Raw genomic sequence first — 45,373 nt, 5'->3', positions numbered from 1 at the left:
GGGGGAATCCGTGTCGGTGTCGGTGTCGGTGTCCGTGTCCGTGTCCGTGTCGGTGTCGCTGTCGCTGTCGGTGTCCGTGTCCGTGTCGGTGTCGGTGTCGGTGTCCGTGTCCGTGTCGGTGTCGGCAGCTCCCGAGTCGAGGTCCGCGTCGTACTCGCCGGTGATCAGGCTGCAGCCCGCGGCGAGGGCGAAGGCCGCGAGGCAGGCGACCCGCTTCTTCTCGTTGCGTGACATCTAGAACCTCCCCCTCAAGGTCGCGCCGCCGAACCCCGGCCCGAAGGCCGGGGCCACGCCGACCGCGTCGTCGCCGGACGACTCCCTGTCCTTTACCGCGTCCACGATGAGCAGCACCGCGCCGGTCGCCGCGACGGCGCCGCCCGCGAAGAGCATCACGTCGGTCACGGCCGAGAGCGCGCCGAGCCGGTCGATGTCGTCCGCCCTTTCGGCCGGGCAGTGGCCGTCGGTGCAATCGTTGTAGAGCTCGTCGTCCAGGTTGAGGGCGAGGGCGCCGGTCACCGCGCCGGCTATCAGCATGGCGCCGCCCACGCCGACCATCACCCAGCCGCCCGTGCGCAGGCCGGACGGCCCGTCGTCGGCCGCCGGCGCAGGTTCCTGCGGACGCGCGCCCTCGCCCGCGGCGACGTCCGGTACCGCGACGACGCCGACCGCCGGCGCGGCCGGCCCCTCCGCCGCGGCCCCGAGAGTGATGGAGATGGAGTCCGAGCCCATGACCTTGAACGCCCGCTCCGGGGACCGCTCCCCGTCGACCACCACCCAGGCGCGGTGCTCCACGCTCGCGGAGACGGGCAGCTTGCCCAGGAGGGGCGCGGCGCCTCTCGCCACGCCGTCGACGAAGACCTGCGCACCGTCGGGGGCGGTGATCTCCACGGTCCCCACCATCTTGCGCAGCCGCTCCAGCTCCGCGAGCAGCTCCTCCCGCCGCAGGTCCGGGACGTCGTCGCCCCCCTGCGCCAGGTAGGCCTCGAACGCCTCGAGCGCCAGCCCGTAGCGCTTGGCGGCGGCCTCCGCCTGGCCGACGTTGTAGAGCACCTTCCAGGTCGGCTTGAGGGTGTGCGCCTCCCGGAAGGCGTCCGCGGCCTCCCGGTACTCCCCCTTCTCGAAGTGCGCCACGCCCTTCGCGTAGGCCTCCTTCGCGACGTCCTCTCCGGCCCGCAGGCCGCCGGGCGCCGGCGAGAGGAGGAGCGCGCAGAGGAGCGCGAGCGATGCTGCCGTGTGTTTCGTCATGACGGCCCTTTCGTCTTGCGTTGGCGGCATTCTACCCAATTTGCCCGCCCTCGTCTCCTGCCGCGCGCACCTCGCGGAGCCGGCGGCCCGGATCAGCGCGGCTCGATCGCGAAGACCGCGGGGTCCACCTTGTCGAGGCTCTCGCACGCGACGAGGCGGATCGCCATCTCGTTCCCGCTCGTGCCCCACCGCATCGTGACGCGGCGGGCGCGCTCGCCGCACGCGAACGGCGCGAAGTCCTCGTAGGCCACGTCGAGGCCGATCCCGTGCGCCTCGGGAAAGCGCCTCGAGATCAGCCGGCCGGCGGCGTCGAGATTCTCGATCATCGGCTCGCCGTAGAAGTCGCAGGTCGCCTCGAAGACACCGGCCGCGGGCTTCGCGCACCCGCCGAGGTAGACGCGGGCGATGTCCCCGCCGACCTTCTCCATGTCGATCCTGTCCGCGAGCCCCGCGATGTGGAGCCGCTCGTCGTGCGCGGCGCCGTCCCGGACGACCGTGAACAGGTCGACCCCGGGCCCGGCGAACGCCCGGACGAGGAGGCGCTCCCCGGCGAGCAGCATGTACCCGTCGAAGACCTGGACGTCCTCGCCCCGCGTGAACGAGATCTGGTGCCGCATCTTGATCGCGGGAAGCGCCCCCGGGACGTCGCCCGACCCGGTCACGCGCGGCGCGCGGGGTCCGCACGCGACGGCGCACAGGACCGCGACGAGGAGCACGGCCGTTCGGGGGAGCGAGGAGGCGAGCCGGGGATCGACGTGCGTGGGCGGCGCGATCACTACTGCTTCTTCTGGAGGACTATCAGGCGGTACTTCTTGTACTGGGCCTCGCCGGCCGTGTACATCACCTCGGTGAGGAGCCTGTAGGGCGTGGCCTTGTCGGCGATGATCGTCGCCGCGCCCTCGAACATCTCGCCCTTCATCTCCGCGATCTTCTTGTCGAGCTCCGCGCGCGCGACGAGCGCGTCGAGGAGCGGCGTGATGACGAGGCCGTTCACGTCCCCGCTCTGCTTGTCGGACGCGTCGATCGCCCCGTCGTGGACGTCGGCGACGGCGTTCCCCTCGACCAGGATCGCGCTCTTCGTCAGCGTCACGGAGACCGACTCGACGACCTCCTTGGCCGTGCCGGACGAGGCGAGCCGGAGCTGGTCGGACTGGGTGATGTTGGCGGACTCGGACGAGAAGCTGATCAGCATGAACACCAGGAGGATGGTCATCATGTCCATCATCGCCGTGATGTTCAGGAAGTTGACGTCCTCGGCGTCGATCCGCGCGCGCAGCCTCATGAGCGCCTTCTTGTCCGCGCGCCGCTGCCTGTCCATCTCCTCGACGGTCGGCGTCCCGGATCTGCTCTTCTTCGTGTCCATCGGGGATCCGCCTCACTGGATACCGGTGCTGAACAGCACCTGGGGGAACAGCGGCTTGAGGTCCGGCCCGACGCGCAGCACGTCCATCACGCCGATGACCGTCTCGTATTCGATGTCCGGGTTCGCGGCGAGGATCGCCTGCTCTTCCTTCTCGTTCAAGCGCTTGACGGTGGCGAGGAGCTTCTGGAGCCCGTCGAAGTCGTACTGCCCCGACGCGGCCCGCGGCACGGTCGGGAGCTTGTCCGGGATGTTGTTCTCGTACATGACGCCGGTGGACGTCGCCACCGTGAACCCCTTGCCGGTGATCGTCACGGTCAGGTTGAGCGGCGGCTTCTCCTGGTCGGACTTCTTCTGCGAGACCGACGCCGACTGCGAGTACTCGGGGACGAGCACCTCGAGGTTGCCGACCGTCACCATCGTGGTGATGGTCACGATCAGGAACATGAGGATGTTGGTGACGATGTCGAGGTACGGGACGAGGTTGAGCTCTCCGGACTCTTCGCCCTCCTCCTCCAGGCGCTCGCGCTCGGCGCGGAGCCTCCTGCGACCTCGAGACGTCAGTCCGCTCATCGAGGGGCCTCGGCCTGCGGGGCGCCCACGCCGCCCTGCTGGCTCTCCCACTTGCGCGACTCCTCGATGAGGCAGTTCTCGAGCTTCAGGCCGAAGGTGTCGAGGTTGCCCTGCAGCCCCTTCGCGATGCCGGACAGGAACAGGTGGCCTATCATGCAGGTCACGGCGATGGAGAGCCCGAGCGCCGTGTTGTTCATGGCCTCCGAGATGCCGTCGGACAGGAGGCGCGACCTGTCGGCCGGGCTCGCCGTGCCCAAGCTCGAGAACGTCTTGATGAGGCCGAAGATCGTCCCGATGAGGCCTATCAGGGTCGCGATGTTGGCGACCGACCAGAGCGCGGAGACGCGCTTCTTGAGGTCCGGGGCGATGTCGGCCATCGACTCCTCGATCGCGATGGTGATCGCGGTCTCTCCCTTGTGGAAGCGCGTGAGGCCGGCCTTGCCGACCCGGGCCACCGGCGCCGAGGAGGCGCTGCACAGCTTGACGGCCCGCGTGATGTTGTTCGCGGCGACGAGTTTCTGGATCTGCTCCAGGAGCGACTTCGCGTTCACCCGGTTGGCCATGAAGTAGTACACCGCGCGCTCGACGATGAGCCCCAACGTCACGGCGGCCGCACACAGGTTGACGTACATGAAGGGTCCGCCCTTCTGTATGAACTCCGCAATTGCCTGCATATCCTCGCTCCTTGGTGGAAAAGGCCCCCGGCGATACGGTCCGCGAATATAGGCGATTGCCGATGAGGTGTCAACGCGGCGAAGGCCGCCCGCGCGGCGTCGAACATTCAAGAATAACGTGGGGATGCGGGCGGTGCGGAACCGTCGCGACAAGGGGGGTCAACGCGCGCCGGATCCTATGGTAGACTGCGCTCTCCAGACTACCGCCGCCCGCGCAGCGATCGGCGTCCCGGATCGCAGCGGCAGAAGGAGGACACGACATGACCCGCTCGAACACGCTCGGAATCATCGCCTTGGTCGGCTCGATCGCCGCTCTCGCAGCCGCCTGCGGCGGCAAGGTTCCCCCGCCCCAGGACGACGTGGATCCGGTCGCCGCGGCGCTCGGCGACACCGTCCTCGAGCCGGTGACGGAGGACGAGATATCCGACGAGGACGCCCCGGCCGCGTACACCGGCCCGACGAAGGTCACGGTCAACCTCCGGGTCGTCAACGAGAAGAACCCCAAGGGCACGTACCGGATGCTCGGCTCGGACGGCACGGCCGTCGTGGAGAACGGGACGTTCGGCCAGGAGCTCGAGCTCAACCAGGGCCAGTACACGATCGAGTACAAGTCGCCGCTCGTGTTCGGCGAGCCGCTCTACCTCACGGACGTCATCGACGTCGCCGGGCAAACCCAGCAGATCGACAGCATCTTCCCGGCCGGCCAGATCACGCTGCACACGTTCCAGGGCAAGGCCGAGGGCAAGTGCGTGCCCGTGCCGTTCACCGTGCACGACCTCGAGAACGCGAAGGACCTTCCGGGCAAGGGCAAGACCTGCGCCCCGCTCGTCCTGCAGACCGGGCACTACGAGGTGCGGCTCGCCGTCGGCAAGAACAAGGTCCAGCCCGTCGAGATGCGGATCAACCGCGAGCAGGTCCAGACCTCGAAGGTCCAGCTCGAGAAGTGATCCGCGGCGCGGATCGCGCCGGCTAGAAGTGGTACCGGAGGGCGAGGTTGTAGTAGAAGCCGAAGTCCACGCCCCAGCCGCGGTACTTGACGTCCTCGTACTCCCAGTCGACCTCGGCGAGCGAGCCGTCGGAGTCGTAGCCGTACGGCCCCTTCTCGGTCCACGGCGTGTTCCAGAAGAGGCTCAGGCCCACCTCGCCGGCGATGCCGAACCCGCCGACGAACACATACTCGCCGCCGATGCCGAGGTTGACCCACAGCCCCTGCGCCTTCTGCTCGGCGTCGTGCGCGTAGTCCTCGGCGGCGCGGTTCCAGTTCTTGTTCCTGTCGAACTCCAGGTCCTCGGCGTCCTCGCCGTTGATGGAGCCGTCCGCGTTCACGTCGCCGATCGCCTCGAGGTCGCCCTTGAAGTTCCAGTCGATCTCGTTCTTCACGGCCGCGCCGCGCCAGCCGAGGTCGAGCTCGAGGTAGAGGTTCGGCGACTGCGCCTTGAGCGCCTCGAGCAGGTAGAACCGGAGCGCGAGGCCGATGTCGTAGGTGAAGACCGTCGACTCGATCGACACCGCCTCGTCGTAGTTGCCCTCGCCGGCGTGGTGCGCGGCGCCGGCGCCGGGGGCGTCCCAGGCGGCGAGCTCGGCGTCCGAGGTCGTGGCGTCCTCGTGCGTCTTGTGGAGGTTCATCCCGGTGAGCAGGTAGATGCCCCACTTTCCGGCCATGTAGCCGGGCTGGATGGCGACCTTCGCGCCGCCGGCCCAGTTGATGCCCAGCTCGAACCCCGCGAGGTCTCCGTCCGCCGCCGCGTCGTTCGTCGTGGCAGACATCGACACCCCCGTGGCCTCCGGCTGCGGTTGCGGCTGCGGCTGCGGCTGCGGTTGCGGCTGCGGCTGGGCGCCGTACGCGGGGTCGACGTAGGAGCCCGTGCCGGGATCGTAGTAGCCTCCGCCCGCCGCAGGATCCGTGGGGGCGGGAGCGGGGGCGGGCTGCTCGCCGCCGTAGTACCCGTCGCCTCCCTGATACTGAGCCTGCGCGTCGACCGCGAACGACAATAGGCAACCAAACACCAATGCGATACCAATGTGTCTCATGTATCTCCTCCAGACTTTTTTGCCGTAGCCCTTTTTCACACGCCGACGTGCGGATTTCAACGGCGTTCTTCGTGGCCGTTTTTTGGACCCCCGGGCTCCGAATTTCTACAATAGACGGGCGAACGGGCAAATGTTTGCCTCAGGGAGGGAAAAATGGCCTACATCGGCGCGAACCGGCGCGTGCACACCTGTTTCATCACGCGGAACAGGGAGTACCACATTCGGTCCGGAACCTGCGTGGCGGTCCGGGATCGGGAGACGTCGGCGTGGATCTCCGGGCACAGCGCCCTCGGGATGCGCCTCATCGCGGCGATCCCCGGCGTCGGGTTCCTCGGGCACCCGCTCGAGTTCGTGGCCGGATCCGCGCACGTCCGGACGAGCGCGGTGACCGACATCCTGCGGCCGAACCGCAACGAGGTCGACATCTACGGATTGGTGCACGGGCTCGCGCCGTCCTGAGCGCCCGTCGGATCGTCGTACTCCAAGGGGTACCCGGCCGCGCGCGCGAGCTCGCGGATCCTCTCGAAATAGCGGTTCGTGACCTCCTCCACGATCTCCCGAGGCAGGCCGCAGTGGAAGGTGCGGCACGCGAGAGCGCGCCCCTCGCGGGCGAGACAGCGCGCGCCGTCGAGGTACGCGCACGCGCCGGGAAAGGCCGCCTCGCGGCGCCCGTGGCGCTCCCGGAGGAGCTCCATCTCGAGGTTCGTCGCCCAGAGCACGTGGCCGTAGTCGGCGAACCTGCAGCACTTCCCGCACGCCTCGCAGGACGCGCCCAAGCGGCGCAGCTCGTCGTCGACCTCGCGGTAGAGTGCGGTCAGCGCGTCGCGCACGCGAGCGCTACTTCTTGGCGACCAGGTTCTCGAGCTCCTTCACGTTGCCCTCGGACAGGGTCGTCAGCTTGCCGGCCGTGAAGGCGGCCTGGATCTGGTCCAACGTGAAGTACTTCGGCTGGATGCGGCTCAGCTCGGGCAGCGACGCGAAGATGTTGCCGTGCCCGTCGATGGAGTGCACCCCGGGCGGGAGCTTGATCTCGCTGCCGCCGCCACGGGTCTCCTTGGAGCTCACGCCGCGGTTCATTTTTTCTGCTTTTGCCATCGCTCTCCTCCGGCGCCCCCGGGAATCCCGGGTCAAATACCCGGTGCTTATACAGGGAGCCGCGCGGCCGCGCAAGCTCCCACGGCCGCTCCCACGGCCGCTCCCACGACTGCGGAAACGAGCTTGCGCGGGCGGCGTTTCGAGGGCAGATTCTCGCCCCGGAGGCGGCGCCGGGCGCGCCGGGAGCGAATGGCCACCGCAGAGGAATGGGGCGACTGGCGCTGGCAGATCGAGCGGGCGCGCCGCGGCTCCGAGCTCGTCGGACCCGTCGGCGCCTCGGTCGCGACCGACTTCCCGATCGCGGTGACCCCCTACTACTGGTCCCTGGTCGACGCGGACGACCCGCGCGATCCGATCCGCGCGATGATCGTTCCGACCGGCACCGAGTCCCGGAGGGGCCCCGGAGGGCGTGCGGATCCCATCGACGAGGAGCGCCACGCCCCTTTGCCCGGGCTCATCCGGCGGTACCCGGATCGCGCCCTCCTCCTGGTGCACGGCGGGTGCCCGGTGCACTGCCGCCACTGCACGCGCCGCGCCCTCGGCCGCGGGAAGATCGTCCCGATCCGCGGCGCCGATCTCGACCGCGCGCTCGCGTACATCGCGGCGCACCCCGAGATCCGCGACGTCATCCTGTCGGGCGGCGACCCGCTGCTGCTCGAGGACGACGCGATCGCCGGCATCGCCGCCCGCGTGCGGCGGATCCCGAGCGTCGACATCATCCGGATCGGGACCAAGGTGCCGGCCGCGCTGCCGGCGCGCGTCACCGGAGCCCTGGCCCGGAAGCTCGCGGCTTGCGGCCCGCTGTACGTCAACACGCAGTTCAACCACCCGCGCGAGCTCGCGCCGGAAGCGGTCGCGGCGGTGGGCCGCCTCGTCGACGCCGGGATCCCGGTGGCCAACCAGGCGGTCCTGCTCGCGGGCGTGAACGACGATCCCGCGGTGATAGAGGAGCTGTGCCGCCGCCTCCTCGTCGCGCGGGTGCGGCCGTACTACCTGTTCGCCTGCGATCTCGTCGCGGGCGCGGAGCGGTTCCGCGTCCCGCTCGCCCGGGCGATCGCGATCATGGCGCACCTGCGCGGCCGCGTCGGCGGGCTCGGGATCCCGACGCTGGTCGTCGATCTCCCGGGCGGCCTCGGCAAGGTGCCGATCGGCCCGGACTACGTCGTCGAGGCGCGGGACGGGAGCTATCTCCTGCGCGCGCCGAACGGCGAGCTCGTCGAGTACCCTGACGCCGAGGGGTAGCCGCCCGCCCCGAATTTTGGATTTCCTCCGGGCCGTCCGCTAACCTGACCGCGTGAGCACGCCCTCGCAGAGGTCCCGATCCGCCGCCCGCCCGCCTTCGTCGCACGGGCTCGCCGCCATCGTCGCGCTCACCGCCGCCGCCTGCGCCCCTCCGCCGACCGTGGACATGGCCGCGATCTCGAAGATCGCGCCGACGGTGCTCGAGCAGGGGGACGTCCTCCGCATCGAAGGGAGCGGCTTCGTCGAGGGCCCGACACGGGTCACGCTGAGCGGCGCGTTCGATCCGTCCGGGCTCGTGCCGCCAGAGCACCGCGTCGTGCTCGTCGACGGGGTCTCGGTGTCCGAGACGTCGATCGAGGTGCCGATCACCGGGGTGACGATGCGCGCGCTCGCGGCCGAGCCGCTGCGGTTCGAGGGCCGCGTGGGCGTCGACTTCCCGACGGCGCTCGCCGGCGGATCGACGCGCATCTCCGCGACGAGCGACACCGTGCGGCTCGATCTGCGGCCCGCGGGCAGCGGGATCGCCTTCGCCGCGCAGAGGAACCGCGAGGCGGAGCGGATCCTCGGCCGGCTCGGCATCTCGCTCGCGCCCTCGCCGGAGGGGAACGAGCTGCTCGTCGTGTCGGTGCGGAGCGGCGGCCTCGCGGACAAGCAGGGGATCGCGCCGGGCGATCGCCTCCTCGCGGTCGACGGGGTCGCGCTGTCGTCGCCGGCCGATCTCGCCGGGCTCGCGGAGAACGAGTCCTGCCGCTTCGAGCTCGTCACCGGCACGGGGAGGACGCAGGTCGTCAACCTCCGGCTGGCGCCGCTCGATCCCGGCGCCGCGGACGAGGTGACCGCGATCCTGCTCACCGCGATCGCGCTCGGCCTGCTGCTCTCGTTCGCCGCGCCGAAGGTGCGCGATCGCGCCGCCGATCCGGCCGCCCGCGCCAACCCGCTCGCCGACGCGCTCGGGCTCGCCGCGGCCTCGGTCCCGATCCTCGTGCTCCCGGCGGTGTCGATCCTGGTGGGCGCGCGGACCGCCGCGACCGCGGCGCTGCTCGCCGGCGCGGTAGCCGGCCTCGTGGTCGCGACCCTCTACTCCTCGGCCGGGGCGCGCCAGCGGATCGCCTGGTTCGGCGCGCGGCTCGCGGCGATCGTGGCGATGCCCGCTCTCGCGGCGGCGCTCGGCTCGTCGCTCGAGGTGTCGGAGGCGGTCGCGAGCCAGGCGGACGCGCGGTGGGGCTGGCACGCGTGGACCGATCCGTTCGCGCTCGTCGCGTACCTCGCCGCCGCCGTCCTCATCTGGCCCGAGCGGGCGCAGGGCGCGGCGGTCGGCCCGACGGCCCGGTTCGGATCGTGGATCGCGGCGGTGTTCACGGCGATGGCGATCGCCGCGTACGGGCTCGGCGGGTGGGCCGTGCCCGGCGTTCCCGCGGACGCGCTGCGGGGCGACGTGGCGCTGCTGCTCGCGGGGATCGCGCTCTACGCAGCCAAGACGTGGATCGTGCTGCTCGCCGCGCGGTCGTTCGCCCGGTACGGCGCGGCGGAGCGGCGCGCGCGGCCCCGCGGCGCGAGGCGTCCGCTGGCCGCGGCCGCGGTGCTCGTCGCGGCGTCCGGCGGGGCGCTCGCGTGGGAGTGGGCGAAGCTGCCGGCCGAGCTCGCCGCTGCCGGCAGGATCCTGAGCGCGGGCGTCTTCTTCGCGCTCGCGACGGCGTTCCTCGCGCGGCTCGCGCTGGATCGGCTCGCCGCGCGGGCTCAGCGCAGCGAGAGCGAGAAGGCCGCGGTCTTGGACAGCGGCCCGTAGGACTGCTTCGACCGGGCGAGGCCGGGCAGGCCCATGTCGCCCTCCTTGGTCACGCGCTCGTATCGCCCCTGGAAGAGCCGCCGCGCGCACTCCCGATCCAGATACTGGTAGAGCCCCTTCACCGACGCGGACGCCTTCTCGAAGTGGAGCGCCGCGAGGTCGTCCATGACGCGGCAGCCGATCCCGAACCCGACGACGCGGCCGTCGACGCGGATCGCGACCCCCTCGACGCCGAGCGCGTGCATCTCGCCGAGCGCGGTCTCCGCCGCCCGCCGCTCGCACGAAAGCGGATCCTTTCCGGCGCCGTCGCACCCGCGCTCCTCGCACCACGCCTCGAGGAACGCGACGCACTCGGTGACGTCTTCGGGACGGATCGGGCCGGTCACGGCGCGTCCGGTCTCCACGTGCGACCTCTCGAACTGGTGGATCAGGTTCCGCTTCGCGGCGAGCTTGCGCCCGCCGAGCTCGGCGAGATCCTCGGTGAGGAAGACGTACTCACCCCACTCCGGCCGCTCGCGGACGTCGAACGCGGCGCGCAGCTCGTCCGCGGGGAGCGCCTCGAGGAGGTCGCCCGGCACGTACCAGTACTCGCGGACACCGAGCCGCTCCGAGAGGACGCGCAGCTCGGCGACTGTCGGCGCGCGCCCGCCGATCGGCAGCCCGAGGTGGCGGCCCTCCGCGCTCTCGGCCGCTATCACGAGGCGACCGTCGTCGACGGTGAACGACACCTCGAAGCCGTCCGCTCGACGCCACGCCATGACCGAGAGCGGGGAGTAGGCCGCGAGCGGGTACCGCTGCGCGTCGAAGAACGGCCTGAGCGCCGCGGCGTTGGCGAGCTCGAGCGGGCGCCCGATCACGGCCGCCTCTTTCGGAGCATCGCCACGGTGCCCGCCATCGGCGCGAACCCCTCGCGCAGGTAGAGACGGGTCACGGCGGGCTCCGCCACGAGGCCGATCCAGCCGATGCCGTCGTCCTCGAGCCGAGCGACGAGGCGGCGCACGATCTCGCCGCCGATCCCCTGCCGCCTGCGATCCTGCCGGACCGCGACGTCCTGGACGTACGCGTCGCTCTCCCGATCGCTCAGCGCGCGGCCCATGCCGATCACCGCGCCGCCGTCGATCGCCGCGACGAACGCGTGGCTGCCGCCCACGAGCCGCGCGACCGAGCCGAGGTCGTCGGGCGCGTCACCCCACCACCCCATGGCGCGGTACAGGGCGACGATCTCCGGGAAGAGGCGGTCGCTCGTGGGCTGGACGAACTGGTACTCGACCATAAACGCTCCGCAGGCGGCATCCCCGAGCCGCGGCGGTTCATGGTGTATCAAGAAAACCGAAATCCTGTATACTCCCCCGTACTCGAAAACGAGAGGAGGTTCCCCATGAAGTGGTTGTCCATCATCGTGCTCGTCGCGGCCGCCGCCATCCTCGCCGCGGGTTGTGACCTGCTGCCGTTCGGGAAGAAGGAAGAGCCCATCGTGCTGCCGACCGTGGCCACGCCGCCGGTGCCCGCGCCGGTGCTTCCGACCGCGCCCGTCGCCCTGCCGGTCGCCCCGGTCGCCCCGGTCGTGGCGGTGAACGTCCCGCCGTACACCTGGACCGAGACGCCGACGCTCGAGACGATCCCGGCCGTGCCGGCCGCCGGCATCGCGAACGGCAAGCCGATGGGCGTCGCGTCCGTCGTGTTCGAGCCCGGGATGAGCGCGTGGAAGCTCGTGCTCTCCGACAAGGCGCTCGACGGCCCGACCGGCCTCATCACGAGCGGGCAGTCGGTGAACATCGATCTTCCCGAGCCGCCGGCCGCCGGCAAGACCTTCACGCGGAAGATGGAGTACGGCGCCGGCTACTTCCAGATCAACAACGACCCGGCCAACCCCGAGGCGACGACGAGCTGGAACGCGGACAACGCGTGGGTGATCGAGATCACGTCGTGGAACGTCAAGGACTGGGACGCGGCCGGGCCGCTGTTCCAGGAGGCGGGCAAGGCGTCGGGCCGGATCGCCGTCTGCTACAAGGGCGATCCCGCGAGCATCCAGAGCTCCTGGATCGCGGGCACGTTCACGGACGCGGTCGTCCGCTACATGGGCAAGCCGTACTTCCTCGAGAGCGGCGCCGCGGCGAGCGGCTCTTCCTCGTCGAGCTCGAGCGGCGGCTCGTCCGCGGTGAGCAAGGCGAAGAAGGCGGCCGAGGAGGCGGCGAAGAAGGGGACCGCGACCGAGCCCGAGCCCACGCCCGAGCCCGAGCCCAAGGCCGAGGAGCCGAAGACCGATCCCGGCAAGCCGAAGATCGATCCCGAGGCCGTCAAGAAGACGCTCGGCGACGCGTACAAGAAGTTCAAGCAGAAGCAGCCGGCCCCGACCGAGTAGCTCTCCTCCGGCACGTGCCGTGCCGCCCGCCGCCCCGTCCCTTCCCTTTCCATTTTCCCGCGGTTCGGTCTCGCCTCACCACGCCCGCGGCTCGAACCCATCCGAGTTGAGGAACGCCGCGTCGTCGCCGCGCTGGCCGATGACGAAGAGGCCGCAGCGCTCGGCGTACCTCACGGCGCCGTCCGGCACGACCATCGCCGCGATGGCGCCGAGGAGCCTCTTGGAGGCGAACTCAGGGAACAGGATCTTGAACTTGCCGATCCGCTCGAGGTGATCGTCGACGTCGCGGTCGGTGAGCTTCGACTTCACCTCGACCGCGACCGCGTCGGTATCGTTCACTACGAGCAGGTCGATCTGCAGCGCGAGCCCGTTCTTGTCACCCGCCACGTCTCGGAGAGTGCGCCGCACGTCGATGCCGCGCTCCCGGAACAGCCGCACGAGCCCCGGGCGGACAACACCCTCCACGAACTCGCCGAGCCGATTGCCCAAGCCGCCGAGTTGGTGGCTCACCTCGGCCAGCTTGCGGTCGGTCTCCCGCATCCGGCGATCCGTCTCTGCGCCGGATTCGGCCAGGCGTCGCTCGTTCTCCTTCGACTGCTCCGCGATCTCTCTGATGACGCGCCGCAGATCGTTCATCGAGACGTCAGCTTCCATCGTCGTCCTCCTGGTTCAGTATATCGCTCGGCACCGCGCCTCGCATCCTCTCTATCGGACGCTTTGCCAAGAAGTTGCCGAAAATCGCCCGCGGGCCGGACACGAGAGGAGGGTCAGCGCCCTTCCTTGGCCGGCACGACGAACCACGTATCGGGGGATCCCTACTTCGTCGCGGGAGGGAACGGCTGCGGGTGCTGCGCCGGCGGCGGCGAGCTCTTTCGCTCCGGGCGCGCGGGCTTCTCGGGCGACATCGTGCCGAGGTACTCGGGCAGATCCACGCCCGCCATCTTCGCGACCTCGTGCAGCGGCGGCAGGCTCTTGATGAGGCTCGAGGCGAAGCTGGCCGTCGACGACGTGCCGTCCTTGCCCCCGCCCGAGTCCCACACGGTGATCTTGTCGATCTTGAGGTTGCGGATCGCCTCGACCTGCAGCCCCACCATGTGCTCGATCTTCTCGACGAGGAGGAAGGTCGCCGCGGACTTGGCGTCGCCCTGGCAGCTCTCGACGAGCGCCCGGTAGCCGGCGGCCTTGGAGTCGAGCACCTGGCGCACGCCCTTGGCCTCGGCCTCGTACTTCGCGAGGATGGCGTCCGCCTGGCCGCGCGCCTCGCGCCTGAGCTTCTCGGCCTCGGCCTCGGCGGAGATCTCGATCTTCCTCTTCTCGATCTCCTTGCGCACGACCTCCTCGGCGTTGAGCCGCTGCTCCTCGGCGAGGTACTGCGCCTTCTGGATCTCGACCTCGGCCTGGCGCTTCGCGACCTCGCCGCGCTGCAGCGCGACGGCGGTCTTCACCGCGAGCTCGGCGTTGTAGTTCGCGATGTTGGCGCGCGACTCGTTCTCGCCCTTGACGGCCTGCGCCTCCTGGCCCTGGACGTACACGCGCTGATCCGCCTCGGCCGCCTTCTTGCCCTTCACGGCCTGGGCGACGTTCTCGGCGACCTTGATCTCCTTCTCGCGCACCGCCTCGGCCTGGCCGACCGCGCCGTGCTTCTCCTGGTTGGCGACGTCGACCCTGGCCTGGTTGATCGCCTCGGCCGCGGCCTTCTTGCCGATCGACTCGATATACGTGGACTCGTCGGTGATGTCCGTGATGTTCACGTTGATGAGGTAGAGGCCGATCTTGTTGAGCTCCGGCTCGACGTTCTTGCGGATCGCCGTGAGGAACGACTCGCGGTCCTGGTTGATCTGCTCGATCGTGAGCGACGCGACCGTGAGGCGCAGCTGGCCGAAGATGATCTCGCGCGCCATCGCCTCGATGTCCCGGTTCTGGAGCTCGAGGAGGCGCTCGGCGGCGTTCGTCATGATCGACGGATCGGTGCTCACGCCGACCGTGAACGTCGACGGCACGTTGATGCGGATGTTCTGCAGCGACAGCGCGTTCTGCAGCGGGATGCTGATCGTCATCGGGGTGAGGCTGAGGTACCGGTAGTCCTGGATGAGCGGGAGGATCAGCGCGCCGCCGCCGTGGATGCAGCGCGCCGACTGGCCGGTGCCGACCTTGCCGAACACGACGAGGATCTTGTCGGACGGGCAGCGCTTGTACCGCTTGACGAGGTAGAGCAGCAGGAACAGCGCGAACAGCGCGACGACGACGTAGAGGACGGTCCACCAGATGCTGCCGTCCTTCACCGCGTCGACCGCCGCGAGCGGGTTCTCCTGAAGAGGGATCATTCGGGTCTCCTTTCGCTACGCGCGCTTGACGACCATCACGTTCTGGCTCTCGACGCGCACGACAACGGCGCGCGTGTCCGTGGGCAGCGCCTCGCCGGTCTCGCTCGTCGCGTCGAAGATCTGCAACCTGCCCTGCACCGCGACCTCGATCTTGCCCGGCGCGTCGGGCTTCACCGAGAGGTAGATGCGGCCGGTCCGGCCCACGGCGTTGTTGAGATCGAGCGTGCCGCTCGACTGCATCTTGCGGAACAAGGCGAACGTCTTGGCGACGAGCCACATCGCCCCGACCCCCGCGACCAGGGCGACGCCGAGCGACGGGAACGCGCCGAAGCCCGACCCGCGGCTCATCGCGAACCCCGCGAAGCCGAACACCATGACGAACGCCGTGACGCCCTGGACCGAAAGGACCTGGAACGCGACGTCCGAGTCCGCGTGCGCCACGTCGTGGCTCACCTCCATGCCCGGCCCGTCCGCGTCCGCGCCGCCGACCCCGACGAGCATGAGGACGAGCTGCACGACGAACACGACGCCGCCGACCAGCGCCGCGACGGCGAACGCCTGATCGAGGCCGCTCAACGAGTTGAACCAAGAGATCATGCGGGTACCCCCTGCCGTTCGAATTGCAGAGCGAAATGCTACGCGGGAACGCGGCAGGGGGGCAAGGGCAATTCGGAAATGGACGGAACGGACGGAATGGACAAAATGGACGGTCATGGGTCGGCGCGACAGGAAGCGGAAGGTCGAGCGGGCGGGGCGGCCGGTCGAGCGGGTGGCCGGACCCGCGCGCGTCGCCGCGATCTTCGCGCGTGACGGGAGGCACGACGCCGCGATCTTCGCGGTCGGGGCGCTCCTCGTCGGCGCGTTCTACCTCGTCCTCAAGTCGTTCTCGCTGAACGCCTGCGCGGGCGACGAGCACATCTACCTCTACCAGGCGAAGCTCATCGCGGACGGCTTCGTCCCGTACCGCGACTTCTCCATGGCGCACCCGCCCTTCCAGGCGCTGCTCACCGCGGCGATCTTCGAGATCGCGGGGTACCACTTCACGCTCGGGCGGCTGCTGCCGGTGATCGTCACCCTGGCGGGCGGCGCGGGCGTGGCGTGGATGGCGCGCAGGGAGCTCGGCGCGATCGCCGGGATCGCGGCCATGGCGCTCGCCCTGCTCGCCTACGAGCCGCTGCGCGCGTCGTCCCACTTCACGGGCGTCGAGACCGCCGTGACGCTGCTCACCTTCGCGTGGCTCGTGGCGCGGAAGGATCGGATGGTCGTCTGCGCCGCGCTCTGCGTCTGCGCGGTGGCGACGCGGCTCTACGCGATCCCGGGCGTCGCAGCGCTCGTCGTCGTCGCGCTCCTGCGCGATCCCCGGCGCGGCGCGAGGCTCGCGCTCTTCGGCGCCGCCTTCGGAGCCGCGGCGTTCGTCGCGCTCGGCCTGTGGGCCGGGTTCGGCGATCTCGTCCACAACGTCTTCGCATACCACGCGGAGAAGACGGCGATGGCCGACTCCGAGCTCGCCAACATGCGCTGGTCCGTGCTGTTCCACAACGCGGTGCCGGCGGCGCTCTTCGCCCTGAGCCTGCCGGCGATGATCGGCGCCGTGGCCGCGGCGTGGCCCGCGACGCGGGGTGAGCGCTCGATCCTGAAGCGGTTCCGCGCCGCTGCAGCGCTCTCGCGCGTCGGGCTGCCGCTCGCGGGCGCGTTCGCGGCGATCCTCATGCTCGCCATCCTCCTGAGCATGGACCGCGTGTGGATGTACTACTTCGTCCCGTCGTTCCCGTTCGCGGCGCTCGCCGGCGCCTGGCTCGTCGCCGACGGCGTGCGCGGAGCCGTGCGGCTGCTGCGCGCCCGGGGCCGGCTGCGAGCGGCCGGGATCTCCCGCGGCGCGGCGGTGTTCGCCGGAATCGCGCTCGCGGCGCTCGGTGCGACGCTCGCCTTCGGCCACCTTCTGGAGCGCACGCTCGCCTACTGGGAGGAGGAGAGCGCGAAGCCCGCCCCGGATCGGGATCGCACCTACCACTGGCGGGACGGCGCGCTCCCCGGCTTCGCGAACCGGGCGGTCAGGGCGCTCCTGTGGGACGACGAGCGGGTGATTGGCGAGCGGACCTCGAGCTTCACGTACTACCTCTGGCACGAGAGCCGGACGCTCGACATCGCGGACGAGGCCGTCGCCGAGATCCTCGCGCGCACGGCAGACGGCGACGAGATCTTCGGCGACTCCGGCACGGTCCCGCTGCTCGCGCTCCTCTCGGGGCGCGACATCGCGAGTCGCGAGGTCGACACGAACATCCAGCGCTACCGGTCGGGCAACGCCGACCCGCGCGAGCTCGTCGCCCGCATCGACGCGCCCGCAACGCGCATCGTGTTCCTCAGGCCCCGCTTCGGCGTGGCCGGGCTCGCGGCGCTGCAGGCGCTCCTCAAGGAGAAGTACGCCCCCGTGCGCACCTTCAGGACGAGGGAGGGGCAGCTGTTCCAGATGTTCGAAAGGAGAGCGGGCCGATGAGCGCGCCCGACGCGCGGGAGCGGGCGGCCTTCGGCGCGATGCTCGTCGCCGCGCTTCTCTCCGGAGCGGCGGCGCTCTCGAACGAGGTCGTGTGGTCGCGGCTTCTGGTCGTGCCTATCGGCTGCTCTGCCGACGCGATGATGATCGTCCTCGCGGCGTTCATGCTCGGCATGGCCGTCGGCGCCCGCGCGTTCGGTGGGATCGCGGACCGCGCGGCCGAGCCGCTCAAGCTGTACATCCTCGCCGAGGAGGCGCTCGCCGTGATCGCGCTCGCGATGCCGCACGCGACGCGGGCGCTCGCGTCGTCCGGGTGGCCGTTCCCCACCCTGCTCGCGGCCGCGGCCGGGCTCGTCCTCGTGCCGGCGATCTTCATGGGCGCGACGCTGCCCGCCCTCGCCCGCGCCCTGGCGCCGCGAGGCGAGGAGCTCCGTCGCGGCCTGGGCCTCCTGTACGGGGCCGGCACCATCGGCGGCGCGTCGGGCGCCGCGATCGCGGGCTACTGGGCGATCCCGACGATCGGCCTCTCGGCCTCGTCGTACCTCGCCGCGGGCTCGAGCCTCGCCGCCGCGCTGATCGCCGTCGCGACTGTGCGCGCACGACGGGCGCCGCGATCCCGGCCGGCGGATCGAGCCGTCGCGGGCACCGGCGTCGTCCCGCGAGGCGCGGCGGTCGCCGCGCTGATCGCGGCCGCGGTCGGAGGATCGGCGATGCTCGCGGCCGAGGCGATAGACGCGCGCCTCCTGACCTTCGTCTTCGGCCACGACACCACCGCGTTCGCGGCGCTGCTCGTCACCGTGCTCGTCGGCCTCGGCCTGGGCGGCCTCGCGCACCGCCGCCTCGCCCGGCGCGATCCGGCGATCGTCGTGGCGGCGCTCCTCGCCGCGCTCTCGCTGGCTTTGGTGCTCTCGTTCGCCGCCGCCGCCACCCTGTACCTCGCCGCCGGGCGGGATCCGTTCGGCCTGGGCGCCACTGGCGGGCTCGCGGCGTCGCTCCACATCGAGACGCTGCGCGAGCTCCTGTACGCGCCGATCCTCGCGCTCCTGCCTGCGATCGTCTCGGGCGCGCTGCTGCCGGCCGCGTGCGCCCTGTACGCCGGCGACGGGGCGCGGACCGGGGCGAGGCTCGGCACGGCGCTGCTCGTGAACGGCGGCGCCTCGGCCGCGGGCGCGGTCGCGACGACCGCCCTCCTCATCCCGACGTTCGGGATCCAGCCGACCCGGTGCGGGTTCGCGGCGCTCTCGGCGCTCGCGGCGCTCGCCGTGGCCGCGCTCTCCGTCCCGCGATCCCGGCGGCGCCCGCTCGCGGCCGTGGCGCTCGTCGCCTGCACCGCGATGGCCTCGGTCGCCGTCCTGCCGCGGGGGCTCCCGCGGCGCATGCTGTCGTCGTCGATCGGCGCGCGGCACGAGACGCTGATCCACTACGAGGAGGGGCGCACCGGCACGGTCGCCGTGGCGCGCAACAACCTGAACGGCGAGCGGCAGCTGTTCATGAACGCCGTGAACGAGGTGACGACGCGGCTCGTCCACGATCAGAGCTTCAAGCTGCTCGGCCACCTCGCGCCGCTCCTGCACGGGGAGCCGCGGCGCGGGCTCATGATCTGCTTCGGCGCCGGGATCTCGGCGGGCGCCGCGCTCGCGCACCCATTCGAGTCGCTCGACATCGTCGAGCTGTCGTCCGCCATCCCGCGCGCCGCGGATCACTTCGCCGATCTGAACCACGGCGCGCTCGCCGATCCGCGGGTCCGCCTGCACATCGACGACGGCCGCCACTTCCTCGCCGCGAGCCGCGCGCGCTGGGATGCAGTGATGGTCGACTCGACCCACCCCAAGGCGGTCGACTCGTGGGCGCTCTACACGGTCGAGTTCTACCGCGAGATCCGAGCGCACCTCTCGCCCCGGGGGATCGCCGTGCAGTGGGTGCCGCTGCACGGCCTCTCGGAGCGCGAGTTCAAGACGATCGTCCGCACGTTCTTGGAGGCGTTCCCGATGACGACGCTCTGGGTGAACGCCGGCTTCGAGACGTACGGCCAGGCGGCGTACGTCAAGCTCGTCGGCACGAACACTCCGCTCGAGATCGACGTCGCCGCGCTCGAGCGCCGGCTCGCGGAGCCGGAGGTCCGCGCGGACCTCCGGCCGTTCGGGATGGACGCGGCGGTCGAGATCCTCGAGTGCTTCCTCGCGGGCCCGGCGATGGTGCGCGCGTGGACGGAAGGGCTCGCGGTCCAGGCCGACGATCGGCCGTTCCTCTCATACGTCACCGACGCGTCGCGCGGGCGGCGCATGGACGCGTCGCTGCTCAACGCGGTGCGCTCCCCGGCCGTGCCCCTGCTCGCCGACACGGGCGGGAGCGGGGAGCGGATCCGGGCCGAGCTCGCGCGGGCGCGGGAGGCGCAGGGGTTCGTCCTCGCCGGGCTGCTCGAGCAGGCGCGCGCCACCTGGCCCGAGGGGAGGAAGCTCGCGCTCTTCTCGGCCGAGGCGGAGAAGGGGCCAGGCTACTACGCGGCGCTCGCCGACCTGTACCGCGACGACGCCGAGAAGCTGTTCGAGATCGGCAACGACCTCGGCAACCTCGGGCGGCCCGACGCCGCGCTCGAGGCGTACGACCGGGCGGCTCGCGCGTCCGGCGATCGCGAAAGGTACAGGCTCAACCGCGCCCTCGCGCTCCTCGATCTCGGGCGGATCGACGAGGCGGTCGAGGCGCTGTCGAAGGCCGCGGCCGCCGAGCCGGAGAGCCCGCTCGCGAGCTACGACCTCGGAGTGGCGCTGCTCGCCGCCGGAAGTCCCGACGCGGCGCTCGCCCCGCTCGAGCGGGCGGCGGTGGCGGACCCCGGGCTCATCGGCGCGCGGATGTCGCTCGCCGAGGCGTTGCGCCTCACGGGCGACCTCGATCGCGCAGAGAGGATCCTGAAGGCCGCGCTCGCCGAAAACCCCTGGCTCGCCGAGGCGCGCGACATGCTCGGCCTCCTCGCCCGGGCGCGGGGAGAGACCGCCCTCGCGATCGAGCAGCACGCCGAGGCGCTGCGCCTCGATCCGTTCCGCGCCGAGGCCCACTTCAACATCGGTCTCGCGCTGCGCGCGGCGGGTCGGTCCGCCGCCGCGGCCCAAGCGTTCGAGGCCGCGATCCGCCTCGACCCGGCGGACGCCGAGGCGATGAACGAGCTTTGCAGGACGCACGGCGCGGCCCGGGCGTGGGGCCGGGCGATCGGCTGGTGCCTGCGGGCGCTCGAGGCGCGGCCCGAGTTCCCGGAGGCGGCGTTCAACCTCGGGCTCGCGTACCTCGGCGGGGGCGATCGGACGAGCGCGGCCGAGGCGTTCTCCCTCGCGCTCGAGCTCGAGCCCGACCTCGCGCCCGCGAAGGCGCAGCTCGACCGGCTCGCGGAGCTCCCGGCCGCCGGGGGCGGACCGCACGACGCCGGCGCGCCCGACGACGAGGCCGCGACCGCGGCTCCCTCGGATCGGGTTCCCCTGTAGCGACCGCCGGTCGTTTGCGTCATAATGGGCGATCGAAACCGTCCCTTGCGTGTCCATAGGAGGAGAACATGATCCGCGCTCTCACGATACTGGCGCTCGCCGCGGCGGTGCTCGGCTGCTCGCGCGAGGGCGAGGTCCCGCAGGCGGTCGCGGTCGCCATGACCGCACCCCAGGAGGCCGCCGACAAGGAGGTGCTGATCGCCACGGTGCCGACGGACGCGAAGATCCTCCTCAAGGGCGCCGAGGTGGGGAGCACGCCGATGAAGCTGCTCATCCGCGACGATACGAACGTCGTGATCGAGAAGGAGGGATTCGTCCGCCAGGCGCTCATGCTCACGCCGAAGAGCGATCCCAACGTCGTCGTGACGCTCGTCCCCGCCGAGGGCGCCGCCGCCGAGCCGGCGACGGCCGAGCCGGATTCGCAGAAGCCGACGACGACCAAGACGACGAAGAAGGCGGACAAGACCGGCGACAAGCCCAAGGAGGACGCGATCGGCGAGGGCGGCGCCGCCGCGACCGAGACCACCCCGCCGCCGGACCCGCCGCCCACCGCGACCCCGCCGCAGGCCAAGACCGAGTACGCGACGATGCGCCAAATCAAGGACGCGCTGCACGCGGGCAAGATCACGAAGGCGGAGTACTCCCACTGGCAGGGGATCATCCGCCAGAAGCGGCAGGCCGAGTACGACGCGACCAGGAAGGCGCTCGAGGAGAAGAAGATCACCAAGGCCGACTACGAAGCGAAGATCCGGGCGATCAAGCTCAAGTACGAAGGCTGAACCCCGTCCCGATCACCCCGGAAATCTGATCGAATTGTCCGGCCCCGCAGGGCCGCCGCTCTCGCCCTCACGCCCTGAAACCGGCAGGAACCCAATCAATCCGCGTGATTGCGCGGCCGCGACACCCCGTCCGGCACCCGGCACGGGGTATGCAACCAATCGGCACGAGACCGCCGGCAAGCAGCCCGGCGATCGGGAGAGGGAGATGCGCATGCACTCGGCACGGTCGGTTCTCGCGGCGCTCGCAGCGCTCCCCTTCGCCGCCCTCTGCAGCTGCTCCGACGCGGGCATGCTCTCGGCCGCTGCGGACGACGTGCAGGACACGGACGACGACACCGACGAGCCCGCGCCGACCCCGGAGAGCCGCAACGGCGGCGTCGCCGCCTCTCTGCCCGCCGAGCCCTGTGACCACGAGGCGGAGGGATCGTTCGACGTGGCGCCGCCCGACGCGGACGACGCGGTGAGCCCGGTGCTCGTGCGCCTCCTCCTCGAGGGCGGCCGCCCGCCGGTTGCGGAGATCCGCGTGCCCGAGTTCGTCAACTACTACCAGTCGGACGTGACGCCAGTAGCCGACGCTGCGATCCACCTCTTCGCCGCGGCGACCGAGCTCGGCGGCGACGCGTTCGGGATCGAGGTCGTGATCGCCGCCGGGACGTCGTTCGCAAAAAGGTCGCTCAACCTCGTCCTCGCGGTCGACACGTCGGACGCCATGGCCGGAACCCGGATCGCCCGCCTGCGGCAGTGCTGCGTCGCGCTCGCCGGCGCGCTGCGGGCAGGGGACGTCGTCGCGATCTCGTCACTGGACCCCGACACCGGCACGCTGCTCGCGCCCACGCCGGTCTCCGGCCCGAGTGATCCGGATCTCATCGCGCACTGCAACGGGATCGGGATCACCGGACAAGGCCAGCTCGCGTCCGGTCTCGAGGCCGCGTACGGGCTCGCCGACCAGAGCAGGGACGGCGCGCGGCTCAACCGGGTCGTGATCTTCACCGGCGGCGCGCTCGAGCCGACCCTCGACGCGGTGGAAATCGCCGCGGACGCCGCCGGCGGCGGCCCGTTCGAACAGGTCGTCCTCACGGGCGTCGGGATCGCCGATCTGGCCGCGGCAGCGCCGTACGAACGCGCCGCGCTCGACGCGTTGACCGCCGCGGGCGAGGGGGCGCACCTCCTCGTCGACAGCGCGGACGAGGCGGCGGCCGTCTTCGGTGACGGGCTGGCGGCGCTCGTCGACGTCGCGGTGTTGTTTCCGGCGGTGCGGATCACGCTCCCGCCGACCTTGGCGATCGAGGCTCTCGACGGCGAACCGCTCGACGCGCTGAGCGGAGAGGGCGCGTTCCGCCTGGCGCCCGGCCGGGCCGTCGCGATCCGCGCCGAGGCGGCCTCGTGCGACGCCGCCTTCCTCGACGGGGCGGCGCCCGTGCGGGTCGCGGCGAGCGCCGTCGATCCGGCGACCGACGATCTCCTCTCGGCGACCCTGGAGGCCCCGCTCGACGAGCTCCGGGCCGCGTCGCCCGGCCCCTCGAAGCGCGACGCGGTCGTCGCGTACGCCCTCGCGCTCGACGCGTGGGGGTCTCGCTCCGTCACGGAGGCCAGGGACGCCGCCGTCGCGGCGCGCCTCACGGCCCTCGCGGCGGCGGGAGCCCACCCGGAGGATCCGGATCTCGCCGAGATCGTCGCCCTGCTCGACCTGCACCTCGCGTCCTTCTGATCCGCTCCGGACGCGGCCGCGGCGCTTTTTTGTCAACCTCCGCAAAAAACGGCCGATACAGGTGTGAACCCCAGACGGAGAGGATGAGATGCAGGCGATCACGTTGGTCCATTGTGAGGTGCCCGTCGAACAACAACCCGTCACCGGCCCCGCGGCCGCCCTCGTGGGCGCGTCGGCGCGCATCCGCCTCATCCGTGAGGAGCTCGAGCGGCTCGCCGCGCTGCGCATCCCCGTGCTCGTCGAGGGGGAGACCGGCACCGGCAAGGAGCTCGCGGCCCGCACCCTGCACGCGGCCTCGGGCCGCGCCCAGGGGCCGTTCGTCGCCGTGAACTGCGGCGCGCTCGCGTCGACCCTGGTCGAGGACGTCCTGTTCGGGCACGAACGCGGCTCGTTCACCGGCGCGGGGGCGAGCCCCGCGGCGTGTTCGAGCGCGCGGACCGCGGTACGCTGTTCCTCGACGAGATCGGGGAGCTCCCCGCGTGCCACCAGGCGGCGCTCCTGCGCGTGCTCGACGACGGCCGCGTCTCGCGGATCGGCTCCGAGCGCGAGGAGGCGGTCGACTTCCGCCTCGTGACCGCGACGAATCGCGATCTGCGGCGGATGGTCGAGCAGGGCTCGTTCCGCGGCGATCTCTACCATAGGCTCGCGGCGCTCAAGGTCGCGATGCCGCCGCTCCGGGACAGGAGGGAGGACGTCGCCCTGCTGGCGCGCCACTTCCTCGCCGCCATGGCGGACGACGTCGGGGTCAAGGAGCTGAGCGAGGGCGCGATCGGGGCGCTCGAGGCGCACACTTGGCCCGGGAACGCCCGGGAGCTGCGCAACGTCCTGTACCGCGCCGCGGCGCTCTCCCCGGGGCGGGTGATCACGGAGGCGGAGATCGAGATCGAAACCCCGCGGCGCCTGGCCGCCCCCGCGAAGTTCTGCCTGGAGGAGCTCCCCGAGGCGCGCGTCCGCGAGCTCGTGGCCCGCCACCGCGGCAACGTCGCCGGCGCGGCGCGGGAGCTCGGCGTCCCGCGATCCACCCTGCGCGATCACCTGAAGCGCGTCGGCTGACCAAAGTGGGCCCGGCGCGGCCGGAAAGTCCCCCGCGGAAGCGAAGCGTGGTAACGTGCACACCATGATTTTCCGCAAGCCGATCTTCTCCGTCGTCGCCCTGGCGGCCTCGCTCCTCGTCCCGGGCGCCGCGCTCGCGGCCGGCGGCATTGCGGCCGGTCCAGCCGAGGCGATCCCGGTGCCGTCGGCCTGGGCGGTGCTGCCGTTCGCCGCGTACCTGCTGATCATCGCGCTCTTCCCCCTCTTCGTCGGCCGCTTCTGGGAGAAGAACCGGAACAAGCTCCTCGTGGCGATCGCCGCGAGCCTGCCCGCAGCGGCCTACCTGCTCCTCGGCCACCCGAACGGCGCCGAGTGGCTCGTGCACAGCGGCGTGGAGTACGCGTCGTTCATCGCGCTCCTCGGCGCGCTGTTCGCCATCTCGGGCGGGATCCACCTGAAGGGCTCGCTCGCCGGGACGCCGCTCGTCAACACCGCCCTCCTGGCGGTCGGCGCGGTGCTCGCGAGCTTCATCGGCACGACCGGCGCGTCGATGCTGCTCATCCGGCCGCTCCTGCGCGCGAACGAGAGCCGGCAGCGCAAGACGCACCTCGTGATCTTCTTCATCTTCATCGTCGCCAACGGCGGCGGCATGCTCACCCCGCTCGGCGACCCGCCGCTGTTCCTGGGGTTCCTGCGCGGCGTGCCGTTCCTCTTCACGTTCCGCCTGTTCCTGCCCTGGGCGCTCGTCAACGGCGCCCTCCTCGTCCTCGCCAACCTCTGGGATCAGGCCGTCCTCAACAAGGAGGAGCGGGAGCGCCCCGGCTCGCAGCTCGAGGCGGTGCAGGAGGTGAAGGAGCCGCTCCGCATCGCGGGCGGGATCAACCTGCTGTGGCTGCTCGGCGTCATCGCGGTGAACTACACGATGGGGACGTACGGCTCCGCCATGACGGACAGCGCCGCGATCCGGACCGCGCTCCAGATAGGCGGGATGCTCGCGATGGCGGGGCTGTCGCTCTGGCTCACGCCCCGCACGGTGCGCGAGGCCAACCGCTTCACCTGGGGGCCGATGGCCGAGGTCGCGGCCATCTTCGTCGGGATCTTCGTGACCATGGTCCCGGCGCTGAAGCTGCTCGAGCTGCGCGGCGGCGAGCTCGGCCTGACCGAGGCGTGGCAGTTCTTCTGGGCCACGGGCGGGCTCTCGAGCTTCCTGGACAACGCGCCCACCTACCTGACGTTCTCCTCGCTCGCGGTCGGCGTGGTCAACGGCGCCCACCCGGAGGCCGGCCTCGTGGCCGAGAACCTCGGCGGGCTGCTGCGGTACCCCGAGGGCGTGCTCTACCTCACGGCGATCTCGTGCGGCGCGGTGTTCATGGGCGCGAACAGCTACATCGGCAACGGGCCCAACTTCATGGTCAAGGCGATCGCCGAGGAGGGCAAGATCAAGATGCCCGGCTTCTTCGGGTACATGGCCTGGGGGGCGGCGATCCTGATCCCGCTGTTCATCGTCGTGACGTTCGCGTTCTTCGTGTGAGGCGATCCGGGCGAGGCTCTAGAACAGGCTCACGGTGAGCATGACCTGCAGGTTCCAGCCCGAAAGGTTCAGCCCGCCCCAGTCGGCGGTGCCGCCCGACTCGAGCGAGTACTCGTCGCCGCCCTCGAGCTCCGGGTCGAGATCCATCTCGCCACGCCGCAGGTAGCCGCCGCCGATCTCGAGGCCGAAGTCGAGCCAGTCGATCCCGCGGCGCTTGAAGATCGCCGGCGGCAACCGGAGCTCGACGCCGAGGAGCCCGCCGACGAGCCACGTGGCCGCCCGATCCGAGTACTCGGTGCGCGCGCCCGGTCCGAGATCGTCCTCGGTCAGGCTCCCGCTCATCTTGAGGTAGGTCACCCCGCCCTGGACGTCAAGGAAAGCGCCGACCGACGACCGGAACCACGTGCGGACCCTGAGGCCTCCTACGAAGTCGTGCGCGCCGATGTGCGTGTCCATGACGTCGTACGGCGATCCGTCGTCCACGCCGACGCGGTACCCGAGGTACGGCACGAGCCGGAAGAACCCGAGCTTGGCGGCCTCGACCCTGAGATCCAAGCCGAACCGGCTCGCGCGGAGATCGTCGGCCGAGAACGCCGCGTAGGCCGGGTCCTGGACGAACACGGGCGTGGCGCCGGCCGCCACCTCGAGGTGCGTCCCGTCGACCTCGGCGGACGCCCCCGCCGCCGCCGCGAGGAGCGCGACGAGGATGCACGTTGCGGCGATGCGCGTCATGGCTGCACCCCCTTCCCGTCGAGCATCCCGCGGATCCAGAGGCCGTCGAAGACCTTCGCCGCCTCCCTCCGCGGATCGGTGAGCGGGAACCAGGTCACCCTGCCCGAAAGCGTGTGGTGCACCACGAGGCCGGCCACCGTGTCCGGGAAGATCTCGAACGCGGCGACGGCCTCGTCGAGCACGAGCGGCTCCGGGTGGCCGGTCTTCAGATCGAGGCTGATGACGCGATCGTCCCAGGCCTCCGCGTAGAACAGCACGTCGCCGTACGCGTCGGCCTGGTCCCAAGAATAGGACTTCTCCGAGGTGAGTCGGGTCACCTCGCGCGCCTTCAGATCGATGAGCGTCAGCCCGTACCCGGAGTACGGCACCGCGAGGAGCTGGTGATCGCCGAACTGCCAGGCGGTCTCCACGCCGTCCTCGATGAACACCTCCTCGAGGTTGCTCCCCTTCTCCTCCGCGAGATCCGGGACCGCGAGGAAGTAGATCCACTGCGAGGCGCCGTACATCACGACCTCCGGGGCCCCGTCGAGGTCGGTGTGCCCCATGACCGCGCTCACGTAGCCGTCGAGCTCGATGTAGAACGCGTTGGCCGTCTCGACGTCGATGACGGTGATGCGCTGCGCGCTCACGCCCGCGACGACGAGCAGCGGGTGCCCCTCGTCCTCGACGAGCGCCATGGCCGCGGGTTGGTACGTGCCGCTGTCGAACTGGTTGAGCGCCGGGGCGTAGCCGTTGGCCTCGCTCGGCTGCGTCACGAGCGCCACGGCGAAGATCTCCTGGGCGCCGGGCGCACGAAGGATCAGCATCGGGTCGAACGCCGTGTCGCCCGGCCGCGCCACGATCTGCTCGGCGACGATGGTCCGGTTGTCCCCGTCGTTCTTCAGCTTCACGGTGACGGGCTCGGACTCCGGGGCGAGGAGGTCGAGCAGCACGACGGCGCCGTCCGCCGCGAACACCACGAAGTCGCGCTCGACGCCGGCGACGTTCAGCGGGCCGGGGAAGGCGACGCCCTCGACGCTGCGCCCGCCGATGCCGATGGTCAGCAGCTTCGGGTTGCTCGCGTCCTGCGGGCCGCTCAGGTCGAGCACAGCGACCTCGTTCTGGTTGAACAGCCCGCCGGTCTCGTCCGCGTCCGACGCCGTGTGGTACAGGATCGCGAACCTGCCCGCCGGGTGGAACGCCATGCCGCCGAACCGCGCGCCGAGCGGGAACCGGACCGGCTCGACGCCCGACGCGGGCGCGATGCGGACGACGGAGTCGACGATCTCGATCTCCCGCTCGTCGACCGGCGCCGTGAACACGAACAGCTCGTCGGCGGCCTCGGGGTCCGGGCCGACCTCGAGGCGGACGATGCGCTCGCCGTCCTCCGGCACGAACAGCCGCTCGACGGTGATCGTGTTGACGCCGGGCGCGATGAAGACGACCTCCTCCTGGGGCTCGACGAACCACGCCGCGAGACCGCTCTCGAGGCGCGCGAAGGAATCGATCTCGAACCGCTCGTCGTACCGCCCCTCGGTGTCGCACCCCGCGAGGGCGACGAGGGTGAGGCTCGCGAGCAAAGCGTTTCGCAACATTTGATGCCCTCCCCTTCCTCAGTTGAGCGTATAGCCGGTCACGGTCTGGACCGACATGTCGTCCAAGTCGATGAAAGTCATCCGCCCGGCCGGGTGGTCCTGGGCGATGAACACGCTGTTCGTCCCCGAGGCGTACCCCGCCGCCGTGGGGGGCGAGCCGAGCTCGAGCGCGTCCACGATGAAGGTCTGGAGGTTCATGATCTGCGTCTCCTTGAGCGCGTCGGCGTCGTCCCGCAGCAGCGTGAAGCCGTAGTCGCCGTCCGGCGTGAGCAGGAGCTGGCCGGGCTCGACCGGGACCTGCTGGAACTTGAGCTGCAGCTCGGGCAGCTTGACGAGCGTGTAGGCGAACGGCTGCTCGCCGGCGGAGGAGGCGACCTGCACGTGCATGGCGACCGCCGTGTCGCCGTTCGGGCTCGAGGTCACAGTCTCGATCTTCCGCTCGAGCAGGACCGACGACAGCTCCCACACCGATCCCGTGCGCGTCATCGAAGTCAGGACGCGCTGGTCGTGCTCGTCGCCGCCGGTCGTCGTGTACAGGAGCGCGGTCTGGCCGTCCGGCGCGATCGTCGCCACGCCGCAGACGAGCTCCCCGACCGAGACGTAGGTGAACGGATCGACGAGCGGATCCGCGGGCAGCGGGAGGTCGAACAGCGCGATCTCGCCCTCCTCCCGGAGGGTGAACATGCCGAACGTGCCGTCCGGCGAGATGTCGAGGTCGGTCGGCGGGCCGTGCAGCGTGTAGGTGCGCACGTCGTCCGCGCCGTCGAGCGCCGCGGACATGACGTCGGCGCCGTTCTGGTAGTACCCGAGCGCGGTCTGTCCGCTCGGGTCGATGGCGATCTCCCACGTCTCCGGATCGACGGTCACCGGGTCGAACATCTCCACGAGCGGCGGGATGCCGACGACCTCGAGCGAGTCGAGCGCGATGACGTTGATCCCGTCCTCGTTGACGACGAACGCCCGGGTCGCGTCCGTATTGAACTGCACGCGCACCGGGTGCATGCCGACCGTCATGTCGTAGGCCTGCTCCGCGCCCGCGGCGGTCTCGATCACCGTGATCTCCTGATCCGTGCCGGGCGGCCCGGACCACTCCGCGAACCGGGCGTCGTAGTAGGCGATGACGAACGCGCCGTTCTCGGAGCCGACGATCGCGTTGGTGTCCGGCCGGATGTCGATGTCGGTCTTCCCGGGCGCGCCGTCTTCGTCCACCCGGAGGATCGAGACCTCGTCGGAATCGAGGTTGATCACCGCGGCCGCGTTGGCCTCGCCGAGCGCCACGAGCTGCGTCGGGCGCGCGCCGACCTCCACGATCTCGATGAGCAGGGTCTCGGAGTCGACGACCGCCACCGCGTCGTGCGCCTCGTCGGCGATGAACACGTACCGCCCCGACCCCTCGGGGACCATGTAGTTCGCCTCCTCCTCCTCCTCGGGATCCGTGTCGATGTCGCTGTCCGAGTCCGCGTCGCCGTCCGCGTCGCCGTCCGAGTCGGCGTCCGAGTCGGCGTCCGTATCGCCGTCCGCGTCCGCGTCCGCGGCCATGCCGTCGTCCATGGCGGCGTCGCCGGCCGAGCAGGCGCCGAGCGCGGCGGCGAGCCCAACCGCGATCCAGATAATGGCTATGTTCCTCAAGATCGGCCTCCTTTGGGTGCGTCGGTTCTTTTCAGAACCCGACATGCAACCGAAATGCCAAGCGTCCATCGGGCGCCCATGCGAGTGTATCCCATATTCATTTCAAGGATGTGCGTTTCGTCGCGCGCGCGGACGGTGTGCCATTCTGCGCCACCCGCCCCCCGCGCCGCGCGGAATGCGGAAAGAAATGTCAGGATCTGGGTCCTTGTCCGGATGGGCCACCCGGCGATACCTTGTGGGGCATGGGCCTGGGTCGCATCGGAGCTTCGGCGCTCGCTACCGCACTGGCGCTCGCGCTGGCGCCAGGAGCGCGCGCCGAGGTCGCGGCCGAGGCCGAGGAGGTCGCGGCGCCCGAGTCGCCGTTCGCGCTGCGCGCCGAGGTCGACGCGCCGGTCCTCCTGTCGGCGACCGCGATCTGGGCGCTGCCGAAGCTGTTCCAGGACGTGCTCGCGCAGGGCGGCTGCCTCCCGTGCGATCCCGACGACGTCAACGCGTTCGACAGGACGGCCATCGGCTTCTACGACGGCGGCGCGCGCATCGCCTCCCACGTGGGCGCCGTCGGGCTGCCGGTGCTCGCCGGGCTCGGGTCGCTCCTCGACGTGAAGCCGTTCGGCTGGTCGGCCGCGCTCGAGGACGTCGTGATCGTGGCCGAGTCGATCGCCATCTCCGGCGCCGTGACCGGGATCGTGAAGAACCTGGCCCAGAGGCCGCGCCCATACATGTACGTCGAGGAAACGGCCGAGGAGAAGGGCGCCGCACGGGAGAACTACCTCTCGTTCTACTCCGGGCACACCTCCACCGCGTTCTCGGCGGTCGTGTCGTTCGCGTACCTCTTCTCGGTGCGGCGCCCGGACAGCCCGTGGCGGTACGCGGTGTGGGGGATCGGGATCGCCGCGGCCTCCGCGGTCGGGGTGTGCCGCGTGCTCTCGGGCGCGCACTTCTGGACCGACGTCGTCACGAGCGCTGCGGTGAGCAGCGCGATCGGGCTCGTCACGCCGGTCTTGCACCTGCGCCGGAGAGGGGCGCGCGCGGACGGCCCCGAGGCCCGTGCGACGGCGGGCCCCGGGTACGCTTCTTTCTATGTCCGGTTCTAGGCGGGCGGGGGCGCGGCGGGCTCGGCCGGAGCGGCCGGGGCCTCGGGCTCGGCCGGAGCGGCCGGCTCGGCGGCCGGAGGCGCGGGCGTCTCGGTCGCGGCGGCGGTCTCCTCTGCCGCGGCGGCCGCGGGCTCCGGCTCGGCCGCGGGGCACGCCGGGCACTCGGGGCACGGCGGCGGCGGCGGCGCCTCGCCACCCACGACGTTGAACGTGAGCGAGATCATGAGGCCGTTGACGATCTGCCACTGGTCGACGAGCAGCGGCTGCTTGACCGCGCTGAACGAGTAATCGACGGACATCCACTCCGCGACCTTGACGCCGAGCAGCGCGCCGAACTCCATGTTCAGAAGCTCGATGCCTTCGAGATCCGTGTCGGCGTTGTGGTAGACCGGCTGCATGAACTGCGCGTTCAGCCCGTACGTGACCATCTGGCGGACCGTGCCGGTGAGCCCGATCCCGACCTCCGGGCCGAGCTGCACCGCGTCCTGCATCTGCCGCAGCTCGAGGAGGTCGACCGTGTCCTTGTTGTCATCGACGTAGTACCCGTCCCGCACGAACGTCTCCCAAGCCCCGAACCCGACGCGGATGTCGAGCTTGGCCTCGGGCTTGTCGATGGGCATCGCGAACAGGCCGACCGCCTCCTTGAGGGTGAGCGGCGCGAACGCGCCGGTGAGGCTGATCTGCCGGTTCGCCGGCATGTTCTCGACCCGCGGGTGATCCGCGTCGATCGCGTTGCCCTCGGCGTCGACCGGCCGCGTCGCGTCGTACTCGCTGAACGTCAGCTGCTCGTCGTTGTCCAGGCGCAGCACGTTCGTGGCCGTGGGCCGCACGTCGTAGCCGGGCAGCATCGGCGTGGTCAGGCGGAACGACATGAACGGGCCGAGCCAGGGCACGGCCGGGATGTGGTAGAGGTACGACGACTTGAAATCGATGACGTCGAGGCTCTTGACCAGCGAGTCCACCGCCGGCGTCTTGTTGTACGAGAGCTGCATGAGGAGCGTGTTCGCCCACTCGTGCTCCTTCGTGTCGTTCAGGTAGCCGAGCCCGGCGTTGATGAGGTAGCCGAAGCTCACGGTGACGCCGTCCACCGTCCCCGGCACCCCCTTGGTGTGGCTGAGGGAGAAGTTCGCCGCCGCCTTGAGCAGCGGGTGCCAGCCCGACTCGGCGGCGCCGGTCTTCATCTCGTCCGTCGACTCGGGGATGACGGTCGGGTCTTCCTGGGCGCCGGCGAGCCCGGGGACCGCGACGAGCGCGGCGATGACGAAGCACGACGCGAGCAACCAACGTTTCTCCATGGCGGCGCTCCTTTCTGAAAAACCTTGTCGTTCAGGAAGATACGATGCGCCAACTATAGTCGGATCGACGCGAAGTGCAAGTATCCTCCCCCCCGCCGCGGCGACGAAGTATTTGCGAGGACCCGAGCTCCCCGATACAACGGGGCGAGGAGGTGATCCCATGCTTCAACCACGAACCGCGCCGGTCTGCCTCGCGGCGGCCGCCGCGCTCGCCGCCGCCTGCGGGCCGGGCGTCAAGATGCCGGCGGTCAACGAGCCGCTCGACAGCGCCGCGTGGACCGAGTGCGCGGGCGACGCCGAGCAGCGCGAGTCGGTCGCGATGATCGACGATCTCACGCTGGACGCGCAGCGGCTCGTCTGCCGCGCGGTCACGCTCGCCGCGGCCGGCAAGACGGACGAGGCGCTCGATCTGCTCACCGAGGCGGGCGTCCGCGACAAGAAGGACCACCGGCCCCACTACCTCGCGGGACGGATCCTCGCCGACGCCGGGAGGTACGAGGAGGCGCTCACCGCTTTCCAGAAGTCCGCGGAGCGCTACCCGTCCATGGAGGTGCCGACCGAGCGGTTCGGGCGGCAGGTGCGGGAGCGCGACGGCGACGCCGCGGCGCTGTCGTTCGTGACCAAGGCCGACGGCCGGGGCCTGTGCCCGTACGGCTGCCAGGGGCTGCGCGCCGAGCTCCACCACGCGGCGGGCGAGGACGCGAAGGCCAAGGAGATCTACGAGAAGATGGTGAAGGCCGATCCGGCCGAGCCGGCGGGGCACGTCGGGCTCGCCTCGCTCGCGAACGCGGCCGGCGACTACCTCGCGGAGTCGGAGCTGCTCACCCGGGCGACGGAAGCGGCGGGCTTCAAGGAGCTCGGCCCCGAGGCCCAGGCGAACGTCCACTACAGCCACGCGTTCTCGCGGTACAACGCGCGGAAGTACAAGGGCGCGGTGAAGTCGATCGACCGCGCGATCGAGCTCAAGGGCGACCGCGCGGACTGGTGGATGCTCTCGGGCTGGATCCATCTCAAGCTCGAGGATCCGGCGGTCGCGCTCGTCAAGTTCGAGAAGGCCGCGGCGCTCGACGCGGAGCTCGCGGCGGCGCACGCCGGGCGCGGCGACGCCATGCTCGCTCTCGGCCGCACGCAGGACGCGATCGTCGCCTACCAGCGCGCGAAGGGGCTCGACGCGGGCAACGCGGTGATCGTCCTCAAGCTCGCGAAGGCGAAGGCCAAGGCCGGCGCGGCGGACGAGGCGAAGGCGCTCTTCGACGAGGCGGTCGCGCTCGACAAGGAGCACCTGCCCGCGGATCTCCTCAAGGAGGTCTCGGCGCTCGTCAACGCACCATCCGGCAGCTGATCTCCCCTTCACTGTCCACTTCGTCCATTCCGTCCATTTCGTCCACCCCTCCCCTCATCCTCCTCTCGCGTGAGCTGTTTCCGCTGTAAGATGTACTCTTGATGACGGACGCACCCGAACATCGACAAGGAGCGGTCATGCGCACACGGTGGATCTTCGTTTCGTTTCTGCTCGCCGCCGGGGTCTCGGCGGCGTGCGACGAGGGGACGCTCGAGACCTACACCCCGGTCCGCCAGCACGGCATCGTGAACGGGGAGACCGAGGAGGGGTTCCCGTCGACGGTGGCGCTCGGGGCCGACTTCGGCGGCCCCACGGCGATGTGCACCGGCAACCTGCTCACGCCGCGGGTGATCATCTCCGCCGCGCACTGCGGCGACGGCATCCCGATCGAGATGATCCAGAGCCTCGGCGTCGCCTTCTTCGGCACCTACGTCGCCTCCGCGGACGCGGCGATCGGCTTCGACAACCTCGTCATCCACCCGGACTACGTGGAGCTCGACAACACGATCGGCGAGCTCGGCCAGTTCGACCTGAGCATCTTCGTGCTCAAGGAGGACGCCCCGGTCGAGCCCACCTGGTTCAACCGGGTGGCGATCACGGACGAGGACATCGAGGCGGAGCTCAAGTCCGTGGGCTTCGGGATCACCGGGCCGGACAACGACGACTCGGGCACCAAGCGCTCCGCGACGCTCCTGCTCGCCGAGTACGACGACAACTTCCTCATCAGCAAGAACTTCTACAACCCGAACAACGCGAACATCTGCAGCGGCGACTCGGGCGGGCCGCAGTTCTTCTTCAGGGACGGCTTCTGGGTCGAGGGTGCGGTCCACTCGTGGGGCGATCAGTACTGCGCGGTCGAGTCCGGCTCGACCCGCGTGGACATCGCGACCGAGTGGATCCTCGATCAGATCGAGGACGTGCACGGCTCGCGCGACGTCTGCGAGATCAACGGCTGGTACGACGACGGCGTGTGCCACCCGTTCTGCGACGAGGCCGATCCGGACTGCGTGCCGGACGCCGGCCCCGAGGACGACGGGGGCGTCACGGCGGACGCGGGCGCGGACGCGGGAGACGACTCGGGCCTGACCGGCGGCTGCGGCTGCTCGATCTCGCAGCGCTCCTCGTCCGGCCTGCTCTCCGCCCTCCTGTTCTCGCTGATCGCGGGGCTCATCCTCGTCCGCCGCCGCAGGCGCCGCTAGCCGCCGGAGAGTGAAAACCGGCCTCGTCCTCTCCGCCTCCCGTCCACTCCGTCCACTCCGTCCACTTGGTCCATCTCGTCCATTCCCCTCCCTCTCCTACGGCCCGCCGTCCGGCGCCGCCGCGCCGCCGACCGGGACCGGCTCCACGGGCGCAAGCTCGAGCGCGACGAACCTCTCGTACGCGGCCTTGATCTTCGCGAGCTCCTCGGGCCGGCTCTCGGCGAGGGAGTCCCCGCGCTCGTAGTCGTCCGTGAGCTCGTACAGGCGGTACGTGCCCGAGTCCTCCAGGTGGTGGAGCTTCCAGCCGCCGTCGATGAAGACGCGGCGGGCCGAGTAGTAGGGGTTCTTCGGCTGGTCGGCGACGATCGGCCGCGCGGGGAGCTCCTGCCCCGCGACCCAGTCGGGGAGGAGGCTGCGGCCGTGCGTGCCCGCAGGGATCGGCGCGCCGAAGAGATCGAGGATCGTCGGGAACAGGTCCACGAGGCTCGTCTGCCGCGCGATCCGCTTCGCCGCGACGCCCGGGCCGACGACCGCGAGCGGCACGCGGATCACCTCTTCCCACAGCTCCCTGCCGTGGCAAAACAGGTGGTGCTCACCGAACGCCTCGCCGTGGTCGCCGGTCACGACCACGATCGTCCGCGCCGCGGCGGGACCCTTCGCGATCTCGTCGAGCAGGCGGCCGACGTGGTGGTCGGTGTACAAAAGCTCCTGATCGTACATGTCGCGCCGCGAGTCGCCGAACCGCCGGAACCCCTCGTGCTCGATGTACTCCTTGTGCGGATCCATGTAGTGCACCCAGAGCCAGAACCGGCCCGCGGTGTTCTCGGGCTTCCGCAGCCAGCGGAGCGCGGCGGCGGTGACGAAGTGCGAGTTGTACTTCGAGTCGATGTGCCCGGGCCCGGCCGGCTCGGCGCCGACGACCTCCCAGTCCTGGAACCCCTGGCTCCAGCCGTAGTGCTCCTTGAAGAGGAAGTGCGAGAGGACGCCGCCGCAGCGCACGCGCGCGCCGCACACCGCCTCGGCCGCGAACCGCTCGTGCTCGGAGATCTTGACCTCGTGCCGGTCGTTCCGCTGGAGCTCCGACGCGTACTTGCCGGTGAGCATCGGCGGCACGGCCTGCCCGGTGTACGAGCCGAGCCCGTAGGCGCGCTCGTAGACGACGCCTTTCGCCGCGAGCTCGTCGAGGTTCGGCGTCGTCGGCCGCTCGTACCCCATGAACCCCGCGCCGTCGAAGCGGAACGAGTCTATGGTGATCAGCACCAGCGACACGTCCTGCGGGAGCGCGGGCCGCGAGAGCGCGGCCTCGGCTCGCGCCTCGGATGTCCTTTCCTCTGCGGCGTCGGCCTCGAGCGCGGCGAGCTTCAGATCCGCGCCGTCGCAGTCCTCGTCGACGCCGTTGTCCGGGATCTCCCGCGCGCCGGGGCGGATCCTCGCGTCGCGGTCGTCGCAGTCCCGTCCGCCCATGACGGTCGAGTGGCCGTCGCGGTCCCGATCCGCGGCGCGCCGGATCGCCCCCGCGACGAGCCGCGAGACAGCGCCGGCGTCGTCGAGCCGCTCGAGCGCGCGCGGCTCTCCTCTGGCGATCGCGTTCGCCGCGATGGGACCCGCCAGCCCGAGCCCGAGGCAGAGGATCGCGACGAGGGTTCCGCCGCGCCCGCGGCCGGGGAGGAGGAGCCAGAGCGCCGCGCACGCGACCGCGGCCATGACCGCCAGCGCGGCGAGCGGCGCGAGGCCGAGGCCGTCCTTGCGGGCGAACCCCACGAACCCGAAGGCGCCGGTCGCGCCCGGCCCCTCGACGATCGGCGGCACGAGCGCGGCGGCGGCGGCGGCGAGCGCGACGACGAGCGCGGCGGACGGGCGGCGAACGAACGCGAGCCCGGGCGGCAGGCGGTCGAGCAGCGACGCGAGGCCTCGGGCGATCCTGCGCGCGGCCAGAATCCAGATCGCGGCGAACGCGAGCGCCGAGAGGCCGAACGCGAGCCCCGCGAGCCCGTGGTGGTGGAAGCGCGTGAGGAAGAAGAAGGCGATCCTGTAGAGGAGCGCGGCGCCGACGAGGACGAAGATCGCGAGGACGAGGATCGACGCGGAGAGCTTCGCGTCCGAGCGCGCGCCGAGCCTCGCGAGGAAGGCGCGAGGCCGCAGCTCCTCGGGCAGCAGCGCGCGGGCGATCAGCAGGCCGACTCCGACCGCGAGGCCGAGCGGGGCGAGCAGCCCGAGCGCCGCGCCGAGCGCCGGGAGGAACGGCCCGTTCGCGCCGAGCGCCGCCTCGAGCAGGGCCGCGGCGCCCGCGCCCAGGAGGCCCGCGATCACGCCGCTCGCGATCGTCCGCATCATGGGGCGGTCTATAGCACGAATGCCGATGGGGGCGTAGGAAGCAGGAGCGAGCGTCTCGAAGCGAAGTCCTGTCGAAGGTTACGACACCTTACTCCTTACTTCATGCGTGCCAGTACGTCGTCGCGCCGACAAACGCGGTCAGAACCGAGGTCGCTGGCCGACAGCTGTCGATGTCGTGCTTCTTCGCGGACGGACCCTGACTCAGTCCTTGTTCTCCTCGAACTCCGCGTCGATGACGTCGCCGTCCTTGGACTTGGGCGCGCCGCCGGACGAGGCGGTCGGTCCGGAATCCTCGGGGCCGGCGCCGTCGAAGGTGGTCGAAGGTGTCGTAACCTTCCAATTTCCAATTTCCGGCGGTCCAGGCTGCGGTTCTTCGCGTGAAGCGATGCATCGCTGGCGTTTCCGAAAGAGCGGGGAAAATGGAAATTGGAAGGTTACGACACCTTGCCGGACCACCTTGCCGGACCACCTTGCCGGACCTTACCGGTGTCGCGCGGATTGCGTACAATAGGGACGTGAAAGACTCATGCCTCCGACCGTTCGCCATCGCGCTTTTCGCCGTGCTCGGCGCCTTTGGGTGCGCGTGTTCCGATCTCGAAACCGCGCCCGCCGGTCCGATCTCCTACCGTTTGGACATCGACGACGCGTGGTTGGGCTATTTTCCGGGCGTGGATCTGCTCGTGGTGGTGGACACCTCCGCATCGATGGCCGAGGAGCAGGCGATCCTCGCCTCGTCGCTTCATGATCTCGTCGTGGCGCTCACGGCTCCGACTGGGACCGGGCCTTTCGCGGCGATCGACGAGCTGCGCTTCGCGGTCGTGACCTCGAACATGGGCCTCTCCTCGGATGGCGAGGAGAACGACGCATCCTGGCCCGGCGAGGTTCCCGCGGGGTGCACCGGTCTCGGCGACGATGGCATGTTCCAGGGGATCAAGGCGGTAGAGGCAATAATCGGCGGCGACGGTGTCCCGTGCCCGGCGCTCGACGCGCCGTGGGTTGAGACGTCGTGGATCCAACAGGTCGACACCCCCGCCGTGCAGGCCGCGTGCCTCGCGCTGCAGGGCATGGACGGGTGCATGATCCGACAGCCGCTCCAGGCTGCTGTGACGGCTTTCGACCGGGAGGACCAGTGGGGGTTCACTCAACTCAAGCACCTCCTTGCGGTGCTCATCGTGAGCGACGCGGACGACTGCTCGATGCTGAACGGCGAGGCGCTGTTCGCCGAGAGCGAGATCGCGGATCCGGCAGAGATGAAGGCCGGCCTCGCGTGCGGCGAGCATCCGGAGCACCTCTTTCCGGCAAGCCATCTCTATGAAGCCCTCACGGAAAACAAATACATAGGCGGCGTCGTCTTCGCAGCGATCACCGGCGTGCCAAACGAGGGTATCGGGGCCGACACCTGCCAGGGCCGCGGCGACCAGCTGGGCGACTGCCTCGAGCAGGACGCCATGCAACTCGTGCCGGAACAACCGAACGCGCCGGACAATCTCGCCTGGTCGTTCCGTCCGGCGTGCACGCGCAGCGCCGATTCCGAGGAGGTGACGCGGGCCGAGCCGGGCCGTAGGTTCGTGGAGCTCGCCGCAGAAGGATTCGGCAACTTGGGCTACGTCTCCTCGATCTGCAACGCCGACTGGGGCCCGGCCATGGACGGGCTCGCGCGACTGATAGTGGCGCATGCGTGGGTCAGCTGCTTCCAATGGGCGCTGCCGTGGGATGCCTCCGCCAAGACGTCCGAGTGCGACCTCACGGTGGAGTACATCAACGAAGGCGAGACGTGCCCGGCGGTATTCGGCGGCGCATACCCGACCATCAAGAAGGAAGCGTCGGACGATGGGGAGGAAACGACGTACATGTACTGCCCGCTCCCCAAGCTGCCCACAGAGCTCGAGTGCGGCGACATGACCGACGCGCAGCGCGCCGCGATCGCCGGAGGGTTCGGTTGGTTCTACTGCGAGAACCTCGGCGACGAAGACTTCTCCGAGGCGTGCGACGACGGTGTCGACAACGACGGCGACGGGCTGACCGACTGCGGCGACGACCAATGCTCGGACTGTGCGCCGTGCCCAGGCGCCACGGGTTCCGATTGCTCACATGCGTGCCAGTACGTCGTCGCGCCGACAAACGCGGTCAGAACCGAGGTCGCTGGCCGACAGCTGTCGATGTCGTGCTTCTTCGCGGACGGACCCTGACTCAGTCCTTGTTCTCCTCGAACTCCGCGTCGATGACGTCGCCGTCCTTGGACTTGGGCGCGCCGCCGGACGAGGCGGTCGGTCCGGAATCCTCGGGGCCGGCGCCGGGACCCGCGCCCGGATCCTGCGGCCCCTGGGCGGCCGCAGCCTGATACATCACCTCGGCGATCTTGTGCGACGCCTTGGTGAGCTTCTCCATCTCGGCCTCGATCTTCGCGGTCTCGCCGGTGCCGATCGCGGCGCGCAGCGAGGTGATCGCCTCGCGGATGGTCGCCTGGGCGTCCGCCGGGATCTTGTCCTTGTGCTCGTCGAGCGTCTTCTCCGTGGCGTAGGCGAGCTGCTCGGCGCGGTTCTTGATCTCGATGTCCTTGCGCCGCTGCTCGTCCTCGGCCTTGTTCTTCTCGGCGTCCTTGACCATGCGGTCGATCTCCGCGTCCACGAGGCCGGACGACGCGGTGATCGTGATCCGCTGCTCCTTGCCGGTCGCCATGTCCTTGGCGGACACGTTGACGATGCCGTTCGCGTCGATGTCGAACGTCACCTCGATCTTCGGCACGCCGCGCGGCGCCGGCATGAGCCCCTCGAGGTGGAAGCGGCCGAGCGTCCTGTTGTCCCGCGCCATGCTGCGCTCGCCCTGCAGCACGTGGATCTCGACCGACGTCTGGCTGTCCGACGCGGTCGAGTAGATCTCGGCCTTCTTCGCCGGGATCGTCGTGTTGCGCGGGATCATGACGGTCGCCACGCCGCCGAGCGTCTCGACGCCGAGCGAGAGCGGCGTCACGTCGAGCAGCAGGAGATCCTTCACGTCCCCCGAGAGCACGCCCGCCTGGACCGCGGCGCCGAGCGCCACGACCTCGTCCGGGTTCACGCCCTTGTGCGGCTCGCGGCCGAACAGCTCGCCGACCTTCTTCTGCACCATCGGGATGCGCGTCGAGCCGCCGACCAGGACGACCTGGTTGATGTCGCTCGGCCGCTTGTTCGCGTCGGCGAGCGCCTTGCGCGTCGGCTCGAGCGTGCGCTCCACGAGATCCTCGATCATCGACTCGAACTTGGCGCGCGAGAGGCGCAGGTTCATGTGCTTCGGCCCGGAGGCGTCCGCCGTGAGGAACGGCAGGTTGATCTGCGTCTCCATGAGCGCCGACAGCTCGATCTTCGCCTTCTCGGCCGCCTCCTTGAGCCGCTGGAGAACCATCTTGTCCTTGGAGACGTCGATCCCCTGGTCCTTGCGGAACTCGGCGATCAGGTACTCGATCACCCGCTGGTCGATGTTGTCGCCGCCGAGGTGCGTGTCGCCGTTCGTCGAGATCACCTGCACGACGTTGTCGCCGACCTCGAGGATGGAGATGTCGAAGGTGCCGCCGCCGAAGTCGTAGACCGCGATCACCTCGTCCTTCTTCTTGTCGAGGCCGTACGCGAGCGCCGCCGCGGTGGGCTCGTTGACGATGCGCTTCACCTCGAGCCCGGCGATGCGCCCGGCGTCCTTGGTCGCCTGGCGCTGCGAGTCGTTGAAGTACGCGGGCACGGTGATCACCGCCTCGGTGACCTTCTCGCCGAGGTAGTCCTCCGCCGCCTTCTTGAGCTTCATGAGCACGCGCGCGGAGATCTCGGGGGGCGCGAACCTCTTCCCCTTTATCTCGACCTGGGCGTCGCCGTTCGCGGCCTCGACGACCTTGTACGACACCATCGACATCTCCTCGCGGACCTCGCCCTGCTTGCGGCCCATGAACCGCTTGATCGAGAACACGGTGTTCTCGGGGTTCGTGATCGCCTGCCGCTTCGCGATCTGCCCGACGAGGATCTCGCCCTGGTCGTCCCACGCCACGACCGACGGCGTCGTGCGGCCGCCCTCCTCGTTCGCGATGACGATCGGATCCTTGCCCTCGATGACCGCCACGACGCTGTTCGTCGTCCCCAGGTCGATGCCGATGATCTTGCCCATTTCCGCTCCTCCTCACGTCCCCGCGCGAATTCATCGCCGCGCGAGGTGGGCACAATGTAAACACGTACGTCGAGGTGTCAACCGGGCGGCGCGGGAAAACAGCGATCCGAAATTGTCGAAGAATTATGAGCGGTTCATGGGCTGCTGCGCGCCCGGCCGCCTAGGATCCGGACTGGCCGTCGCAGTAGTCCAGGAAGGGGGGCCACCAGGCCAGGAACTCGGCCCAGTCGGACCCGCTCGGATCGATCCATCCCTCGGTCATGTCCCAGATGAGCATGTTCGTGGTGTGCACGGTGTAGATCGTCGGGAAGCCGGTCGGCACCGCCTCGGCTGCCCACTCCTGCGTGGCGTCGTAGAGCACCGTCGCCGGATCCAGGCCGTAGTCAATGGCGAAGTCGGACGCCTCGGATTGGCTCACCGTCCCGTACGACGCGTCCTGCTCCAGAATGGAGATCCACTCCACGTCCCAACCGTTGTCCCCGAGGTAGTCGACGAAATCTTGCTCGCCCACGGCGGCATCGATGCAGTAGGGGCACCACATCGTCGTGAAATCGACGATCACGATCTGGTACGCCGCGCTCCCGTAGAGGTCGCCGAGGCAGCGCTCGGTGCCGTTCGCGTCCGGCAGGCAGATGTTCGGGATGATGTCGCCGTCGTCGGTCCACTCGCCGGTCGTCTCGCCCCACAGCATGGAGGGCGTGAAGCCGTACGGTCCGGCCGGGTAGTCCGAGTCCGCGTCCGTGTCCGCATCCGTGTCCGAGTCCGTGTCCGAGTCCGTGTCCGAGTCCGTGTCCGAATCGGAATCCGTGTCCGAGTCGGCGTCGGAGTCCGAATCCGAGTCCGAGTCGGAGTCGGAATCGGAATCCGAGTCCCCGTCCGAGTCGCTGTCCGAGCCCGATCCGCCCTCGTCGCACCCGAGGCCCGGACCGCCGACGGCGAGCGCCAGCGCCAGAAGAACGATTCGTTTCCAGCTCATGATCTCCCCTTTTTGTTCGTTGCGCGGCCCGACATGGGATCCGGCAACCACCCGTCACTGTGGCACGTTCCGCGCCCGCGCGGTTGAAAATATTTCGGCGCTCGTCCCGGGTTGTGGAAACGGCGAACCCTGTTATATTCACCCTACACGAAGCTGGAGCAGTCTCGGGAGAGGAGCGCGACGTGGCGCGGATTCTCATCGTCGACGATCAGAAGAACATGCGCACGACGCTCGCGATCATGCTGCGCGGCGCGGGCCACGACGTCGCCGAGGGCAAGGACGGCTCGGACGCGGTCGAGGCGATCGACGACGAGGCGTACGACCTCGTGATCACGGATCTGCGGATGGGCAAGGTCGACGGTATCGCGGTGCTCAGGCACGTGCGCGAGGCGAGCCCGCTCAGCGAGGTGATCGTGATGACCGCGTACGGCACGATCGAGACCGCGGTCGAGGCGATGCGGCTCGGCGCGTGGGACTACATCCAGAAGCCGTTCACCGAGGACGAGCTGCTCGTCAAGGTCGACAAGGCGCTCGAGCGGCGCTGGCTGTCCGGCGAGGTGTCGCTGCTCACGCAGGAGTTCAAGGAGCGCTACGCGTTCGAGAACATCATCGGCCGCTCGCAGGCGATGCGCGAGATCCTGACGCGCATCATCAAGATCGCGCCGACCGACACGACCGTGCTGATCACCGGCGAGAGCGGCACCGGCAAGGAGCTGATCGCCAAGGCGATCCACGCGAACTCGAAGCGCGGCAGCCGGCCGTTCGTGCCGGTCAACTGCGCGGCGATCAGCGAGACGCTCCTCGAGAGCGAGCTGTTCGGGCACACGCGCGGCGCGTTCACGGGCGCCGTGAGCACGCGCAAGGGGCTGTTCGAGGAGGCCGAAGGCGGGACCTTCTTCTTCGACGAGATCGGGGAGACGTCGCCGTCGTTCCAGGCCAAGCTGCTGCGCGCGATCCAGGAGCGCGAGATCAAGCGCGTCGGCGACAACAAGTCGATCCAGGTGGACATCCGCGTCATCGCCGCGACCAACCAGGACCTGCAGAAGGCGATCGCCGAGAAGCGGTTCCGAGAGGATCTGTACTACCGGCTCAACGTCGCGCGCTTCCGCGTGCCGCCGCTGCGCGAGCGCCCGGAGGACGTCCCGCTGCTCGTCGAGCACTTCCTCAAGAAGTACTCCAAGGAAATGGGGCGGACCGTTCGCCTCGGCAAGGGCGCGATGGAGCGGCTCATCGCGTACAACTTCCCGGGCAACGTGCGCGAGCTCGAGAACCTCCTCGAGCAGGCGGTGGCGCTGACGGTGGACGGCGAGATCATGCTCGGCGACCTCGTGCCCTCCTCCGAGGACGCGCCCAAGGGGCGCCAGACCCTCGACGACATCGTCTCCGTGACCGAGCGCCAGGCGATCCGCGCGGCGCTCGTGCACTACGAGAGCACGGACGAGGCCGCCGAAGCGCTCGGCCTCTCGCCGACGACGCTCTGGCGCAAGATGAAGAAGCTCGAGATCGACAACCCGCACCGCCGAAGGTAGGCGCCTTTCGCCGAGAGGTCCCATCCGAGTCGCGGTTCCCTCCGCCGGCCGATCGCCTTGACCTCCCGTGGTATCTGTATAGACTACTGTATAGGGGAGGTTCCCATGGGCCAGATCAACATCAACGTGACGCCCGAGTTCGACGCGGCGCTCGCCAGGCTGATGCGCGCGCGCGGCCTCCGCAGCAAGTCGGATGCGATCCGCACCGCCGTCGCCGAGGCGTCGGAGCGGGCCACCGCCGCGGCGCCGGTCGAGGACTTCACGGCGTGGATCGGGCTGGCGCTCGGCGGCGAGGGCAACCCGCGCCCGCGCTTCGCGAGCCACGACGATCTGTGGAGGTAGCCTTTGGTGATCGACACCTCCGCGCTGCTCGCCGTGCTGTTCGACGAGCCCGACGCCGCCTGGGTCGCGCGCAAGCTCAACGAGGAAGCCGGCGAGCTCAAGATGAGCACGGTGAACCTGGCAGAGGCGCTCATCCTCCTGCGCGATCGGCAACCCGGGAACGCGGACCCGCTCGAGGCGCAGCTACTGGCGAGCGGCATCGAGTTCGTTCCGCCCGACGTCGAGCAGGCCCGGATCGCGGCAGCGGCCCGGCTCGCGTACCCGCTGAACCTCGGCGACTGCTTCGCCTACGCCCTCGCGGCGACGGCGCGATGCGCGATCCTCACGCTGGACCGCGACTTCGCCAAGACGGACGCACGCTGCGTGATGCCGCGGGCCCGATCGAAAAATTGACGATCGCCGAGGCGCTCGGCCTCTCGCCGACGACGCTGTGGCGCAAGACGAAGAAGCTTGAGATCGACAATCCGCACCGCCGCCGGTAGAGTCCCCGTCGATGACCATCCTGGACGACCCCAAGCTCCGCTACCTGCGGGAGAACCTCGCGAGCCGCGACACGTTCATCGAGACGCCGTTCGGGCGCAAGCGGCGCGCGTACTTCGACTACATCGCGTCCGGTCTCCCGTTCACGCCCATAGAGGAGCTCCTCCGGACGCGGGTGCTGCCGCACATGGCGAACACGCACACCGAGAGCAACACGTCCGGCCGCCAGATGACCTTCTTCGTGGAGCGGGCGTACGGCAGCGTCACGGCGGCGATCGGCGCAACCGACGACGACGTCCTCGTGTTCACCGGCGCGGGCTCGACCGCCGCGATCAACAGGCTCGTCCTGGCGCTCGGCATCCGCGTGCCGGAGCAGATCTCCCGCGTCTGCGGCTGCGAGACGAAGCTCCCGGCCGAGTGCCGGCCGATCATCTTCCGCTCCATGATGGAGCACCACTCCAACGACCTCGCCTGGCGAGAGACCGTCGGCGAGACGCGGTTCATCGGGTTCGACAAGGTGGGCCGCATCGACTGGCGCGACCTCGACAGGCAGCTCGCGGCGCCCGAGGTCGAGGCGCGCGCGCAGAAGCTCGGCACGTTCTCGGCAGCGTCGAACGTCACCGGCATCCTGAACGACGTGGACGCCCTCGCCCGCGTCATGCACGCGCACGGCGGGAGCGCCTTCTTCGACTACGCCGCCGCGGCGCCGTACGTGAAGATCGACATGCACCCGGGCGGGGATCCCGCGCTCCGCAAGGACGCCATCTTCATCTCGACGCACAAGTTCCTGGGCGGACCGCAGACCCCCGGCATCCTCGCGGCGAACCGCGCCCTGTTCACGAGCAGCGTCCCGGTCGAGCCCGGCGGCGGCACCGTGCTGTACACCTCGCAGTGGGATCACCGGTACCTCGGAGACGTGAAGGTGCGAGAGGCCGGCGGCACGCCGCCTATCGTTCAGATCATCCGGGCGGGGCTCGTGTTCGATCTGAAGCGCTACGTCGGCGAGCGGCTGC

40 protein-coding genes and 1 pseudogene are annotated in these 45,373 nt (G+C 70.3%); 19 read left to right on the top strand and 22 right to left on the bottom strand.

Annotated features, from left to right (window positions below; genetic code table 11):
• The 6 genes from M0R80_15740 to M0R80_15715 all read right to left on the bottom strand — a co-directional run.
• Positions 1-234, bottom strand: a 234-nt coding sequence (locus M0R80_15740) for a hypothetical protein (GenBank protein ID MCK9461085.1), incomplete at its 3' end; no start/stop codon positions are given.
• Entirely contained in the window at positions 235-1,245 is a 1,011-nt protein-coding gene (locus tag M0R80_15735) for a tetratricopeptide repeat protein (protein ID MCK9461084.1), read from the bottom strand.
• 92 nt (positions 1,246-1,337) lie between these two features.
• Positions 1,338-2,021: a hypothetical protein gene (locus M0R80_15730; GenBank protein MCK9461083.1), complete on the bottom strand. Its 684-nt coding sequence runs from the start codon at positions 2,019-2,021 to the stop codon at positions 1,338-1,340.
• The gene (locus M0R80_15725) at positions 2,021-2,608 is read right to left on the bottom strand and encodes a biopolymer transporter ExbD (GenBank protein ID MCK9461082.1); all 588 of its coding nucleotides are present in this window, start codon (positions 2,606-2,608) and stop codon (positions 2,021-2,023) included. The genes M0R80_15730 and M0R80_15725 overlap by 1 nt, the downstream gene beginning before the upstream one ends.
• Positions 2,609-2,620: 12 nt before the next feature.
• The gene (locus tag M0R80_15720) at positions 2,621-3,178 is read right to left on the bottom strand and encodes a biopolymer transporter ExbD (GenBank protein MCK9461081.1); all 558 of its coding nucleotides are present in this window, start codon (positions 3,176-3,178) and stop codon (positions 2,621-2,623) included.
• On the bottom strand, positions 3,175-3,852 hold the full coding sequence (locus tag M0R80_15715) for a MotA/TolQ/ExbB proton channel family protein (protein MCK9461080.1): 678 nt from the start codon (positions 3,850-3,852) through the stop codon (positions 3,175-3,177). Before M0R80_15715 ends, M0R80_15720 begins: the two co-directional genes overlap by 4 nt.
• A gap of 260 nt (positions 3,853-4,112) precedes the next feature.
• Here M0R80_15715 and M0R80_15710 point away from each other — a divergent pair, with 260 nt between their 5' ends.
• Entirely contained in the window at positions 4,113-4,799 is a 687-nt protein-coding gene (locus M0R80_15710; GenBank protein ID MCK9461079.1) for a hypothetical protein, read from the top strand.
• 22 nt (positions 4,800-4,821) lie between these two features.
• Here M0R80_15710 and M0R80_15705 read toward each other — a convergent pair whose 3' ends face one another.
• Positions 4,822-5,883 carry a hypothetical protein gene (locus tag M0R80_15705; protein ID MCK9461078.1) on the bottom strand — a complete coding sequence of 354 codons (1,062 nt, stop codon included), beginning with the start codon at positions 5,881-5,883 and terminating at the stop codon, positions 4,822-4,824.
• 153 nt (positions 5,884-6,036) lie between these two features.
• On the opposite strand from M0R80_15705, the gene M0R80_15700 reads away from it, so the two are divergent.
• A complete protein-coding gene (locus M0R80_15700; GenBank protein ID MCK9461077.1) occupies positions 6,037-6,342 on the top strand; it encodes a hypothetical protein in 306 nt (101 codons plus the stop codon).
• Here M0R80_15700 and M0R80_15695 read toward each other — a convergent pair.
• Both M0R80_15695 and M0R80_15690 read right to left on the bottom strand, forming a co-directional pair.
• The gene (locus M0R80_15695; GenBank protein MCK9461076.1) at positions 6,309-6,713 is read right to left on the bottom strand and encodes a hypothetical protein; all 405 of its coding nucleotides are present in this window, start codon (positions 6,711-6,713) and stop codon (positions 6,309-6,311) included. The genes M0R80_15700 and M0R80_15695 overlap by 34 nt on opposite strands.
• Positions 6,714-6,720: 7 nt before the next feature.
• Complete coding sequence (locus M0R80_15690) at positions 6,721-6,978, bottom strand: hypothetical protein (protein ID MCK9461075.1); 258 nt, start codon at positions 6,976-6,978, stop codon at positions 6,721-6,723.
• Positions 6,979-7,167: 189 nt separating this feature from the next.
• On the opposite strand from M0R80_15690, the gene M0R80_15685 reads away from it, so the two are divergent.
• A complete protein-coding gene (locus M0R80_15685; protein MCK9461074.1) occupies positions 7,168-8,220 on the top strand; it encodes a KamA family radical SAM protein in 1,053 nt (350 codons plus the stop codon).
• Positions 8,221-8,272: 52 nt separating this feature from the next.
• The gene (locus M0R80_15680) at positions 8,273-10,006 is read left to right on the top strand and encodes a PDZ domain-containing protein (protein ID MCK9461073.1); all 1,734 of its coding nucleotides are present in this window, start codon (positions 8,273-8,275) and stop codon (positions 10,004-10,006) included.
• Here M0R80_15680 and M0R80_15675 read toward each other — a convergent pair.
• Together M0R80_15675 and M0R80_15670 are read right to left on the bottom strand one after the other, a co-directional pair.
• Entirely contained in the window at positions 9,958-10,863 is a 906-nt protein-coding gene (locus M0R80_15675; GenBank protein ID MCK9461072.1) for a phosphatidylglycerol lysyltransferase domain-containing protein, read from the bottom strand. The two genes, M0R80_15680 and M0R80_15675, sit on opposite strands and share 49 nt — an antisense overlap.
• A complete protein-coding gene (locus M0R80_15670; protein ID MCK9461071.1) occupies positions 10,860-11,279 on the bottom strand; it encodes a GNAT family N-acetyltransferase in 420 nt (139 codons plus the stop codon). Before M0R80_15670 ends, M0R80_15675 begins: the two co-directional genes overlap by 4 nt.
• A 105-nt stretch (positions 11,280-11,384) precedes the next feature.
• Here M0R80_15670 and M0R80_15665 point away from each other — a divergent pair, with 105 nt between their 5' ends.
• Positions 11,385-12,368: a hypothetical protein gene (locus M0R80_15665; protein MCK9461070.1), complete on the top strand. Its 984-nt coding sequence runs from the start codon at positions 11,385-11,387 to the stop codon at positions 12,366-12,368.
• A 75-nt stretch (positions 12,369-12,443) separates the two neighbouring features.
• On the opposite strand, the gene M0R80_15660 is transcribed toward M0R80_15665, so the two are convergent.
• The 3 genes from M0R80_15660 to M0R80_15650 all read right to left on the bottom strand — a co-directional run bounded on the left by M0R80_15660 (position 12,444) and on the right by M0R80_15650 (position 15,289).
• On the bottom strand, positions 12,444-13,022 hold the full coding sequence (locus M0R80_15660) for a DUF3782 domain-containing protein (protein MCK9461069.1): 579 nt from the start codon (positions 13,020-13,022) through the stop codon (positions 12,444-12,446).
• Between the two features lie 161 nt (positions 13,023-13,183).
• The gene (locus M0R80_15655) at positions 13,184-14,692 is read right to left on the bottom strand and encodes an SPFH domain-containing protein (protein MCK9461068.1); all 1,509 of its coding nucleotides are present in this window, start codon (positions 14,690-14,692) and stop codon (positions 13,184-13,186) included.
• 15 nt (positions 14,693-14,707) lie between these two features.
• Positions 14,708-15,289, bottom strand: a complete 582-nt coding sequence (locus M0R80_15650; protein MCK9461067.1) for a hypothetical protein — start codon at positions 15,287-15,289, stop codon at positions 14,708-14,710.
• Between the two features lie 115 nt (positions 15,290-15,404).
• On the opposite strand from M0R80_15650, the gene M0R80_15645 reads away from it, so the two are divergent.
• The 6 genes and pseudogenes from M0R80_15645 (at position 15,405) to M0R80_15620 (ending at position 25,706) form a co-directional block, all read left to right on the top strand.
• On the top strand, positions 15,405-17,186 hold the full coding sequence (locus tag M0R80_15645; GenBank protein MCK9461066.1) for a hypothetical protein: 1,782 nt from the start codon (positions 15,405-15,407) through the stop codon (positions 17,184-17,186).
• Positions 17,183-20,656 carry a tetratricopeptide repeat protein gene (locus M0R80_15640; protein ID MCK9461065.1) on the top strand — a complete coding sequence of 1,158 codons (3,474 nt, stop codon included), beginning with the start codon at positions 17,183-17,185 and terminating at the stop codon, positions 20,654-20,656. Before M0R80_15645 ends, M0R80_15640 begins: the two co-directional genes overlap by 4 nt.
• A gap of 68 nt (positions 20,657-20,724) precedes the next feature.
• The gene (locus tag M0R80_15635; GenBank protein MCK9461064.1) at positions 20,725-21,435 is read left to right on the top strand and encodes a PEGA domain-containing protein; all 711 of its coding nucleotides are present in this window, start codon (positions 20,725-20,727) and stop codon (positions 21,433-21,435) included.
• A gap of 211 nt (positions 21,436-21,646) precedes the next feature.
• Positions 21,647-23,143 (top strand): hypothetical protein, encoded by a 1,497-nt coding sequence (locus M0R80_15630; GenBank protein MCK9461063.1) that lies wholly within the window; start codon positions 21,647-21,649, stop codon positions 23,141-23,143.
• Between the two features lie 88 nt (positions 23,144-23,231).
• Positions 23,232-24,196: pseudogene (locus M0R80_15625) on the top strand (sigma-54 dependent transcriptional regulator).
• 64 nt (positions 24,197-24,260) lie between these two features.
• Positions 24,261-25,706, top strand: coding sequence for a sodium:proton antiporter (locus tag M0R80_15620; GenBank protein MCK9461062.1), 1,446 nt, complete (start codon positions 24,261-24,263; stop codon positions 25,704-25,706).
• An 18-nt stretch (positions 25,707-25,724) separates the two neighbouring features.
• On the opposite strand, the gene M0R80_15615 is transcribed toward M0R80_15620, so the two are convergent.
• From M0R80_15615 to M0R80_15605, 3 genes are read right to left on the bottom strand one after another with little or no spacing between them, the layout of a single operon-like run.
• Positions 25,725-26,438 (bottom strand): hypothetical protein, encoded by a 714-nt coding sequence (locus M0R80_15615; GenBank protein MCK9461061.1) that lies wholly within the window; start codon positions 26,436-26,438, stop codon positions 25,725-25,727.
• Complete coding sequence (locus M0R80_15610; GenBank protein ID MCK9461060.1) at positions 26,435-28,012, bottom strand: hypothetical protein; 1,578 nt, start codon at positions 28,010-28,012, stop codon at positions 26,435-26,437. The genes M0R80_15615 and M0R80_15610 overlap by 4 nt, the downstream gene beginning before the upstream one ends.
• Before the next feature lie 18 nt (positions 28,013-28,030).
• Positions 28,031-29,641, bottom strand: coding sequence for a lactonase family protein (locus tag M0R80_15605; GenBank protein ID MCK9461059.1), 1,611 nt, complete (start codon positions 29,639-29,641; stop codon positions 28,031-28,033).
• Positions 29,642-29,883: 242 nt separating this feature from the next.
• On the opposite strand from M0R80_15605, the gene M0R80_15600 reads away from it, so the two are divergent.
• Positions 29,884-30,735, top strand: a complete 852-nt coding sequence (locus M0R80_15600; GenBank protein MCK9461058.1) for a phosphatase PAP2 family protein — start codon at positions 29,884-29,886, stop codon at positions 30,733-30,735.
• On the opposite strand, the gene M0R80_15595 is transcribed toward M0R80_15600, so the two are convergent.
• Complete coding sequence (locus M0R80_15595) at positions 30,732-32,030, bottom strand: hypothetical protein (protein ID MCK9461057.1); 1,299 nt, start codon at positions 32,028-32,030, stop codon at positions 30,732-30,734. The genes M0R80_15600 and M0R80_15595 overlap by 4 nt on opposite strands.
• 160 nt (positions 32,031-32,190) lie before the next feature.
• On the opposite strand from M0R80_15595, the gene M0R80_15590 reads away from it, so the two are divergent.
• Positions 32,191-33,372, top strand: a complete 1,182-nt coding sequence (locus tag M0R80_15590; GenBank protein ID MCK9461056.1) for a tetratricopeptide repeat protein — start codon at positions 32,191-32,193, stop codon at positions 33,370-33,372.
• Positions 33,373-33,509: 137 nt separating this feature from the next.
• A complete protein-coding gene (locus tag M0R80_15585) occupies positions 33,510-34,571 on the top strand; it encodes a trypsin-like serine protease (GenBank protein ID MCK9461055.1) in 1,062 nt (353 codons plus the stop codon).
• A 96-nt stretch (positions 34,572-34,667) separates the two neighbouring features.
• Here M0R80_15585 and M0R80_15580 read toward each other — a convergent pair whose 3' ends face one another.
• Positions 34,668-36,905 (bottom strand): sulfatase-like hydrolase/transferase, encoded by a 2,238-nt coding sequence (locus M0R80_15580; GenBank protein MCK9461054.1) that lies wholly within the window; start codon positions 36,903-36,905, stop codon positions 34,668-34,670.
• 201 nt (positions 36,906-37,106) lie between these two features.
• A complete protein-coding gene (locus M0R80_15575) occupies positions 37,107-37,361 on the bottom strand; it encodes a hypothetical protein (protein MCK9461053.1) in 255 nt (84 codons plus the stop codon).
• A 59-nt stretch (positions 37,362-37,420) separates the two neighbouring features.
• On the opposite strand from M0R80_15575, the gene M0R80_15570 reads away from it, so the two are divergent.
• The gene (locus M0R80_15570) at positions 37,421-39,094 is read left to right on the top strand and encodes a hypothetical protein (protein MCK9461052.1); all 1,674 of its coding nucleotides are present in this window, start codon (positions 37,421-37,423) and stop codon (positions 39,092-39,094) included.
• 1 nt (position 39,095) lies between these two features.
• Here the strand turns inward: M0R80_15570 and dnaK are convergent, their stop codons facing one another.
• Together dnaK and M0R80_15560 are read right to left on the bottom strand one after the other, a co-directional pair.
• Complete coding sequence (gene dnaK, locus M0R80_15565; GenBank protein MCK9461051.1) at positions 39,096-41,033, bottom strand: molecular chaperone DnaK; 1,938 nt, start codon at positions 41,031-41,033, stop codon at positions 39,096-39,098.
• A 160-nt stretch (positions 41,034-41,193) separates the two neighbouring features.
• Complete coding sequence (locus M0R80_15560; GenBank protein ID MCK9461050.1) at positions 41,194-42,009, bottom strand: redoxin domain-containing protein; 816 nt, start codon at positions 42,007-42,009, stop codon at positions 41,194-41,196.
• 182 nt (positions 42,010-42,191) lie between these two features.
• On the opposite strand from M0R80_15560, the gene M0R80_15555 reads away from it, so the two are divergent.
• The 4 genes from M0R80_15555 to M0R80_15540 all read left to right on the top strand — a co-directional run.
• Positions 42,192-43,538: a sigma-54 dependent transcriptional regulator gene (locus M0R80_15555; GenBank protein MCK9461049.1), complete on the top strand. Its 1,347-nt coding sequence runs from the start codon at positions 42,192-42,194 to the stop codon at positions 43,536-43,538.
• 105 nt (positions 43,539-43,643) lie between these two features.
• On the top strand, positions 43,644-43,880 hold the full coding sequence (locus M0R80_15550; protein MCK9461048.1) for a ribbon-helix-helix protein, CopG family: 237 nt from the start codon (positions 43,644-43,646) through the stop codon (positions 43,878-43,880).
• A gap of 6 nt (positions 43,881-43,886) precedes the next feature.
• A complete protein-coding gene (locus tag M0R80_15545; protein MCK9461047.1) occupies positions 43,887-44,273 on the top strand; it encodes a type II toxin-antitoxin system VapC family toxin in 387 nt (128 codons plus the stop codon).
• A gap of 100 nt (positions 44,274-44,373) precedes the next feature.
• Positions 44,374-45,373, top strand: a 1,000-nt coding sequence (locus tag M0R80_15540; protein ID MCK9461046.1) for an aminotransferase class V-fold PLP-dependent enzyme, incomplete at its 3' end; no start/stop codon positions are given.

It is taken from the genome of Pseudomonadota bacterium, assembly GCA_023229365.1.
GTDB lineage: Bacteria > Myxococcota_A > Polyangia > JAAYKL01 > JAAYKL01 > JALNZK01.
The sequence above is the reverse complement of the archived record's forward strand: the minus strand, read 5'-3'. Positions and strand labels throughout refer to the sequence as shown.

Bases quoted from the DNA above. Each gene is read 5' to 3' on its own strand.
- M0R80_15720 (MCK9461081.1), bottom strand. From the start codon at position 3,178: ATGAGCGGACTGACGTCTCGAGGTCGCAGGAGGCTCCGCGCCGAGCGC.
- M0R80_15665 (MCK9461070.1), top strand. From the start codon at position 11,385: ATGAAGTGGTTGTCCATCATCGTGCTCGTCGCGGCCGCCGCCATCCTC.
- M0R80_15700 (MCK9461077.1), top strand. From the start codon at position 6,037: ATGGCCTACATCGGCGCGAACCGGCGCGTGCACACCTGTTTCATCACG.
- M0R80_15690 (MCK9461075.1), bottom strand. From the start codon at position 6,978: ATGGCAAAAGCAGAAAAAATGAACCGCGGCGTGAGCTCCAAGGAGACC.
- M0R80_15595 (MCK9461057.1), bottom strand. From the start codon at position 32,030: ATGGAGAAACGTTGGTTGCTCGCGTCGTGCTTCGTCATCGCCGCGCTC.
- M0R80_15670 (MCK9461071.1), bottom strand. From the start codon at position 11,279: ATGGTCGAGTACCAGTTCGTCCAGCCCACGAGCGACCGCCTCTTCCCG.
- M0R80_15585 (MCK9461055.1), top strand. From the start codon at position 33,510: ATGCGCACACGGTGGATCTTCGTTTCGTTTCTGCTCGCCGCCGGGGTC.
- M0R80_15650 (MCK9461067.1), bottom strand. From the start codon at position 15,289: ATGATCTCTTGGTTCAACTCGTTGAGCGGCCTCGATCAGGCGTTCGCC.
- M0R80_15635 (MCK9461064.1), top strand. From the start codon at position 20,725: ATGATCCGCGCTCTCACGATACTGGCGCTCGCCGCGGCGGTGCTCGGC.
- M0R80_15630 (MCK9461063.1), top strand. From the start codon at position 21,647: ATGCACTCGGCACGGTCGGTTCTCGCGGCGCTCGCAGCGCTCCCCTTC.
- M0R80_15615 (MCK9461061.1), bottom strand. From the start codon at position 26,438: ATGACGCGCATCGCCGCAACGTGCATCCTCGTCGCGCTCCTCGCGGCG.
- M0R80_15660 (MCK9461069.1), bottom strand. From the start codon at position 13,022: ATGGAAGCTGACGTCTCGATGAACGATCTGCGGCGCGTCATCAGAGAG.
- M0R80_15685 (MCK9461074.1), top strand. From the start codon at position 7,168: ATGGCCACCGCAGAGGAATGGGGCGACTGGCGCTGGCAGATCGAGCGG.
- M0R80_15600 (MCK9461058.1), top strand. From the start codon at position 29,884: ATGGGCCTGGGTCGCATCGGAGCTTCGGCGCTCGCTACCGCACTGGCG.
- M0R80_15645 (MCK9461066.1), top strand. From the start codon at position 15,405: ATGGGTCGGCGCGACAGGAAGCGGAAGGTCGAGCGGGCGGGGCGGCCG.
- M0R80_15705 (MCK9461078.1), bottom strand. From the start codon at position 5,883: ATGAGACACATTGGTATCGCATTGGTGTTTGGTTGCCTATTGTCGTTC.
- M0R80_15735 (MCK9461084.1), bottom strand. From the start codon at position 1,245: ATGACGAAACACACGGCAGCATCGCTCGCGCTCCTCTGCGCGCTCCTC.
- M0R80_15610 (MCK9461060.1), bottom strand. From the start codon at position 28,012: ATGTTGCGAAACGCTTTGCTCGCGAGCCTCACCCTCGTCGCCCTCGCG.
- M0R80_15725 (MCK9461082.1), bottom strand. From the start codon at position 2,608: ATGGACACGAAGAAGAGCAGATCCGGGACGCCGACCGTCGAGGAGATG.
- M0R80_15710 (MCK9461079.1), top strand. From the start codon at position 4,113: ATGACCCGCTCGAACACGCTCGGAATCATCGCCTTGGTCGGCTCGATC.
- M0R80_15580 (MCK9461054.1), bottom strand. From the start codon at position 36,905: ATGATGCGGACGATCGCGAGCGGCGTGATCGCGGGCCTCCTGGGCGCG.
- dnaK (MCK9461051.1), bottom strand. From the start codon at position 41,033: ATGGGCAAGATCATCGGCATCGACCTGGGGACGACGAACAGCGTCGTG.
- M0R80_15620 (MCK9461062.1), top strand. From the start codon at position 24,261: ATGATTTTCCGCAAGCCGATCTTCTCCGTCGTCGCCCTGGCGGCCTCG.
- M0R80_15640 (MCK9461065.1), top strand. From the start codon at position 17,183: ATGAGCGCGCCCGACGCGCGGGAGCGGGCGGCCTTCGGCGCGATGCTC.
- M0R80_15590 (MCK9461056.1), top strand. From the start codon at position 32,191: ATGCTTCAACCACGAACCGCGCCGGTCTGCCTCGCGGCGGCCGCCGCG.
- M0R80_15715 (MCK9461080.1), bottom strand. From the start codon at position 3,852: ATGCAGGCAATTGCGGAGTTCATACAGAAGGGCGGACCCTTCATGTAC.
- M0R80_15560 (MCK9461050.1), bottom strand. From the start codon at position 42,009: ATGAGCTGGAAACGAATCGTTCTTCTGGCGCTGGCGCTCGCCGTCGGC.
- M0R80_15550 (MCK9461048.1), top strand. From the start codon at position 43,644: ATGGGCCAGATCAACATCAACGTGACGCCCGAGTTCGACGCGGCGCTC.
- M0R80_15655 (MCK9461068.1), bottom strand. From the start codon at position 14,692: ATGATCCCTCTTCAGGAGAACCCGCTCGCGGCGGTCGACGCGGTGAAG.